We start from the raw sequence: 57,500 nt of genomic DNA on the forward strand, positions 1-57,500 counted from the left end.
CTTGTTCGGAGCATCCTTAGAGACTGGAAGAGTCCTCCCAGTAATCATCATTATGGTGGTGTTACCGTGGGGCTTGAGCGCTTGAGGCACTCCTAGATAAAACGGCCCTGGTAAGGGGCCGCTTACTGTCGCGAACGGCCAAGTATCCTGCGTTTACTCGCTGGCTAGGCGGCCCTTCCTCCCTCCCCGGCTCCATCCTCCACCAACTTGTTTCGATCTATCGGGCGCAGGTTTTTTATGAAACTGGACACGGAGTGCTCAGGCGCGCGGATCAGATCCAGCGCATGTCCTTTATGGGCGAACATGAGGACGCGGGCCATGCTCACGTAGAATTTGTAAGTGGTGGCGACATCTTCATGACCCATCTGCCGGGTGAGCGCTTGAGCGGCAGCCAGGTAGAGCACCTCTAGATTCTCCGTTAGCAAGCGATCTCCGAAGAAGCCTATGAGGTACTGGGTCGGCCACCAGTGCCTGGTCTGGTAGAAATTGATGTGAGACCTGAAATTGCTGTCGATCTTCGCGGCGTTGTTCTTCGCATCGTGCGTTCGAGACGCAATCCTGTCGACATCGACGGGTATCCCCCGGGAGGTCAGAAACAATACATCGGGCGGACAGTCTTGTTTGAACCGCTTCTTGTAGAGCTGTTTACGAACGCCATAGTGGGGAATGATGTAGTTCTCTTCGAGGGCTTTAAGATCATCCATGTGTATGGTGATCTCACGATCCTTGCCTCCTTTGCTGTTGTAAACCGTGTATTGCGTGGTCACATCTCCCTTATTCATATTCGAATACGGCATGATGTGCTTGTTCGCGGCATTACCCAGATACGGGAATCTGACCAAGTCCATAGGACGCATCGCGGTACCTAACGCGAGAAGAAAGATAGACGCATATACGGGGTCTGAGTACGATTGCAAAAGCAGCTTGATTTCATCGTCAGTGATCAGGAAATCGTACTGTTTCTGCCGACTTTGCTTGTCCAAAACTCGGATGTTATTCGAGTTAATCCTCGACGTACCAATTCGATTGATGTAGTTGAGCATCCGCCCACTACGGAAATTCGCGCGCCACGTTCGGGTCGTCACATCGACATTGGTCACATAGCCGTGTTCGTTCAGCCACCTGAAGAAGTTCAGGAGCACTTTAGCGTCTTCGAAGATGGTTTCAGAGGACGGCTTCAGAGAGTTTTTTTCGAGCCGTTCAAGCTGGCGGTGCACCTGCCATCGGCGGATGTCCCTGTTGTCCGCTAAGGCATGGTAGTACTCCAGATCAACGTTCTTCATTTTCGGCTGTGTCGACAGGAACCGGTAGAACATCGAAATAAGAGTCGCGTAACGTGTTGAGGTCGCTATCGATGACCGGGTGTGTTTATACAGAAATAGGTTGGGGTGGCTCAGCAATAACTGCTTGTTCTTCCGCTGGGCGACCAGCACACAGTGCGTAACTTCCATCCCCAGCTCTACGCTGTTGTAAGTGAGCTGCTTGGTCTTGATTTGCAGACCGGCATTGACGCTAGACGAATGCGTTTTGTCAATCACGATCAGTCTCCGGCTGGGACTTTGAAGAAGACGAGCTCGTCCAGGCCCCAGGTCATGCTGGGCGCATCGGCATTATCGGCTGCCCGGATCTCCTGCTCGGGTAAAGCGTTGCGCTGATAGATGAAGACCCTTTGCGCCTTTCGCTCAGTGTCCAGCAGCATGTAGGGAACGTGCAGCGATTTCTTGAAGGCGGCGGGAATGTGCTTGATGAAGTTGTTAATCTCTGCCCGGGAGAACAATGGCAACCGTATTATCAAGCAGGTTTCACCAGGTAAGGCCGCGTATTGCGAGGCAAAATTTCTGAATCTGGAGATGTACCTGTCTGCAAAGAGAACCACGTGTACATCGGGCATAGATGTAAAGCGTGCAAACTTTTCCCTGATGGCCATGAGCTCCGCTTCCTTAGCATCCTCAAAATCATCCAGGCTTTTCGTGCGTTGGTAGTGGATGCACAACTGCTCGATGTCGACATCGTAAATTATTTTGTTCTGACTCGATGTGCTCTGAAGCGGTGCTTCCCGCTGGGAAGCTGCTGCCAGCTTGAGCTCCAGTATGGAGTTCTTCTTCATGAGCTCGACCGCATGAAGGGTCTGTTTCTCCAAGGACTTGCGCAGCTGATTGCTTTCGAACATGGCGATGTCATCGTTCATCAATGTGCTGATGTGGCTGTTGATGGCCCTGGCAATCTCCTTGTCTCGCTCCACCAGAACCTGATCGAGACGTGCCTTCCACTTCGCATCGACGGCATTGATAGTGGCCTGGGTTTCCACCTTGGCCTTGGCCACTGTGCCATCCACAAGATCTGATACGTCTTTTTTACCAGCGATGTAAGGCTTGAACTCTGAGTAGTAGCGATCAAGCGCTTGGCGAGTAATGCCTGCGCGTTGGGCTACCTCCACCAGCTTGAGTTTGTGGGTGGTGCCGGACGTGTAATGCGAGACGATGATGTCCTTGATGACCTGCCGACGGTCAGATTGAGCCGCCGCCTGTGCAAGCAAGACATCCGGGCTATGTTCATCTGCAGCGGCTTGTACCGGGACTTTGGCATTTTTCACTATAGGACTGACCTTAGACATGGCGCACCTCAATGTGCCTCGACGCCGAGTGTCCGGTGCTGATGAGGTTATTCAGGTGACCTTCGCTCGTCGCAATACGACGCAACAGTTCGGATTCCGCCTTGGGCGCGAGCTTCCCGCGAGCGTTATCCAGCACCGCTTCGTAGAACTGGATATTGTCCGCCAATGCTTGCTTGGCTGAGCCCAGCATCACGATCTTTTTGCACTCCAGCTTGCAGTTGCCAGGGTCTGGCATGATCAAGCCCTCGTCGAACTGCCTGCCTTCCAGGCAAGGGGGCAGATTCGACGGAGTGAAGCGCTCGCCTGAGAGGCAATACGTGCCCATGGCGGTACGGCGGATGAAGAGGGGCTCTCCGGCCTTCAGCAGGTGGCTGACATACGAGACGACGGTCACCTTGAACTGCTGACCTGCAAACTCATCCGGACGCTTGAGGATTTGCTTGTAGATACGCTCTGCAGCAGCCCCCGAATGACCAAGCCGCAGGCCGGCAACGATGTCGTGAAACTCCCGGGCGTAGTTCTGTTCAATCGCCAGGGCGACGCTGCGCACCATGAGCGGATTTCGCGCGATGTACCGAAGCGTCATCGCATAGCTTTTGTGCCCGAACAACGCACGGATAATGTCGATGTTGCGCTCATCCCGGTTGATCAAGATCTCAGCAATGGTCTTTCTGAATCTGTGGCAATGCAGCCGCTCGATGGGCAACACATTCTTGAGCTGTTCGATCACCGACGTGATCTGAGAGGGAGTGGCCCTGTTAACGACCTTTGTTGAGCGCATAGGCTGAAACAGCCAGCCTTCCTTCACGAATGGAGGAATTGATCGCAGCTGCTCATATTTGCGGATCATGTCACCGACAAAGCGGGGTAGGGGAAGGGCATCATCCTCACCGTGCTTAGGACTGGCAGCGGTCTTCCAGCGAGTGATCTTCAGCCAGTAGTCGCCGTTATGATCTTGCGTGACATGAGAGAAATGCATCGCAGCCAATTCACCCTTGCGCGCACCGGTCACCAGAGCGACGAGGATGAAGATCGAGTTGCGAATGCCATCCAGAACCTTGCCGTAGCCAGTTACCCAGCTATAGGTGAGGTGCGGCAGATCGTCTTTGAGATGTTTATGCACTTGAGGCTTCATCACTTTTTTTCCATCGATTTCGATGGTGCACAGCGCCTCAAGCTCCAGTAGGGGTTCACGCCGGGTGACCACGCGATCCTTCAGGAAGGCGAATTCGGTTTTCACCAAGTAATCCTTGAGTGCCTCTGCCTTGGGCATCACGCGTTCCAGCCAGAAAAAGGCGTACTCCATGAGGATCTCCAGATCCTCTTCCGAATACGCGATCCAGCTTTCTATTGCGCCGTTGAAGCGATTCTGTACCACTTCCTTTCGGCGCTCAGGGATGTCGATATGCTCTGACGAGACATCCAGCCGAAGCGCTTCTGGGAGAAGCTTCTGTTCGGAGAGCCTAGCCCAGAAGCGCAGATGCTTGAAAAGCGCGAAATAGTGGTGCTTCGCCGTGCTGGCTTTGGCACGCTCAAACGCCTGGTTGATCATCGGCATCGAGATCAGGGCAATATGCTGAGGCTCGGCAGTGAGGCCGTTGTCTTTGAAGATGTACTGCTCGACGATCGCGTACTCGTTGCCAAAGGCCTTAGTCGTGGTGTTCGAGCGGATGTAACTAAACGGCGAAAACGCTGGGACTGTGTGATACGTCAGCGCGCGTTTGAGGTCATTAGAGCCTGGGAGTTCGCGATCAAACCGGATGTTGTTCGGATGCGCGTGAGGCCCGTGTGGCAATGACCACATGGCATCACTGTAGCGAACACCATTGCTAACCGGGAAGTCCTCGCCCATCTGGGCGATCTTGTTGGCCAACGACATCGATGGCTGTGACGCCTTGGACGTCAGCTCCTCTTGAAGTGCGTCAAGCTCCTCCAGCAGGGCCTCCGAATAGTCCTCATCAATGTCATCCAGGATCGCTTGGGCGTCTGCATCGATAATGTTCTTGCCGGCCTCGGTAGCTTCGGCTGCATCGGTGTCTTCGTCGTCGGATTGGTCGCGAGTTTGCTTCCGGTGCCCAGGGTTTTTGGCTTCGGCTTCGGCTTCGGCTTCGGCTTTGGCTTTGGCTTTGGCTTCTGATTTTGCTTTTGGTTGAGCACCTTCCTGGCTAACCTCGGCGGTGGCCGCTGGCTGGCTTTGCTCGTCTTCGGTCAAGGTGCCGTCAGGCTGAATCGAGAAGGAGGTCAGATTGTTATTAGGCATTGTGCACCTCACTTTCAAAGATGATTTCCAACAAATCGAGGTCGCGCGGGAGCAGCGGCCCATTGTTTCGGCGGTAACGAGCGGCTTGCTTGATCTCGTCGTAATCACCCCATTCGTCGAGGATGAACCTGATAGCTTCTTGCTCTTTCACAAACCGAGATGAGAATCCGCCGGCGCCGGATTCCAACAGCTCACTCAGGTGCGCATCACGCTCCATCAGGTAGGGCAGGGAGTCTTGGAAAATCCGAAGTTGAGAGCAGAAAATGCACTCCTTGATCTTCCAGCACTTCTTGCCAGTCGTGGCAATGATCTCGGAGCCGACCCAATTCGGCTTAGTTTGATCCGCACAGCCCCACATCGCCTTGAGTTGTCCCGGGATATGGAAAACCTTCCACATGGCTGCGGCCAGCGCTTGGGCATGCTTGCTGAGCATCCCTTTGAATCTACGCGCCCGCAGCAGCTCAATGATGGCCTCCAGCTCACTACGCAAGCGCTGCAGGCGTTCTTGGTGAGCGGCTGCAGAGTTGTCGTAGAACATATCCGTGGTGTCCCGACTTTCATGGCCCATAGTCATGGATAGCAGCGCAATGGGGTTGTCCCGCTTCTTGTAAAGCAGCCAAGTCGGGCGCAGGCGTCGAGTCAGTTCACTGGCGCTCGTCAGCCTCTTTCCGTTATCCACTACCTCGTACTGCTGAAGGAAATGCTGCACGCACACCCGGAACGTTTTAGGGTGAGCGATGGAGGTAAGGCGGCCACCCCGGCTCCAGTCCTCTCTCAGGCGCAAGCAGAGGAACAGCGGGTTCATCTGGTCTTCCGTCATGTCCACTGGGATCTGGTCGATCGGATACCGGGTCAGCGGCGCGGCCATGTGCCTGGCCAGAAGAATCAGGTTGTAGAAGGAGTACGGATCATCACCGCTTGTGGGGATCTCAATGCGTTTCGCGTCGAAGTAAGTCTTGTCATTACCCTGAGAGCGTACCTTTTCCGCAAACACGACCTTGACTGCTTCATCAATGGTGCCGGTCAGGAGGTGCTCGAAATTGTCTTTATCCAGCGACAGAGCTGTCTCTTTGTTCCACCCTGACTGGAACATCATAAACAGCAGGATGGCGGTCATATCGACGACCGTCGGGTAATAGAACCCAAGCACTTCGTCGACCATCGGTAGGAATAGCGCCTCCTCACGGTTCGCCACGGTGAACCGGTACAGAAGCAGCTTGATGACGTCTTGGCAGCCCACCCCGTAAACGTTCAGGTTTTTTCTGCGCAGCTCGTTGTAGAGGTAATCCAATGACATCTCAAACGGGTAGCCGTGGATCAGGAAGGTCTTGATCACGCGATGGTAGTCAGGCTGCCAAAAGCTCATGGGAATGCCCGCCAGGGGATCTTCTCCCGCGTCGAATGCGGGAAGACTTTTCACCTCGCGTTCGTAGATCGCTCTGAGGCGTTGCATCGCCGTTTCGGGGGTGAGCGTAAGCTCGCGAAGTTCCGGATCCGTGCATTCAGAGAGTCGCTTCAGCCACACTTGTTTGTTTGGCTTGATGTCGTTTACACGCTGATAGTGAAAGGACTGCAGCATCCTGACCCGAGTCCGAACTGGGAACACCTGGTCGTTGATCTCATCTGCGGTATACGGCTGGACGTTCTCCACTTCTTCGCGGAATACCATTTTGTCCCAGAGGAGGTTGACGTGCGTGGACAGTGCCTCCTCCAAGGAATAGAGGCCCTCGGGGGACAAAGGCGGGTTTTTCCCCATCTTGGGCGGCATGGGCACGATCGGCAGCGTCAGCAGCGGAAGCTTTCCGGTTTCTTCCGCTACGAGTTTGACTGCTGATTTGAAGATTTCCGGCTTAGCAGGCGTGTCGCCTAGGTCATAGACGTACTCGATGTAGCGGTTGAAGACCTCTGCGTTGATGTCCGTGTACATCTTGATGTGCAGAGGTTCAGGGTTGTTCGAGTTGTGAAGGTGCGCGAAGTCCACGAAGAGGCTGATGGCATCGCGCAGCAGGTAAGCCCGTGCGGGGTTTCTGGCAGGGGAATAAAGAAGGAACAACCAATGGAGGCATGCGCAGACGTTGCTGGTTGGATCATAGTTAGGGTTGCCCAGGTATGAGCACGCCACCTTCCGGCCAGTGGAGGTCACTACTTCGGTAATGCTGTGGTCGAAGGCAGACATCAGTTGCGGTCTCCGGTTTGGCTGGTTTTAGAGTTGTTTTTCGTGGTGTTTTCTGTGTTGTTTTTTGTGGGCGACTGGCGCTGGACGTGGGATTGCCAGGCCTCCGCAACACGGGCCTTGAGGTCTTCCAGGGTGCCATCGTTGATTAAATGCAGATCGCCAGGTGCCTGGGCGACGCCATGCTCTGAGGAGTGAGCATTGATCTTCTGCAGGTTCGGTCTGGTGATGTGCCAAATCTCTCCGTTATGCGCCCGAAGAAACGCAGCTTCGTTCTCAAAGCGAATGTCCTTGAAGATGATTGTTCTCGCGTTTGCCGGGATCTGCCCACGCGGGGTCGGCTTTGTTACGGGGCGGTGGCTGCGCCGGGCATCAAAGTCCGGGTACAGGTCGTAAGCGTGACGTTTAAGCAGCGCTACGGCATCGGCAGGGGAGAGGCCCCAGTAGCTGTCGAGAGTCTCGTAGGAATCTGAGTTCCAGATCTGGTCGTCGCTGAAGTCGAAGAACGCCTGAGCTGCCAGCAGGAACGGAGCGTCCGGGGCACTGAGATTTGCGGGGGTTGCAGGGGGTTGTGGGCGTTCTGGGGGATTGATCTCCCTGGCAGCTCTCATTAGCCAATGGTCTGCGTTATGATGGCGCATCCATTCAGTACCCACCGTTTGAAAGAACTCGCGAGGCGAACGGGCCCAGAGCTCGATGGTTTCTTCCTTAATGTCGTCCTGCCACGCCTCTGCGTCTGTCAGGCCGAACAAAGCTTGGCACCCCACCTTGAGTGGGTCAGCCAGAGCGAAGGCGGCGACCCCCGGAATGCTCAGAAGCATCGAAGCAACGGTGTCTTTGCCAGATCTGGCTAAGGCGGCTAGGCCGATAATGGTTCTCACGGTGTACTCCTGTTTTCGGCTCAAGCCTTGTGGGCTGGGGATTTGAGCACGTTTACCTTTTAGTGAAAAGGGTTATAATTTTCTGATGTTGACGTTTTTGAAAAACCGAAAACAAGATGCCACCTATGCATATCAGGGTGGTGGGCGCGGCCTGTCGCTTGCGCGCATTGCCACCCTGGAGACCTTCGTTCAGGGCGATTTGCGCCCGGACCTGACCCTGGTGTTCGACCTGTCGGTGGAAATCGGCCTGTCCCGCGCTGCCGCCCGTGGCCGCCTGGACCGTTTCGAGCAAGAAGGCCAGGCCTTCTTCGAAGCCGTGCGCCAGGCTTACCTGGCCCGCGCCCAGGCTGCGCCGCAGCAATACCGGCTGATCGATGCCGCGCTGCCGCTGGCCCAGGTACAGCAGTCGCTGGACACCTTGTTGCCGCAGATCCTGGAGCGTTGCCGTGGCTGAGGCGTTTCCCTGGCAGCAGGCTTTGTGGCAGCAATTGGCTGGGCGTACCCAGCATGCCCATGCCTACCTGCTACACGGCCCGCAAGGCATCGGCAAGCGGGCTATGGCCGAGCGCCTGATGGCCTTGTTGCTGTGCCAGCGTCCGGAGGCCCTGAAGGCCTGTGGGCAATGCAAGTCGTGTCTGTTGCTCGCAGCGGGAAGCCATCCGGACAACTACGTGCTGGAGCCGGAAGAGGCCGACAAGCCGATCAAGGTAGACCAGGTTCGCGACCTGGTGTCTTTCGTGGTGCAGACCGCGCAGTTGGGCGGGCGCAAGGTGATATTGATCGAGCCGGTCGAGGCCATGAACGTCAACGCCGCCAACGCCTTGCTCAAAAGCCTCGAAGAGCCTTCGGGCAATACCGTACTGCTATTGGTCAGCCATCAGCCCAGCCGCTTGCTGGCAACCATCAAGAGTCGCTGTCAGCAGCAGGCTTGCCCGCTACCGAGCCGTGAGCAAAGCCTGGCCTGGCTTGAGCAGGCCTTGCCCGACTGCGATGAGCAGGAGCGCCTGGAGCTGCTGAGCCTGGCCGCCGGTTCGCCGTTGGCTGCGGTCAGCCTGCAGTCCCAGGGTGTGCGCGAGCAGCGTGCACTGGTGGTTGAGGGCGTGAAGAAGCTGCTCAAGCAGCAGCAATCGCCCAGCCAGTTGGCCGAAGCCTGGAGTGCCATTCCCTTGTTGCAGCTGTTCGACTGGTTCTGCGACTGGTCCAACCTGGTCCTGCGTTATCAGTTGACCCAGGACGAAGAGGGTTTAGGCTTGAGCGATATGCGCAAAGTGGTCCAGTACCTGGCGCAGAAGAGCAACCAGGGCAAGGTCCTGGAGATCCAGGACTGGATTCTGGCCCAGCGCCAGAAGGTGTTGGGCAAGGCCAACCTCAATCGGGTGCTGTTGCTCGAGGCGCTGCTGGCGTCCTGGGCAATGTTGCCGGGCCAGCGTTGAGCTGGCCCTTCCTTCATTACTTTTCAGCGTTGTCATGTGCCCATGCTTGTAGATTCCCATTGCCACCTTGATCGTCTTGATCTCACTGCTCACCAGGGCTCCCTCGATGCGGCCCTGGAGGCCGCCCGCGCACGTGGAGTGGGTCACTTCCTGTGCATCGGCATCAGCGCCGACAACGCCCAGGCGGTCAAGGACCTGAGCGAGCGCTACAGTGACGTCGACTGCTCAGTGGGCATTCATCCGTTGGACCTTACGCCTGATGGTGCGCCGCCGCTGGACTGGCTGCTCAAGGAGCTGGAGCACCCGCATGTGGTGGCCATTGGCGAGACCGGTCTGGACTACCACTACGAGCCGGAAGCGGCGCAGGTGCAGCAGGACTCGTTCCGCCTGCACCTGGAGGCGGCCAAGGTCACGGGCAAGCCGGTTGTCATTCACACGCGTGCAGCGCGCACCGACACTTTGAACCTGCTGCGCGATGCCGACCTGGGCCAGGCTGGGGTGCTGCATTGCTTCACCGAAGACTGGGACATGGCCAGAGCGGCGCTGGACCTTGGCTATTACATTTCGCTGTCGGGCATCGTCACCTTCCGCAATGCCGATGCGTTGCGCGATGTGGCACGGCAAGTGCCAGCCGATCGGCTGCTGGTCGAGACCGACTCGCCGTACCTGGCGCCGATCCCTTACCGCGGCAAGGCCAACCTGCCGCAGTACGTGCGCGAAGTGGCGGAGTTCGTGGCCATGGTACGTGGTGAAAGCTATGAGCAACTGGCCGCGCAGACGACGGCCAACTTCAAGCGACTGTTCCCGTTGGCCCGGGTAGCCTGAATAGCTTCAGGTAGGTTCGGCGATAAAAAACAGGCAAAAAAAACCCGGGTTCTGGGGGGTGAATCCGGGTTAAGACCATTAGGAGTAAAACAAAGGCACGCGGTCCCTGAGCACCTTTATCGGCGCGCAACATGGGGGGATGTGCTGCGCCAACACCTGAAGTATTGGTCAGGATTGGCGGGCCGCCAGCAACAGTTGCTCGTTTTTTAAACAGATTTGGAATACGTCCGTCGCTGCTGAGCACTCATCGCTCTGCGATTTCTCGCACAATGGCCAGGGTTTCGTCGATTATCTGTCTGGGTGTGTAGAAATGCGGGGAAAATCGTACCCCGGGGCCCCGCACTATGCATACCACCTGTTGCTGCTTGAGCTGCTGGTAGACCTGGGTGTTGGCAATGCCGGCAATGCTGAAGGAGACAATCCCTGCGCGGCGCCTCAAGTCCTGCGGGCTGTGCAGGCGTACTCCAGGGATGGCTGCCAGGCCTTGGTGCAGCCATTGCACTCGTTCCTGCAGCGCTGCCGCTACCTGATCCATGCCCACCTCTTCGAGCAACGACAGGCTGGCCTCGAGCGCCGCTGCACCGAGCATGTTCGGGCTGCCGCACTCAAAGCGTCGGGCACTGTGGGCGGGTTGCCACTCGTTGCGGCTGTAGTCGCCCAGGTGTTCGAGCATGTGCCAGCCGTACTCGCTGAGCTTGAGCAGCGGGCGCACTTCGGCTCGGCAGTAGAACACGCCCAGGCCTTCCGGGCCGAGCATCCATTTGTGCCCATCAGCCATGGCAAAATCGCACTGACAGGCCTGGACGTCGAAGGGCAGGGCGCCCAGTTGCTGGATGGCGTCGATGCAGAACAGTATTTCCCGTTCGCGACAGCCTTGCCCCAAACGCACCAGGTCAAGGCGCAGGCCGCTGGCGAACTGTACGGCGCTGATCGCCAGCAGACGTACCTTGGGGTCGCAGGCTGCCAGCAAGGCGCCTTCCGGATCGCTGCCCTTGAGGCTTACCTGGATAACACTGACGCCTTTATCGGCCAGGGCTTCCCAGACGATCCGGTTGGAAGGAAATTCTTCGTCGCTGATGACGACTTGGTCGCCAGCCTGCCAGTCGATACCGAAGGCGACAAACGACAGCGCCTCTGACGTATTTTTGACCAGAGCTATGTCATCCGTCGATGGCGAATTCGTCAGGCGCATCAGGCGTTCGCGCAGCCGTTGCTCTATAACGATCCAGTCCGGATAGTTCCTTGCGCCAAGCAAAACGTTCTCGTTAGCGAAGCGTGAAACCGCCAGGCTGGTGCGTCTGGGCCAGGGTGCGATGGCTGCATGATTCAGATAGCGCAGGCCCGGGGCCTGCTCAAACTCATCAAGAAACATCAACATGGTTGGATGATCCGTGCATTTTGCCGCAAGTTAGGCATAATAACCGGCTTCGATTTTGATCCAGTCCTTCTTATGCAGAAAGAACCTCGTAAGGTCCGTGAGTTTCGTCGCCGAGAGCAAGAAATTCTCGATACCGCGCTCAAGCTGTTTCTCGAACAGGGTGAAGACAGTGTCACCGTCGAGATGATCGCTGATGCCGTCGGTATCGGCAAAGGCACGATCTACAAGCACTTCAAGTCCAAGGCGGAGATCTATCTGCGCCTGATGCTCGACTATGAGCGCGATTTGAACGAACTGCTGCACTCTGCCGACGTCGACCGCGACAAGGAAGCCCTGTCGCGCGCCTACTTCGAATTCCGCATGCGTGATCCGCAGCGCTATCGGCTGTTCGACCGCCTTGAAGAGAAGGTGGTCAAGGGCAACCAGGTGCCGGAGATGGTCGAGGAGTTGCACAAGATTCGCGCCTCCAACTTCGACCGCCTGACCTTGCTGATCAAGGGCCGCATCAGCGAAGGCAAGCTCGAGGATGTACCGCCGTACTTCCACTACTGCGCTGCCTGGGCGTTGGTGCATGGCGCCGTGGCGCTCTATCACTCGCCGTTCTGGAGCAATGTGCTGGAAGATCAGGAAGGCTTCTTCCAGTTCCTCATGGATATTGGCGTGCGCATGGGCAACAAGCGCAAGCGCGACCCGGATAGCGCCGGTAGCTGAGACATTCAGCCAACCATCGTGCTACTGGGATGGGGTGCCGAGGAATATACTCAGGTATGAGGCTTGCAAAAACCTGATTTTTGAGTCAGGTTTTGCGAGCCCGATTCACCCATGCCGGAGTCATCCATGATCGTCGACCGCCAAGGCAGGCGTTTTCGCAATTTGCGTGTCAGCCTGACGGCTGCCTGCAACTACGCCTGTACCTATTGTGTGCCGGACGGCAAGCGGCTGGTGGCTGCCCAGGACGAGCTCTCGGCCGAGGCCATGGCCCGTGGCGTGGGTTACTTGGTGGAAGCTGCCGGCATCGAGCGGGTGCGCGTCACCGGTGGCGAGCCGCTGGTCAGTCCAAAGCTTGAAACCTTTCTCAGCTCAATCGCCACCCTCGGCCTGGATGAAATCAGCCTGACCACCAATGGTCAGCTACTGGCGCGCAAGTTGCCCGTGCTGCACGCAGCGGGTATCCGTCGCCTCAATGTTTCCCTCGACACCCTCGACCCGGGCGCTTTCCGGCGCATTGCCCGTGGTGGCGACCTGGCGACGGTGCTCGATGGCATGAGCCAGGCCAGCGCCGCCGGCATGCAGATCAAGGTCAACATGGTGCCGTTGCGCGGGCAGAACTTCGATCAGGTCCTGCCGCTGCTGGAGTATTGCCTGGCCCACGGCTATGAGCTTCGCTTCATCGAGCTGATGCGCATGGGGCACCTGGCCCGCGACAGCAATGCCTTTTTGCAGCAGTTCGTCAGCCTCGAGCACTTGCTGCAATTGATCGGTGGGCAGTACGAGTACCTGCAGGCCAATGCCCCGGTGGATGCCACCGCCTTGCGTTATCAGATCCCGGGGCATGGCTACTTTGGCGTGATCGCCAACGAGAGCGTACCGTTCTGCCGCACCTGCTCGCGTTTGCGCCTGTCCTCCACCGGCTGGCTGCACGGCTGCCTGTCCTCGAGCAACCGTCACTTTATCGGCGATTTGCTCGATAAGCCGCGCCACCAGGCCTTGCCGGCACTGCAGGGGTTGCTGGTCAAAGCCCTTGGCGACAAGCAAACAGTGGCATTTTCTGGCGGCGCGACGGTGATGAAGATCATTGGCGGCTAAGACTGGCGCAAAAGCTGCATCTGCCAGCTGTTCGCCGGTTTTCCGTCACCGGCCACTGGAGGATAGATGCGTAGCCTGGTTTTGCTGCTGGCGCTGATAGCGCTGGGCGGCTGCATGAATGTCAGCGATATGGGCGAGGGTGCCCGTTATCACATGAGCGATGCCGGTCTGCTCGATCACAGCGACACCCGTCGCTCGCTGTCGGTGCGTCTGCAGCCTGATTCATTCATTTACATTGGCCAGGGTGCCTTCGTGCCGCCGGGCAAGGGCCCGTATCCGCGCCCCAACGTAGTAGCTGAAGAAGCCTTCAATGGCTTTATCGAGTATTTTCCCATGGTTCGCCGTGCCCCGGCGCCGCTGGGCCTGGAACAGGCATTGGTCGAGGCCCGCGAAGTGGGCGCACATTACCTGCTGTATACACGCTTTGCCCGCACCGATGATCGTATCGGCAATGGCGATGAGTGGTACGACGAGCAGGCGGTCGACCGTCTGGGTATCGACACCGGTGTGGTGCAGTTGATGCTGATCGAAACCAGCACCCGTTACCTGATCGATACCGCGCGAATCAAAAGCCGTGGCGGTTTGCTGACGTTCCACGACAACAAGCCCGAAGATTTGCTCAGGCCCCCGCTTGAGGATTACGCTCGCAGTCTGTTGGGTATGAGTCGTTAAGGAGAGCGGGATGCAGGACACCGGCAAGGCCAATGATCTGCTGGCGCAGATTCCCAAGGCAGAAAAGGGTCTGCCGCCCGTGCATCTGTGGAGCCCGGATTTTTGCGGCGATATCGATATGCGCATCGCCCGCGACGGTACCTGGTATTACCTGGGCACGCCGATCGGGCGCAAGCCGATGGTACGGTTGTTCTCGACCATCATCCGCCGCGATGGCGACGACTACTTCCTGGTGACGCCGGTGGAGAAGGTCGGCATCAAGGTCGATGACGCGCCTTTTGTCGCGGTCAGTCTTGAAGTACAGGGTGAAGGTGAGCAGCAGTTGCTGCGTTTCACCAGCAACGTCGACGATCAGGTCGAGGCTGGCCCTGAGCATCCGCTGCGCTTTGAAATCGATGCGCACACCCAGGAGCCTTCGCCGTATGTGCACATGCGCAGCAACCTCGAAGCACTGATCCACCGCAATGTCTTCTACCAGTTGGTCGAGCTGGCAGTGCCGCGGCAGATTGACGGCCAGGAGTGGCTGGGTGTCTGGAGTGGCGGGCATTTTTACCCCATCGGCCGGGCTGATTAGCCTCCGCGTTTTTCCCCGAATTGGACCTTTGTAGTCGTGGGGTGCCGGCATAACCTGCAGGCATCCACTGACGCATGAGGTATAGCCAATGAAATCCCGTCTATTGCCGATCAGCACCCTGATCGTCACCAGTCTGTTCGCCATTCCCGGTGCCTGGCCTCATGGTCAGGAGGGCCGGGAAGCGGTCAACATCCTCCAGCAGCAATTGCCGAGCAATGCGCCGGGCAAAAAAGCGGTCATGCTCACCGTCAGCTATGCGCCTGGGCAGAAATCCGTTCCCCATCAGCATCCCGGCGCGGTGATGGCCTATGTGCTCGAAGGTACGGTGATTTCACAGCTCAAGGGCGAGCAACCTGCCACTTACAAGGCCGGGGATTACTGGTACGAGCCGCCGGGCTCGGTGCACCTGATGTCGAGCAACGCCAGCCAGACCCGGCCGGCCAAGCTGCTGGTGTGGAGCCTTGTGGATGAGCAGTTGCCGGTGACCGAGCCGTATCACCAGTAGCGAAACTTTTCTTCGGGCAGAAACGAAAAAACCTCCAGTGCTTAGCGCAACTGGAGGTTTTTCAAATGTTTGGCTCCGCGACCAGGACTCGAACCTGGGACCCAATGATTAACAGTCATTTGCTCTACCGACTGAGCTATCGCGGAATCTGTGGCGTATCTTACTGATTGCTAAGGGGAAGTCAAGCCTCCCCTATGCAATTTGGTAATTAAAGGACTTCGACGATTGCCTTGGTCACCCCATGGATGTTGCTCTGGTTCAGGGTTGCCACGCAGATGCGACCGGTATCCAGGGCATAGATGCCGAACTCGTTTTTCAGCCGCGCCACTTGCTCGACGCTCAGGCCCGAGTAGGAGAACATGCCGCGCTGACGACCGACGAAGCTGAAGTCACGCTTGGCGCCGTACTCGGCCAGCAGTTCGACCATCTGCTTGCGCATGCCATGGATACGCTGGCGCATTTCGCCCAGCTCGTCTTCCCACATCTTGCGCAGTTCCGGGCTGTTGAGCACGGTGGCGACAATGGTGGCGCCGTGGGTTGGCGGGTTGGAGTAGTTGGTACGGATCACGCGCTTGACCTGGGACAGCACGCGCGCGCTTTCTTCCTTCGACTCGGTGACGATGGACAGGGCGCCGACGCGCTCGCCGTACAACGAGAAGGATTTGGAGAACGAGCTGGAAACGAAGAAGTTCAGGCCCGACTCGGCGAACAGGCGCACGGCGAACGCGTCTTCATAGATGCCGTCGCCAAAGCCCTGGTAGGCCATGTCGAGGAACGGCACGTGGCCCTTGGCCTTGACCACTTCAAGCACGTTTTTCCAGTCGTCCAGGCTCAGGTCGACGCCAGTCGGGTTGTGGCAGCAAGCGTGCAGGACGATGATCGAGCCGGCCGGCAGGGCATTGAGGTCTTCGAGCATGCCGCTACGGTTGACGTCATTGCTGGCGGCATCATAGTAGCGGTAGTTCTGCACCGGGAAGCCGGCGGTTTCGAACAGTGCGCGGTGGTTCTCCCAGCTCGGGTCGCTGATGGCGACCACGGCGTTCGGCGACAGCTGCTTGAGGAAGTCGGCACCGATTTTCAGGGCGCCGGTACCACCGACAGCCTGGGTGGTGATCACGCGACCGGCACTCAGCAGCGGCGATTCGGCACCGAACAGCAGTTTCTGCACGGCCTGGTCGTAAGCGACGATACCGTCGATCGGCAGGTAACCGCGGGAAGCGTGCTGGGCAGCGCGCTGGGTTTCGGCTTCGATCACTGCGCGCAGCAGTGGGATACGCCCTTCTTCGTTGCAGTAAACACCTACACCCAGGTTGACTTTGTTGCTACGGGTATCGGCGTTGAAAGCTTCGTTGAGGCCCAGAATGGGGTCGCGTGGTGCCAGCTCGACAGCGGAAAACAGGCTCATTTTTACCTTGGCTCTGAATGGAGAGTGGAAGAGGTCGCACGCTCCAATCAAATGCACTAGAGCGGTGCACAAACGGGGAGTCAGTATAGTGATACCCATCGGTCACGGCGACAGTCTGTCGCAGCTTTTCCTGCAGTTTCGTGGAATATTTTTCGACCGTTAGTCGAATTGGCCGGTCCATGGTCAGAAATGCCTACAACACTGCGTTGAAACTGGCGTTACCAGGCCTTAATTCGGTATAACTACTGTCTATAGATACAGTTGCCTGCGTCGGTGATGTAAACGTCGCGATCACACAGAGGTTTGTCATGTCCGAGTTCCAGCTCGTCACCCGTTTCCAGCCGGCCGGCGACCAGCCCGAGGCCATTCGCCTGATGGTCGAAGGAATCGAGGCGGGCCTTGCACACCAGACGCTGCTCGGGGTGACGGGTTCGGGCAAGACCTTCAGCATCGCCAACGTCATCGCCCAGGTGCAGCGCCCGACCCTGGTGCTGGCGCCAAACAAGACCCTGGCGGCGCAGTTGTATGGCGAGTTCAAGGCGTTCTTTCCGAACAACGCCGTTGAATATTTCGTTTCCTATTACGACTACTACCAGCCTGAAGCCTACGTGCCGTCCTCCGATACCTTCATCGAGAAGGACTCCTCGATCAACGACCATATCGAGCAGATGCGCCTGTCGGCGACCAAGGCGCTGCTGGAGCGGCGCGATGCGATCATCGTCACCACCGTGTCGTGCATCTATGGCCTGGGCAGCCCGGAAACCTACCTGAAGATGGTCCTGCACGTGGACCGCGGCGACAAGCTCGACCAACGCGCATTGCTGCGCCGTCTGGCCGACCTGCAGTACACCCGCAACGAAATGGATTTTGCCCGCGCCACCTTCCGCGTGCGCGGTGATGTGATCGATGTCTTTCCGGCTGAATCGGACCTGGAAGCCATCCGCATCGAGCTGTTCGACGACGAGGTGGAAAACATCGCCGCCTTCGACCCGCTGACCGGTGAGGTTATCCGCAAGCTGCCGCGTTTCACCTTCTATCCCAAGAGCCACTACGTGACCCCGCGCGAGACCCTGCTCGAGGCAGTGGACGGCATCAAGGAAGAACTGGCCCAGCGTCTTGAATACCTGCACAAGGCCAACAAGCTGGTCGAGGCCCAGCGCCTGGAGCAGCGTACCCGTTTCGACCTGGAGATGATCCTTGAACTGGGCTACTGCAACGGTATCGAAAACTACTCGCGCTACCTCTCCGGACGTCCGGCCGGGGCGCCGCCACCGACCCTCTACGATTACTTGCCGGATGATGCCCTGCTGGTGATCGATGAGTCCCACGTCAGCGTTCCGCAGGTCGGCGCGATGTACAAGGGCGACCGTTCACGTAAGGAAACCCTGGTCGAGTATGGCTTTCGCCTGCCTTCGGCGCTGGACAACCGGCCGATGCGCTTTGACGAGTGGGAGCACGTCAGTCCGCAGACCATCTTTGTCTCGGCGACCCCGGGCAACTACGAGGCCGAGCATGCCGGTCGGGTGGTCGAGCAGGTGGTACGGCCGACCGGCCTGGTTGACCCGCAGGTCGAAGTGCGCCCGGCCACTACCCAGGTCGATGACCTGCTGTCGGAGATCCGCAAGCGCGTGGCCGTGGAGGAGCGCGTGCTGGTCACCACCCTGACCAAGCGCATGGCCGAGGACCTCACCGACTACCTGGCCGACCACGACGTGCGCGTGCGCTACCTGCACTCGGACATCGACACTGTGGAGCGGGTCGAGATCATCCGCGACCTGCGCCTGGGGACGTTCGATGTGCTGGTGGGGATCAACCTGCTGCGTGAAGGCCTGGACATGCCCGAGGTGTCGCTGGTGGCGATTCTGGATGCCGACAAGGAAGGTTTCCTGCGCTCGGAGCGTTCACTGATCCAGACCATCGGCCGGGCCGCACGTAACCTCAACGGCCGGGCAATTCTGTATGCCGACCGGGTGACCGGTTCGATGGAGCGGGCCATCGGTGAGACCGAACGGCGTCGTGACAAGCAGATCGCCTTCAACGCCGCGAATGGCATCGTGCCCAAGGGCGTGGTCAAGGACATCACCGACATCATGGAGGGGGCCAACGTGCCCGGCTCGCGCAGCAAGAAGCGCAAGGGTATGGCCAAGGCTGCGGAAGAGAGCGCCCGTTACGAGGCCGAGCTGCGCTCGCCAGGCGAGATTGCCAAGCGCATCAAGCAACTGGAAGAGAAGATGTACCAGCTGGCGCGAGACCTGGAGTTCGAGGCGGCGGCGCAACTGCGCGACGAGATTACCGCGTTGCGCGAGCGGATGATTACTGCCTGAGGGCCCCATCGCTGGCAAGCCAGCTCCCACATGGTTGGGTGTACGCAGGACCTTGTGGGAGCTGGCTTGCCAGCGATGGCCTGCAAAGCAGGCCCAAAACGGGTCAGTGCGCTTCCCCAGCCTTCAACCCCTGCGGCAATTTGCGCGTCATCACCACCGCCACCATGCTGATCGCCAAACCGATGCCGACAAAATGGAAGGCGTCGTTATAGGCCATGATCATCGCCTGCTGGTGGGTGATCTCACTTAGTTTGCCCAGTGCTGCGGTATCGCTGCCCAGGCGTTCTGCCAGCTGCGCCAGGCGCTCGGCGACCTGTGGATTGTTCGGCACGATCGATTCGCGCAGGTAATCGAAGTACACCTTGGCCCGTGCATCGAGCAGGGTCGCCAGCAAGGCTATGCCAATGGCGCCCCCCAGGTTGCGCAGGATGTTGAACAAGCTCGACGCCGAGCCGGCATCCTGTGGCTGGATGTACGCGGTGGCAATCAGCGAGATGGTCACCATGATCATCGGTTGGCCAAGGGCGCGGATGATCTGGATGTGGTTGAACTGCTCGCCGGCAAAGTCCGGGTTGAGTACCCCGGAGCCGAAACTGGCCAGGCCGAACAGGCCGAAACCCAGGGTGCAGAGAATCTTCGGCGAAATCACCTTCATCAACTGCGGCACCAGCGGAATCAGGAACAGCTGCGGAACCCCCATCCACATGATCACTTCACCGATCTGCAAGGCGTTGTAGTTCTGGATCTGCGCCAGGTACAAGGGCAGCAGGTAGATCGAGCCGTAGAGCCCCACGCCCATTCCCAGGCTGGCGATGCTCGACAGGCCGAAGTTGCGGTTGCCGAGAATGCGCAGGTTGATCAGCGGGTTGGGTTTGGAAAACTGCACAATCACAAAGGTGATCAGGCTGAACAGGGCGATGCTGCCCAGGGTGACGATCAGGCTCGATTCCAGCCAGTCCTTGCGATGCCCCTCTTCGAGGAACACCTGCAAGCAGCCAAGGCCGACGCCGAGGGTAAGGATGCCAGCATAGTCGGTGCTTTTAAGCAGCTCCCAGTGCGCTTCTTTCTTCTCCAGGCCATACAGTAAACCGCCGATCATGATCAGCCCCGGCGGGATGTTTATGTAGAAGATGTACTCCCAGCCCCAGTTTTCGGTCAGCCAGCCGCCCAGGGTCGGGCCGATCGACGGGGCGAAGGTGGCGGTCATGGCGAACATCGCCATGCCCTTGGCGCGGTGGTGTTCGGGTAGCTTGATCAGGGTCAGGGTGAAGGCCAGGGGGATCAGTGCGCCGCCGGTGAAGCCCTGCAGGGCGCGGAAGATGATCATGCTCTCCAGGTTCCAGGCCATCGAACACAGCAGCGATGAGGCCAGAAAGCCCAATGACACCCACACCGCCAGACGCCGCGCCGACAGCAGCTGCACCAGCCAGGCGGTGAGGGGGATCATGATGATCTCGGCCACCAGGTAGGAGGTGGAGATCCACGAGCCTTCCTCCAGGGTCGCCGACAGGGCGCCCTGAATGTCCTTGAGCGAAGAGTTGGTGATCTGGATGTCCAGCACCGCCATAAACGCGCCGAGCATCACGCTCATGACGGCGATCCAGTCGCGCCGGCTGGGTTCGCCAACGGGGCGGATCAGTGAATCACCGGCCATGGTCGGCGTTGTCGCGGATGTCGACGGTGACGGTCACTGACATGCCCGGACGGATCTTGCCGTGCAGCGGGTTGTCGGTGGCGAAAGTCAGTTTCACCGGAATGCGCTGCACCACCTTGGTGAAGTTGCCAGTAGCGTTGTCGGGTGGCAACAGGCTGAACTGCGCGCCGGAAGCGGCGAACAGGCTGTCGACCCGGGCCTGGATCGGCGTGTCCGGGTAACTGTCGAACCGCAGCTCGGCGCTTTGCCCGGGCTGCATGTGACCAATCTGGGTCTCCTTGAAGTTGGCCTGAATCCAGATGTCTTGATCGGGAACGATCGACAGTAGATAGGCGCCGGCCTGCACCACCTGGCCGTTGCGCGCGGCGCGCTGGCCGATGATGCCGCTGATCGGGGCGTGGATCTCGCTGCGGGTCAGGTTCAGTTCGGCCTGGGCCAGGTCGGCGCGGGCGTTGACGATTTGCGCGTCCAGGCGCTTGATTTCCGCGCTCAGGGCGTTGACCTGCTGGCGCTGGCCCTGCAGGTCGGCCTGGGCCTTGCTGACCTGGGAGCGGGCCACGTGGTTTTCGGCCGACAGCGTGGTCACGCGTTCTTCCGAGACAAAACCCGGCTTGCGCAGTGCCTCGGCACGGTTGAGGTCCAGTTGCGCGCGGCCGAGGGTGGCCTGATTGGCAGCGACCTGGGCTTGCCCGGCGGCAATCAGGCTGGCTTGCTGGGTCAGCCGGCTTTCGGCCTGCAGACGCTCGGCTTCGCGGGTGTCGAGGGCGGCGCGGGCGCGTTCCACAGCCAGGCGAAAATCCTCAGGCTCCAGGCGCACCAGCAGGTCGCCCTTGGCCACGTGCTGATTGTCCTGCACCAGCACTTGGTCGATGCGCGCACTCAGCTGGCTGGAAACCCGGGTGATTTCACCCTGCACGTAGGCATTGTCGGTGCTTTCATAGAAGCGCCCCTTGAAGTACCAATGGGCAAGAGAGGCGAGGGCAATGACTACAACCAGGGTGAGGAAAATCAGCAGGCGACGCTTGAGTTGGGCAGGCATGGGGGTAATCGTTAAAAAAGTGTAAGCAAATTTAACCGCGTTTGAATTCGCTGCCACAAGTGCCGATCGTGCCCATTGCTGGAGCCCGGTGCCCGCTCCCTGTTAACATCCAACCTTTGTTTCATCTCTAGTTCGAGACTGTCCATGACCACCGTTCGCACGCGTATCGCGCCTTCGCCTACTGGCGATCCCCACGTCGGCACCGCTTACATCGCCTTGTTCAACTACTGCTTTGCCAAGCAGCATGGCGGCGAGTTCATCCTGCGTATCGAAGATACCGACCAGTTGCGCTCGACCCGCGAGTCGGAACAGCAGATTTTCGACGCCCTGCGCTGGCTCGGTATCGAGTGGAGCGAAGGTCCGGACGTCGGCGGCCCGCACGGCCCGTACCGGCAGAGCGAGCGGGGCGACATCTACAAGCAGTACGCCCAGCAGTTGGTTGACCTGGGCCACGCCTTCCCGTGCTTCTGCACCGCCGAAGAGCTGGACCAGATGCGTGCCGAACAGATGGCCCGCGGCGAAACCCCGCGGTACGACGGTCGCGCCCTGCTGCTGTCGGCAGAAGAAGTGCAGCGCCGCCTGGCTGCTGGCGAGCCGCACGTGATCCGCATGAAAGTGCCGACCGAAGGCGTCTGCGTGGTTCCGGACATGCTCCGTGGCGACGTCGAGATCCCGTGGGACCGCATGGACATGCAGGTGCTGATGAAGACCGACGGCCTGCCGACCTACTTCCTGGCCAACGTCGTCGATGACCACCTGATGGGCATCACCCACGTGCTGCGCGGCGAAGAGTGGCTGCCGTCGGCGCCCAAGCTGATCAAGCTGTACGAGTACTTCGGTTGGGAACAACCGACCCTGTGCTACATGCCGCTGCTGCGTAATCCGGACAAGAGCAAGCTGTCCAAGCGCAAGAACCCGACCTCGGTGACCTTCTACGAGCGCATGGGCTTCATGCCTGAAGCCATGCTCAACTACCTGGGGCGCATGGGCTGGTCGATGCCGGATGAGCGCGAGAAGTTCTCCCTGGCCGAGATGGTCGAACATTTCGACCTGTCGCGGGTTTCCCTTGGCGGGCCGATTTTCGACATCGAGAAGCTGTCGTGGCTCAACGGCCAGTGGCTGCGCGAACTGCCGGTGGAAGAGTTCGCCGCCCGCCTGCACAAGTGGGCGTTCAACAGCGACTACATGATGCAGATTGCGCCGCACGTGCAGGGCAGGGTAGAGACCTTCAGTCAGGTCGTGCCACTGGGTGGCTTCTTCTTTGAAGGTGCCCTCAAGCTCGATGCCAAGCTGTTTGAAAGCAAGAAATTGTCGGCCGACCAGGTGCGCCAGGTCATCCAGTTGATCCTGTGGAAGCTCGAAAGCCTGCGCCAGTGGGAAAAAGACCGTATCACCGGGTGCATCCAGGCGGTAGTCGAGGCCCTGGAACTGAAGCTGCGTGATGCCATGCCGCTGATGTTTGCCGCGATCACTGGCCAGGCCAGCTCGGTCTCGGTGCTCGATGCCATGGAAATCCTTGGCCCGGACCTGACCCGTTACCGCCTGCGCCAGGCCCTGGACCTGCTCGGTGGTGTGTCGAAGAAAGAAAACAAAGAGTGGGAAAAGTTGTTGGGCTCCATCGCCTGATTGCCAACAAGCCCGCTCCTGCAGAACCGGTAGGAGTGGGCTTGCCCCGCGAAGAGGCCCGTAAACCCCTGTAAAACCGGGGTGTTTCACCCGGTCGGGCGGTAAGTGTTTGTTATCTCGGAAATTTTTTTTGAATTTTGTTGAAAATATATTTGACAGGTTCGCCATCCGATCTTAATATGCGCCCCGTCCACAGCGATGAACGAAAACGAAACGCGAAGCACCCAGCCAAGCGATTCAGTTCAGAGCGACATTGTGGGGCTATAGCTCAGCTGGGAGAGCGCCTGCATGGCATGCAGGAGGTCAGCGGTTCGATCCCGCTTAGCTCCACCAAATTCCGATTCGTAGTCAGCTAGACTGACTGCGAAATCAACCGGGTTCCAGCGACCGGGTTGGTAAGGTAAGAAGGTTCGTCCCCTTCGTCTAGTGGCCTAGGACACCGCCCTTTCACGGCGGTAACAGGGGTTCGAGTCCCCTAGGGGACGCCAGTTTTACACAAGCAACGTCGAAAGAGGTTGCTGGGCCGCGAGGCTAGAAATCTGGGGCTATAGCTCAGCTGGGAGAGCGCCTGCATGGCATGCAGGAGGTCAGCGGTTCGATCCCGCTTAGCTCCACCAATTTTGCCAGGATTCGTGAAAACGGATCTGCACGAAGGTTACAAGTCCCCTTCGTCTAGTGGCCTAGGACACCGCCCTTTCACGGCGGTAACAGGGGTTCGAGTCCCCTAGGGGACGCCATTTTACCCACTTTGTGGGATTCGAGGCTCATTCGATTATTGAATGAGCCTTTTGTTTTTGCCTCGAAAAAACTTCCCCCCGAAACTTTTCCACTGACGCGACAAGCGGCAGCAATTTCTGCTTGCAGAAAAATATTATGAGAATAATATTCTAACCATAATATTTTGGAGGCGAGCATGAACGACAAAAAGGCCAAGACCCGCGAACGGATTCTCGATGCCGCCTGCAGCGCGCTGATCCAGCACGGGCCGGCCGAGCCCAGCGTCAATCAGATGATGGGCGCTGCCGGCCTGACGGTCGGAGGGTTTTACGCGCATTTCGACAGCAAGGACGCGCTGATGCTCGAAGCCTTTCGCCAGTTGCTAGGCGAGCGTCGGGCGTTGCTCGCTGAAGTTGACCCGAGCATGAGCGGTGAGGCGCGGCGCGCCCTGGTTGCCGCCTTTTATCTGTCCCGTAAACACCGGGACGCCACCGAGCGTGCATGCCCGCTGCCGACCTCCCTGGGCGAGATAGCGCGTCTGCCGGAGGCTTTTCGAGCGGTACTGGCCGAGCACATCGAATTGATGATGGCCAATCTCGCCGACAGCCCTGAAGAGGCCGACAAGGTCCTGGCCGACATGGCCCTGATGATCGGTGGCCTGGCCTTGGCCCGTGCCCTGGGCACGGATGAATTGTCTGACCGCATTCTGCGTGCCGCCAAGTCGGCGGTTGTCTGAACCACGCGCTATCCACCGGAGTGAAGCGATGAATACCTTGAGCTGGATTCGTAGCGTTAACGGCACCCTCGGGCATCTGGCGCCAGAACATATCGCACGCAAGATGCGCCGGGCCTTCATGACCCCGCGCAACCGGCCACCGCGGGACTGGGAATTGCCGCTGCTGGCCCGTGCAGAGCGCATTACCTTGCGCTTCGGGCTCTCGGCACTGCGCTGGGGCCAGGGCCCGACTGTACTGCTGATGCACGGCTGGGAAGGGCGCCCGACCCAGTTTGCCCACCTGATCGACAGCCTGGTCGACGCCGGTTACACCGCAGTGGCCCTGGAAGGCCCGGCTCACGGCCACTCGCCGGGCAACGAAGCCAATGTGGTGCTGTTCGCTCGCGCCTTGCTGGAAGCCGCCGCAGAGCTGCCGCCACTCAAGGCCGTAGTTGGCCACTCCATGGGCGGTGCCAGCATGCTCCTGGCCCTGCAGTGGGGCTTGCGTGCCGACGTGGCGGTAAGCATCGCCGCGCCGGCTCAGTTGCTGGGTGTCATTCGCGGGTTTGCCCGCCATCTGGGCATGCCGGCCCGGGCGCGGGCAGCGTTCATCCGTCAGATCGAGCGTGATGTCGGCGTGCAGATTTCCCGCCTTGATGTCAGTGGCTACCAACTGGAGCTGCCTGGCTTGATCGTGCATGCCGAGGACGATCAACTGGTACCAGTCGATGAGTCCGATGCCATCCACCGTGCCTGGTTCGACAGCCGCCTGCTGCGCCTGCCTGACGGCGGCCACTTGCGTGTACTGGCCGACCCGCAACTGCGCGAAGGGGTGCTGGCACTGCTGCAGCGCAGCAGCTCACCGGCGCGGCAATCGGCCTGAGCATCCGGTACACTCTGCCCGTTCACCACGGATCTGGAGCGGGCATGAGTTGGGATCTGGCAACACCGTTCATCATCGACCTGCGGGTCGCTGCCGACGACATCGACGGTCTCGGCCACGCCAACAATGCGGTCTACGTCACCTGGCTTGAGCGCTGCGCCTGGCGCCACTCCCAGCGCCTGGGGCTGGACCTGGTCGAGTACCGGCGCCTGGACCGGGCCATGGCCGTGGTCCGGCACGAAATCGACTATCTCGCTGCGGCCTATGAAGACGATGAGTTGCAACTGGCAACCTGGATCGTCGACTGGGACCAACGGCTGAAAATGACCCGGCGTTTCCAACTGGTACGGCCGAGCGACGGCACCACCTTGCTGCGCGCGCAAACCACCTTCGTCTGCATCGAGTTATCCACCGGGCGGCCCAAGCGCATGCCGGCGGAGTTCATTGAGGGTTATGGGCCGGCGCTGATGGCCGGGGCGCTGTAGGCCGCGGATTTTGCTAGACTGCCGGCCTTTTTCAGCCGAGATGCAACCCATGCAAATTGCCCTGGCCCCGATGGAGGGGCTGGTCGACGACATTCTTCGCGACGTTCTGACCCAGGTCGGCGGTATCGACTGGTGTGTCACCGAATTCATTCGGGTCTGCGACCGCTTGTTGCCGGCAGCCACCTTCGAAAAGCTCGCACCGGAGCTGAGCCAGGGCGCCCAGACGGCGGCCGGGGTGCCGTTGCGTGTGCAGTTGCTGGGCTCTGACCCGGTGTGCCTGGCCGAGAATGCGGTGCTGGCCTGTGAGCTGGGTGCGCCGGTGATCGATCTCAACTTCGGCTGCCCGGCCAAGACCGTGAACAAGTCGCGGGGCGGGGCGGTGCTGCTCAAGGAGCCGGAGCTGCTGCACGCGATCTTGCGTGAAGTGCGCCGCGCGGTGCCTGCGCATATCCCGGTGACGGCCAAGATGCGCCTGGGTTTCGACAGCCCTGATGGCGCCCTGGACTGCGCCCGCGCCCTGGCCGAAGGTGGCGCCGAGCAGTTGGTGGTGCACGCGCGGACCAAGGTCGACGGCTACAAGCCACCCGCCCATTGGGAATGGGTGGCGCGGGTGCAGGAGGTGGTCAAGGTACCGGTGTATGCCAACGGCGAGGTCTGGACCCTGGAGGACTGGCGGCGTTGCCGCGAAGTCAGCGGTGTTGAAGACATCATGCTGGGGCGTGGCCTGGTTTCGCGTCCGGACCTTGCCCGGCAGATCGCCGCTGAACGTGATGGTGTCGAGTTCGTGCCGATGGACTGGCAGAGCTTGTTGCCGTTGATCCAGGATTTCTGGGGCCAGGCTCGGGCGCAGATGACCCCGCGCCAGGCGCCAGGGCGCTTGAAGCAATGGGTGGCGATGCTGACCCGCACCTACCCTGAAGCGGTGGCGCTGTTTACCGAGTTACGCCGGGAAACCGACTGTGACCGGGTCGGGCAGTTGATCGGTGTACCGGTCAGTGAGGCGGCCTGAAAAAATTTTTGCAGGGTTGCTTGAAAAGCAGGCGAGGGTCCTTATCTAGGGAGTACGCGATGCCGAAGTCGGGTCGCGCTACTACACAACCTCGCTGATTTTCAGGAGATGTACCATGACTACTGCTTTTTCTCTGGCTCCACTGTTCCGTCATTCCGTAGGTTTCGACCGTTTCAATGATTTGTTCGAATCTGCGGCGCGTAATGAGGCGGGTAGCAGCTACCCTCCCTACAACGTTGAAAAACATGGCGAAGACCACTATCGAATCGTCGTTGCTGCGGCAGGTTTCCAGGAGCAGGATCTGGACCTGCAAGTGGAAAAAGGCGTCTTGACCGTGACTGGCGGCAAGCGTGACAGCAACGCTGAAAGCGTTACCTATCTGCATCAGGGCATTGCCCAGCGGGCGTTCAAGTTGTCGTTCCGCTTGGCTGACCATATCGAGGTCAAGGCGGCTGGTTTGGCCAATGGGCTGCTCAGCATCGACCTGCTGAGGATTGTGCCGGAAGAGGCCAAGGCCAAGCGGATCCCGATCAATGGGGATGGCAAGCCTGCTCTGAATTGATTGTTGTTTTGGATGAGGGCACCTTCGGGTGCCCTTTTTATTGCTTTATTTTGGGCTTGCATGACTCAGTGGGAGCGGGCTTGCCCCGCGATTCGATTTGGCAGGCAGAATGCTATCGCGGGGCAAGCCCGCTCCTACATTTTCGCTGTTTCAGTATCCCGCCGGCGCTTCAAGCAATAACGCCCGAAACTCCCCCAGCGGCAACGGTCGGCTGTGCAGGTACCCCTGGTACAAGTGGCAGCCCAGCCGCTCAAGAAACTCCAGCTGCTCCGACAATTCCACCCCTTCGGCAATCACCGCCAGGTCCAGGCTGCGGGCCATGGCGACGATGGCGCGGACGATTTCGGCGTCGTTGGGGTCCAGCGGGGCGTCGCGGACGAAGGATTGGTCGATCTTCAGGGCGTCCACCGGCAGGCGTTTGAGGTAGGTCAGCGAGGAGTAGCCGGTACCAAAGTCATCCATGGCAAAGCTGACGCCAAACGTCTTGAGTTCGCGCATTTTGCTGATGGTGTCTTCCAGGTTCTGGATGACGATGCCTTCGGTGATTTCCAGCTTGAGGATCTTGTGCGGCAGGCGGAAGTCGTCGAGGCTGCGCATTACCCGTTCCACGAAGTCGTTCTGGCGGAACTGCCGCGGGCTGATGTTCACGCACAGGCTGAAGTCATCGCCATCGATCAGCCCGTCGCGCAGCATGCCGGCACAGGCATCGCAGGCTTCGTCGAGGATCCAGCTGCCCACTTCAAGGATCAGCCCGCTTTCTTCCAGAACCTGGATGAACTGTGCCGGTGGCTGCTGGCCCAGTTGCGGGTGGTGCCAGCGCAACAGCACTTCGGCGCCGACGATGCGATTGTCGCGGGCGTCGACCTGGGGCTGGAAGTGCAGGGCCAGTTCGCCGCGGGCCAGGGCAAGGCGTAGGTCGTTTTCCATGCGCAGGCGCTCGCTGGCGGCCTTTTGCATGGTGGTGTGGAACATTTGCGTGGTGTTGCGCCCGGAATCCTTGGCCCGGTACAGGGCGATGTCGGCGCGCTTGAGCAAGTCGGCCGGGGTCGAGCCGTGGTCGGGAATCAGCGCCATGCCGATGCTGGGGGTGACCTGCAGGCGCTGGCCGTCCAGCGACATCGGTTCGGCCAGCAGTTCACGCAGGGTGTCTGCCAGTTCGCGGACCTTTTCCGTGACCTCCTCGCGGCTGCCTTCCAGGCCGCTGAGCAATACCACGAATTCATCGCCGCCCAGGCGTGCGACGGTGTCTTCCAGGCGCACGCTGGCTTCCAGGCGCGCGGTGATGATTTTCAGCACCGTGTCGCCGACCGGATGGCCAAGGGAATCGTTGATGTGCTTGAAGTGATCGAGGTCGAGGAACAGCAGGGCGCCGCGCAGGTTGTGACGCTTGAGCAGGGCGATCTGCTGGCTCAGGCGGTCCATCAGCAGGGCGCGGTTGGGCAGGTTGGTCAGCGGGTCGTGGTAGGCCAGGTGGCGGATTTGCGCCTGGGCGTTCTTCAGCTGGCTGACGTCGCGGGCGGTGAGCAGCAGGCACTCGGTTTCGTTGAGGTTGATCGGCTCGATCGACACTTCGACGGTGAGAATGTCGCCGCGCTTGTTGCGTCCGAGCATTTCCCGGTGGTGCACCCGGCCTTTGTCCTGGAACTCGTTGAGCAGTGCGGCGCGTTGCTTGTCGTCGGCCCAGATGCCGATGTCGTGCACGGTCTGGCCGATCACTTCGGCGGCGTTGTAGCCGGTCAGGCGGCAGAAGCCATCGTTGACTTCCAGGTAGCGACCGCTGTCGCGCTCGGTGATGGTGATGGCGTCGGGGCTTGAGTGAAAGGCCTTGGCGAACTTTTCTTCACTGGCCTTGAGCGCCGCTTCAGCACGCTGCTGCTGGGTGATGTCGCGCAGGGTGGTGACGCTGCAGGGCTGGTTGTCGACCTTGATCAGGCGGCTGGATATCACGCAGGTCAGCGGCTGGCCGTCCTTGTGATTGACCACTACGGCAACGTTGTTCAGGGCCTGGTCGCGGATCACCCGCTCGATGCGCCGGGCGCGTTCGGCCGACTCGGCCCACAGGCCAATCTGTTCGGCGGTGTTGCCCAATACCTGTTCGGCGTTCCAGCCAAACACCTGGGTAAAAGCCGGGTTGATCTCGATGAACTGGCCGTTGTCCTGGCGGGTGACGCAAATCGGGTCGGGGCTGGCCTGGAACAGGCTGGCGAATTTTTCTTCGGAGCTGGTCAGGCGTTGTTCGCGTTCGACCTGCTCGGTGATGTCCAGCAGGGTGCCAGCCATGCGCAGCGGATTGCCTTGTTCATCGCGGTACAGCCGGGCGCGGCTTTCGATAAAGCGCGAGCTGCCGTCTTCCATCTGGATGCGGTAGGTGATCTGGTAATTGCCGGCCGGGCCTTCGCGCAGGCTGCGATAGGCCTGGCGCATGGTGCTGCGCTCCATTTCCGGCACGCCTTCGAAGAATGACTCGAAGGATTCGTGAAAGGGCACAGGCTCAAGGCCGTGCAGTTCGGCCGCTCGCGCCGAGCCGTAGAGCATGCCGCTGGGAATGTGCCAGTCCCAGGTGCCCAATTGCGCCGAATCCAGGGCCAGGTCCAGGCGCTCCTGGCTGTCTTTGAGCGCTTGTTCTGCGCGTTTGTGTTCGCTGGTATCGACGAAGGTGCTGAGCAGGTAGGCGATGCCTTCGAGCTCGATGTTCTGGGTGCAGAGTATGCCGTCGTGGATTTCACCGCTGCTGCCGCGAAACTGCACTTCGAGGGTGACCGGGCCGCTGGTCCCGCTGGTTGCCGCCAGTACCTGCTGGCGCTGCTGGGGGTGTACCCACAGGCCCAGCTCCACGGTGCTCTTGTTGACGATCTGGTGGCCTGGCCAGCCGAGGATGTTCTCGAAGTGCTGGTTGACCTCGTAGATCATGCCGTCGGCGCGGCGGGTTAGCAGAATGACGTTGGGGCTCAGGTGAAAGAGTGTGGCGAAGCGCTTTTCCGAGTTGATCAGCGCCGATTCGCGTTCACGCTGGCGGGTGATCTCGCGGATCACCCCGACCATCTGTCGCCGGCCGTTGGGGTCCTTGGTCATACTGCCGTTGATTTCCAGCCAGTGCAGGCTGCCGTCGGGCCAGCGAATGCGATGGCGCAGGGCCTGCTCCACCGGCTCGCCATTGACCACCGCATGAAACGCCTGCAGGGCGCGCGGGCGGTCTTCCATGGGCACCAGCTCCAAGTAGTCCAGGTCATTGGGCAGGGGCTGGTGCGGATCAAAACCAAACAGGGCCTGGGTACCGCGTGACCAACTGATCTGGCCGGTTTCGACATCCCAGAACCAGGCGCCCAGGCGCGCACCGTTAAGCGCCGCCAGCAGTTGCGGGGCGTTTTCCCAGGTTTGCTCCGATTCCTGGGGGTCCGCCGCATGGATTCGAAGCATGCGCGGGAAGCGGTTTGCTGATTTGGGCATCGATACCAGACCTTTGGCAGATAACGCGTCCTTGAGCGGGCAGGCTTGCCCGGGTGTTACCTCAATTGTTCAAGGGGCTGCATGGCTGTCGAGCAATGCCATAAAGGCCCGGGCGGCATTCGATAGCGTTCGTTCGGTGTGCAGAATGTAGCCTAGCTGGCGTGATAGCTGTATGCCCGGCAAGGCGATGGGCGCCACCTGCTCATCGAGCATAGTACGTGGCAGCACGCTCCATGCCAGGCCGATGGAAACCATCATCTTGATGGTTTCCAGGTAGTTGGTGCTCATTGCGATGTTCGGTGTCAGGCCCTGGGCTTCGAACAGGCGCTGGACAATATGGTGGGTGAAGGTGTTGCCGCCCGGGAAAACCGCCGGATGGTGGGCAATATCGGCCAGGCTCACCGCACCTTTGCGTGCCAGCGGGTGTTCGGGGGCGGCGACGAAGTCCAGGGCGTCGTCCCATACCGGTACGGCGCGTACTAGATGGTGTGGTTCCGGGGCAAGGGTGATCACCGCTATTTCTGCTCGGCCATGGAGGATTTCTTCGTAGGCCACTTCCGAGTCGAGAAACTGAATATCCAGCGCTACCGCCGGGTACTGGCGGGTAAAGGCCCTCAACAACGGCGGCAGGCGGTGCAGGCCAATGTGGTGGCTGGTCGCAAGCGTCAAGCGCCCGCTGACTTCACCGGTGAGGTTGGTCAGGGCCCGGCGGGTGTCGTCCAGTACGTTGAGGATCTGGTAGGCGCGCGGCAACAAGGCGCGTCCGGCCTCTGTCAGGTTGACCTCGCGACCGAGGCGGTCGAACAGGCGCACGTCCAGTTGTTGCTCAAGGCCGGCGATGCGTTTGCTGATCGCAGGCTGGGTCAGGTGCAGGCGTTCGCCGGCCCCGGAAAAGCTGCCCGTCTCGGCAATGGCAATAAAGGCATTGAGGTTAGCCAGGTCCACTGCTCGAATTCCTTTTGGTTATCCAAAGCATAAAAATTATGAATTTGAGTTATTCAATCTACCGGCATAGCATCGTCCGTACAAGCCAAGGGGTTATTGGCATAGAAAGACGCTGATGAGGAACAGTCTGATGGCCGGCAAAACGCTTTACGACAAGCTCTGGGATTCGCATTTGGTCAAGCAGCGCGACGATGGTTCGGCGCTGATCTACATCGACCGTCACATCATCCACGAAGTGACGTCGCCGCAAGCCTTTGAAGGCCTGCGCCTGGCCAACCGCAAACCCTGGCGCATCGATGCCAACATTGCCACGCCTGATCACAACGTGCCGACCACTCCCGAGCGCAAGGGCGGGATCGACGCCATTGTCGACCAGGTTTCGCGTTTGCAGGTTCAGACCCTCGATGAAAACTGTGACGAGTATGGCATCGTCGAATTCAAGATGAATGACGTGCGTCAGGGCATCGTCCACGTCATCGGCCCGGAGCAGGGCGCAACCTTGCCCGGCATGACCGTGGTCTGCGGCGACTCGCACACCTCGACCCACGGCGCGTTCGGCGCCTTGGCCCATGGCATCGGCACTTCCGAGGTCGAGCACGTGCTGGCGACCCAGTGCCTGGTGGCCAAGAAGATGAAAAACATGCTGGTGCGCGTCGAAGGCACATTGCCGTTCGGTGTCACCGCCAAGGACATCGTCCTCGCCGTGATTGGCAAGATCGGCACTGCCGGCGGCAACGGCCATGCCATGGAGTTCGCCGGCAGCGCCATCCGCGAATTGTCGGTCGAAGGCCGCATGACCATCTGCAACATGTCTATCGAGGCCGGTGCCCGGGTCGGCCTGGTGGCCACCGATGAAAAAACTGTCGCCTACGTCAAGGGTCGCCCTTATGCGCCCAAAAACGAGCATTGGGCGCAAGCGGTCGAAGCCTGGAAAGACCTGGTATCCGACGCCGATGCGGTGTTTGACACGGTGATCGAGCTGGACGCTGCGCAGATCAAACCGCAGGTCAGTTGGGGTACTTCGCCGGAGATGGTTTTGGCCGTCGACCAGCGCGTGCCGGACCCGGCTGCCGAAGCCGACCTGGTCAAGCGCGGCTCCATCGAACGTGCCTTGAAGTACATGGGCCTGAGCGCCAACCAGGCGATCACCGACATCCAGCTCGACCGGGTGTTCATCGGCTCCTGCACCAACTCGCGCATCGAAGACCTGCGCGCCGCCGCTGAAATCGCCAAGGGCCGTAAGGTGGCCGCGACCATCAAGCAGGCGATCGTGGTACCGGGCTCGGGCCTGGTCAAGGCCCAGGCTGAACAGGAAGGCCTGGACAAGATTTTCCTTGCGGCGGGCTTTGAGTGGCGTGAACCGGGTTGCTCGATGTGCCTGGCGATGAACCCCGACCGCCTGGAGAGTGGCGAGCATTGCGCCTCCACCTCCAACCGCAACTTTGAAGGGCGCCAGGGCGCCGGTGGCCGTACCCACCTGGTGAGCCCGGCGATGGCCGCCGCCGCTGCCGTTACTGGCCGTTTTGTCGATGTACGCGAGTTGATCCAAGGGAGCGCAGCATGAAAGCCTTTACCCAGCACACCGGCCTCGTCGCGCCATTGGACCGTGCCAACGTCGACACCGACCAGATCATTCCCAAGCAGTTCTTGAAGTCGATCAAGCGCACCGGCTTTGGCCCCAACCTGTTCGACGAGTGGCGCTACCTGGATGTCGGCCAGCCGTACCAGGACAACAGCAAGCGCCCGCAGAACGCGGATTTCGTGCTGAACCACGCGCGTTATCAAGGTGCCAGCGTGTTGCTCGCCCGTGAGAACTTCGGTTGCGGCTCAAGCCGTGAACATGCGCCCTGGGCCCTGGAAGAATACGGCTTTCGCAGCATTATCGCGCCGAGCTACGCCGACATCTTCTTCAACAACAGTTTCAAGAACGGTTTGCTGCCGATCATCCTCAGCGAGCAGGAAGTCGATGAGTTGTTCAAGCAGGTCGAAGCCGAGCCTGGCTATCAGTTGAGCGTGGACCTGCAGGCGCAGACCGTGACCCGTCCGGACGGCAAGGTGCTGAGCTTCGAGATCGACGCGTTTCGCAAACACTGCCTGCTCAATGGCCTGGATGACATCGGCCTGACCTTGCAGGATGGTGATGCGATTGCTGCGTTTGAGGTCAAGCACCGGGCGAGTCAGCCGTGGTTGTTTCGTGACGTTTGATTGAGCTGATCGCGGGGCAAGCCCGCTCCCACAGAGGTAGGAGCGGGCTTGCCCCGCGATAATAAGGCCCCAGGAGATATCAATGACCAGCACCACCCATAAGGATGTCGTCCAGCGCCAGTTCGGCGAGCAGGCCAGCGCCTACCTGAGCAGCGCCGTGCATGCCCAGGGCAGTGAGTTCGCCCTGTTGCAGGCAGAGCTTGCCGGCCAAGGTCGCGCGCGTTTGCTGGACCTTGGCTGTGGCGCTGGCCATGTGAGTTTTCACGTTGCCCCGCTGGTGCGTGAAGTGGTGGCCTACGACTTGTCGCAGCAGATGCTCGATGTGGTCGCCGCCGCTGCCACCGAGCGCGGCTTCGAGAACATTGTCACCCAGCGTGGCGCCGCCGAGCGCCTGCCATTTGCCGATGGATCGTTCGACTTTGTCTTCAGCCGCTACTCGGCGCACCACTGGAGCGACCTGGGCCTGGCCCTGAGGGAAGTGCGCCGGGTGCTCAAGCCTGGGGGCGTGGCCGCGTTCATCGACGTGATGTCGCCGGGCAGCCCGCTGCTCGACACCTACTTGCAGAGCGTCGAAGTTTTGCGCGATACCAGCCATGTACGCGATTACTCGGCCAGTGAATGGTTGCAGCAGGTCAGCGAAGCCGGCCTGTTCACCCGCAGCCACAGCCGTCAGCGCTTGCGCCTGGAGTACCGCTCCTGGGTCGAGCGCATGCGCACTCCCGAGGTGATGCGTGGCGCCATTCGCCAATTGCAGCAGGCGATGGGCGAAGAAGTACGGCAGTATTACCAGATTGAAGCCGATGGCTCGTTCAGCACCGATGTCGTGGTGCTCTGGGCCGAACGCTAGGTTTTTTCCGGCAGGCCAACAGGGCGTGCCGCTTGAATTGAATAGAGGAACGCATGAGCAAGCAGATTCTGATTCTTCCAGGTGATGGCATCGGTCCGGAAATCATGGTCGAAGCGGTCAAGGTGCTGGAACTGGCCAACGACAAGTTCCAGCTCGGCTTCAGCCTTGCCCACGACGTGATCGGTGGTGCGGCCATCGACAAGCATGGTGTGCCGCTGGCCGACGAAACCCTGGAGCGCGCCCGCAAGGCCGACGCGGTATTGCTCGGCGCTGTCGGCGGGCCGAAGTGGGACAAGATCGAGCGCGATATTCGCCCCGAACGCGGCTTGCTGAAAATCCGCTCGCAACTGGGCCTGTTCGCCAACCTGCGCCCGGCGATCCTCTACCCGCAACTGGCCGATGCCTCCTCGCTCAAGCCGGAAATCGTCGCGGGCCTGGATATTCTCATCGTGCGTGAGCTGACCGGCGGCATCTACTTCGGCGCGCCACGCGGCACCCGCGAGCTGGAAGGCGGTGAGCGTCAGTCCTACGACACCCTGCCGTACAGCGAAAGCGAAATCCGCCGTATCGCCCGGGTCGGTTTTGACATGGCCCGTGTGCGCGGCAAGAAGCTCTGCTCGGTGGACAAAGCCAACGTCCTGGCCTCCAGCCAGCTGTGGCGTGAGATCGTCGAGGAAGTAGCCAAGGATTACCCGGACGTCGAGCTCAGCCACATGTATGTCGATAACGCCGCCATGCAACTGGTGCGTGCGCCCAAGCAGTTCGACGTGATGGTCACCGACAACATGTTCGGCGACATCCTGTCGGATGAAGCTTCCATGCTCACCGGCTCCATTGGCATGCTGCCATCAGCGTCGCTGGATGCTGACAACAAAGGCATGTACGAGCCTTGCCACGGCTCGGCGCCAGACATCGCCGGCCAGGGTATTGCCAACCCATTGGCGACCATCCTTTCGGTATCGATGATGCTGCGTTACAGCTTCAACCAGCAGGCGGCAGCCGAGGCCATTGAACAGGCCGTCAGCCTGGTGTTGGATCAGGGGCTGCGCACCGGCGACATCTGGTCGAACGGTTGCAGCAAGGTGGGTACGCAGGAAATGGGCGACGCAGTAGTCGCAGCGCTGCGGAATCTGTAATCTCTCGGGCCCGCTGCTGTTTTTCCTTGTGAAGCAGCGGCCCACTTTTTAGCAAAGGTGTAGTTGCGATGAAACGTGTAGGTCTGATCGGTTGGCGCGGCATGGTCGGTTCCGTGCTCATGCAGCGGATGCTGGAAGAGCAGGACTTTGATCTTATCGAGCCGGTGTTCTTCACCACCTCCAACGTCGGTGGCCAGGGTCCTGCGGTGGGCAAGGATATTGCCCCGCTCAAGGACGCTTACAGCATTGAAGAGCTCAAGACCCTCGATGTGATCCTGACCTGTCAGGGCGGCGACTACACCAACGAAGTCTTCCCCAAGCTGCGCGAAGCCGGCTGGCAGGGCTACTGGATCGACGCCGCCTCCAGCCTGCGCATGCAGGATGACGCAGTCATCGTCCTCGACCCGGTCAACCGCAAGGTCATCGACCAGCAGATCGACGCCGGTACCAAGAACTACATCGGCGGCAACTGCACCGTCAGCCTGATGCTGATGGGCCTGGGCGGCCTGTTCGAGGCTGGCCTGGTCGAGTGGATGAGCGCCATGACCTATCAGGCCGCTTCCGGTGCCGGCGCGCAGAACATGCGCGAGCTGATCCGCCAGATGGGCGCCACCCACGCCGCTGTGGCCGATGACCTGGCCAACCCGGCCAGCGCCATCCTCGACATCGATCGCAAGGTTGCCGAGGCCATGCGCAGCGAAGCCTACCCGACCGAAAACTTCGGCGTACCGCTGGCCGGCAGCCTGATCCCGTGGATCGACAAAGAGCTGCCCAACGGCCAGAGTCGCGAAGAGTGGAAGGCCCAGGCCGAGACCAACAAGATTCTCGGCCGCTTCAAGAGCCCGATCCCGGTCGACGGCATCTGCGTGCGCATTGGCGCCATGCGTTGCCACAGCCAGGCGCTGACCATCAAGCTGAACAAGGACGTGCCGATCGCCGATATCGAAGGCATGATCAGCCAGCACAACCCTTGGGTAAAACTGGTGCCGAACCAGCGCGAAATCAGTATGCAGGAGCTGAGCCCGACCAACGTCACCGGTACCCTGAACATCCCGGTGGGCCGCCTGCGCAAGCTGAACATGGGTTCGCAGTACCTGGGCGCCTTCACCGTCGGTGACCAGCTGCTGTGGGGCGCGGCCGAGCCGCTGCGGCGCATGCTGCGGATCCTGCTCGAGCGTTGATCGCTACACCGAGTTGAATCCAAGCCCGCGCCGGAAACTGCGCGGGCTTTTTTGTGGGTGGAGTCATCGCGGGGCAAGTCGGGACGCCGCACCGCCGCTCCCACAGTGGGAGCGGGCTTGCCCCGCGATTGCGGTGTCCTGCGCATGCAAATCCAAGTAAAGTGCCGCTCCCGCCGTTCCAGCAGAGGATTTTTCCATGACCCAGCTTATTGATATCGCCGTCATCGGTGCCACCGGTACCGTCGGTGAAACCCTTGTGCAGATCCTCGATGAGTGCGATTTCCCGGTCGGCACCCTGCATCTGCTGGCCAGCAATGAATCGGCGGGCAGTGGCGTGATGTTTCGCAGCAAGAGCCTGCGTGTGCGTGAGGTCGACAGCTTCGACTTCAGCAAGGTCAAGCTGGCTTTCTTTGCCGCAGGTCCTGCGGTAACCCGCAGCTTCGCCCCGAAGGCCCAGGCAGCCGGTTGCGCGGTAATCGACCTGTCCGGCGGGCTGTCGGCCGAGCAGGCACCAGCCGTGGTGCCCGAAGCCAACCCGGCGCGGCTCGACAGCCTCAAGGCGCCGCTGCAACTGAGCAGCCCAAGCAGCGCTGCGATCGCCCTGGCGGTCACCCTGGCACCGCTCAAGGGCCTGCTGGAGCTTGAGCGCATCAACGTCACCGCGTGTCTGGCGGTTTCTGCCCAAGGCCGCGAAGCGGTCAACGAGCTGGCCCGGCAGACTGCCGAACTGCTTAACGCCCGTCCGCTGGAGCCACGCTTTTTCGACCGGCAGATGGCTTTCAACCTGCTGGCCCAGGTTGGCGGCAGCGATGCCGAGGGTCATGGCGCTCTGGAGCGTCGCCTGGTCAGCGAGTTGCGCGAAGTGCTCGGCTTGCCTTCACTGAAGATTTCCGTGACCTGCGTTCAAGTCCCGGTGTTTTTCGGCGATAGCTACAGTGTGTCCGTGCAAAGCCGCACGCCAGTCGACCTGGCGGCGGTCAACGCCGCACTGGAAGCTGCCCAAAGCATTGAGCTTGTGGAGGAGGGTGATTATCCGACGCCGGTGGGTGACGCAGTGGGCCAGGACGTGGTCTATGTTGGACGGGTACGCGGTGGAATCGACGAGGCTGAACAGCTCAACCTCTGGCTGACCACCGATAATGTGCGCAAAGGCGCGGCCCTGAACGCAGTTCAGCTGGCGCAATTGTTGATAAAAGGCCTTGTGTAAAAGATACTTGCCGACAATTTGCCCCACTTGTTCTCGGTTGCCGGGGAAGGTTCATTCAAAGGAAGAGGTCATGCTTCGAATTCGCAAACTGGTCTTAGCAATAGCCGCGGCGTCGGCGCTGTCGTCCGGTATGGCGCATGCCCTCGGGTTGGGCGAGCTGACGTTGAAGTCAGCGCAGAATCAACCTCTGGATGCCGAGATCGAATTGCTCGATGTCCGTGACCTGACGGCGGCGGAAGTGGCGCCGAGCCTGGCGCCGCCTGAAGAGTTCGCCAAGGCCGGTGTCGAGCGCCAGGCGTTTCTCAATGACCTGACCTTCACCACGGTGATCAATCCTAACGGCAAGAGCGTGTTGCGGGTGACCTCGAGCCAGCCGTTGCCGGCGCCGATGGTCAAGTTCCTGGTCCAGGTCATGTGGCCGAGCGGTCGCCTGCTGCGTGACTACAGCATGCTGATCGACCCGGCCAAGTTCAATACCCCGGCCGGGCAGCCGGCGCCGGCGGCCGTTGCACCGGCGGTGACCGCGGCCAACTACACCACCGTGCGTCGCGACACCCTGTGGGAAATCGCCTCGAAAGCCCGTCAGGGTGGGTCGGTGCAGCAGACCATGCTGGCCATTCAGGCGCTGAACCCGGATGCCTTCATCAATGGCAACATCAACCTGCTGAAAACCGGTCAGGTGTTGCGCCTGCCTGATCAGCAGCAGATCGCCAGTATTCCCCAAGGCCAGGCCGTCACCGAGGTTGCCGAGCAGTATGCTGCCTGGCGCGAAGGCCGGCGTCTGGGGCCGCGTGCCCGCCAGCTCGACGCCACCCGGCGCAGCGGCACCGAGGCTGCGCCAGCGCGGATTGCCAATCAAGACAACCTCAAGCTGGTCGCCCCCGGCAGCAAGGCCGCAGCGGGCAGCAAAGGGCTCAACGACAAGCTGGCGGTGGCCCAGGAAAGCCTGGACACCAGCCGTCGTGACAATGAAGAACTGAAAAGCCGCATGGTCGACCTGCAGAGCCAGCTGGACAAGCTGCAGCGGCTGATTGCGCTGAAGAACGACCAGTTGGCCAAGCTCGAAGCCCAGGGTTCGGCAGCGCCTGAAGCGCCCGCAGCACCGGCACCAGCGGTCACTGCCGAGCTACAGCCAGCACCGGCGCCTGAGCAGCCGGTGGTCACGCCAGCCCCGGCTGCGGTCGATACCGCACCGGTTGAGCCTGCGACTGCCGAGCAGGCGCCGGCCGACTCGAACAAGATGCTTGACGATCTGCTCGGCAACCCGTTGCTGCTGGCGCTGATCGCAGGTTCCGCCTTGCTGGTGCTGTTGCTTGTGCTGCTGTTGCTGGCGCGCAAGCGCAAAGCCGATCAGGAAGCGGAAAAACACCTGCGCATGGCCCGTGCCCTGGCCGAAGAGGGTGATCGTGCGCAAGACCTGGACCTGCCGGCAAGCAGCTTTGAAGGTCTGGAAGTGGCCGCGCCCAATGTAACCCTGGCGCCAGCGGTGGTCGCGGCCTCGGCGGCTGCGGCCACAGCTGCCGCGCTGCCTGCTGAGGAGCCGGTGGTGGTTGCCCAGCCTGCGCCAAGCACGCCGGTGCAAGGCCCGATTGCCGCGCCACTGGTCGCCCCGGCCGCCAGTACGCCAGCGCCGACGGGTGATGCACTGCTTGATGAAGTGGAGCTGAGTATCGCCCGTGGTCGCCTGAATCACGCTGCCGACCTGCTCGAGCCTGCCGTCGCCGCAGCACCTGAGCGCAGCGACCTGCGCCTGAAGCTGATGGAAGTCTATGCCCGCCAGGGCGACCGTGATGGTTTTGTCGGTCATGAGCGCCAGTTGATCGCCACCGGCCAGAACCACGCCGATGTCGAGAACCTGAAAAACCGCTTCCCGGCCATGCTTGCGGTGGCGGCGGCCGGTGTCAGCGCTGCGGCGCTGGCGGCCGAGCTGGACGCCCAGTACGTACAGGAACTGCTACAGGATGAGGCGCCTGCCGAGCCGGTCGCTGAAGTCGAGCCGGTCGTCGAGGCCGAGGTGCTTGCCGAGCCTGAAACTGCCGTTGAAGCGCCACTGGATGACCTTGAGCCTTTGCCTGAAGACGACCTGGACAGCGCTTTTGACCTGAGCCTGGACGACGACCTGCAAGGCCTGGAGCTAGACGAGCCACCCGTGCTCGATGAGCCTGCGCCGGTCGCTGAAGCGCCGCAGGCTACAGAAGTCGCCAGCGAAGCCGGTACCGCCCAGCCGGACTTCGACGCCTTGCTCGAAGAGCATCTCGCCCAGCCTGAACAGGCCCTGGACGATCTCGCCGATTTCGACCTCGACGTTGCAAGCGACGAGCCTGCGCCACAGCCTGCCAGCGACAGCGTTGACATTGCCGCCGAATTGGCTGCGTTCGATGAGACCATGCCCGAGTTCGACCCGCTCAGTGAGCTGGATCTGCCGGAAGACTTCGATCTTTCGTTGTCGCTGGACGAGTCGGACGCGGACAAGCATTTCGCCTCGGAGCTCGATGACGTCAACGCCGAACTCGACAAGCTGTCGCAAAGCCTTGAACAGCCGCCGATCGAGCCGCACTTCACCGAAGCGGACGCCTTGAGCGACGACCTGGGCGATGACTTCGACTACCTAGGCGGCGCCGATGAAGTGGCCACCAAGCTGGACCTGGCCCGGGCCTATATCGACATGGGCGACCATGACGGGGCCCGCGACATCCTCGACGAGGTGCGCAAGGACGGCAGCGATGCCCAGCGCCAGGAAGCCGACGAGTTACTCTCGCGCCTGGTCTGAGTTCAGTCCTCGTAAAGACAACGGCAGCCCACGTGGCTGCCGTTGTCGTTATAATTCCCGCCATCTGCTAAACCGACAGGCTGTATCCCCTTGGAAATCATTGATAACGCCGCTGCCGAAGCGGCGGCCGAAGGCTTCTTTCGCATTGCTCTGGGCGTTGAGTACAAAGGTTCGCGCTATCGCGGCTGGCAGCGCCAGGCCAGTGGCGTGGCGAGCGTGCAGCAAACCCTGGAAGAAGCTTTGTCGCGGGTCGCTGATTCGCCGGTCATCGTGCAGTGTGCCGGGCGCACCGATGCTGGCGTGCACGCTTGCGGCCAGGTGGTGCATTTCGACACCCAGGCGGTACGCAGCATGAAGGGCTGGACCATGGGCGCCAATATCAACTTGCCCCATGACATCAGCGTGTCCTGGGCCAAGCAAATGCCCGCGCACTTTCATGCGCGCTTCAAGGCCATTGCCCGGCGTTACCGCTACGTGATCTACAACGACCAGATCCGTCCGGCGCACCTGGGCGAAGAGGTGACCTGGAATCACCGACCGCTGGATGTCGAGCGCATGGCCCTGGCCGCCGAGTACCTGGTCGGCACCCATGATTTCAGCGCCTTTCGCGCCGGCCAGTGCCAGGCCAAGTCACCGGTCAAGAACCTTCATCACCTGCGGGTCAGCCGCCACGGCCGGATGATCGTACTCGACATTCGCGCCAGTGCCTTCCTCCACCACATGGTGCGCAACATTGCCGGTGTGCTGATGACCATCGGCGCTGGCGAACGTCCACCGGAGTGGGCGCTGCAGGTGCTGGAAAGTCGCGATCGGCGCGCCGGTGGTGTGACGGCGCATCCGTACGGGCTGTACCTGGTGCAGGTCGAGTACCACGACGAGTTCGAACTGCCCCAGCGTTACATCGGCCCACACTTCATCACCGGCTACGAGACATTGACGGGCTGACGGCCCGCAAGCCATTTGCTAACATCCGGGACTTTCCGCTTTCTGCTGAGGTTCACAGCTCATGAGCGCCGTTCGCAGCAAAATCTGCGGCATTACCCGCATCGAGGATGCGCTGGCCGCAGCCGAGGCGGGTGCCGACGCCATCGGTCTGGTGTTCTATGCCAAAAGCCCGCGGGCGGTCGATGTGCAGCAGGCGCGGGCGATCATTGCCGCACTGCCGCCGTTTGTCACCACCGTGGGCCTGTTCGTCAACGCCAGCCGTTGCGAGCTGACGGAAATCCTCGAAGCAGTGCCGCTGGACCTGCTGCAGTTCCATGGCGATGAAACCCCGGCCGAATGTACAGGTTTCAACCGCCCCTGGATCAAGGCGTTGCGCGTGCGCCCGGGCGACGACCTGGAAGCCAGTTGCAAGCTTTACAGCGGTGCCAGCGGCATTTTGCTCGATACCTACGTGGCTGGCGTGCCAGGCGGTACCGGCGAGGCCTTTGACTGGTCGCTGGTACCAAAGCACCTGAGCAAGCCAATCATCCTTGCTGGCGGTCTGTCGCCTGGCAACGTGGCCCAGGCTATCGGGCAGGTGCGGCCGTACGCGGTGGATGTCAGCGGGGGCGTGGAGCAGGCCAAGGGCATCAAGGATCCGGCGCGGATCGAGGCATTCATCCGTGCGGTCAAGCAGGCGTGAAGTGGTTGAATGCTGCGGATGTGACGGCTGGCCGCGCGCCATCGTCCATAGCTTTCGCAGCCCGGTGCTGCCGGATCGCGCCCATGGGTCGGTCGAAATTACCGGGTGACGCCTCAGGCGTCGCCCTAACAGGTTGACGAGGGTGCGCTATCGGGGTGGCTCGCTGCAGGCGGGCGCCGGAGCCGGGCCCTCATCGCGTCATACACGAATTGAGCTCAAGGGCATACGCGCGAGCTGGCAGCCATAGTCTGCCGGTCGCCGCTACTGGAGAAAGAAAGCATGAGCAACTGGTTAGTAGACAAACTGATCCCTTCGATCATGCGTTCCGAGGTGAAGAAGAGTTCGGTCCCTGAAGGTCTGTGGCACAAGTGCCCGTCCTGCGAGGCTGTGCTGTATCGCCCGGAGCTGGAAAAGACCCTGGATGTCTGCCCTAAGTGCAACCATCACATGCGTATCGGCGCCCGCGCGCGCATCGATATCTTCCTTGACGCCGAAGGCCGCGCCGAGCTGGGCGCCGACCTTGAGCCGGTCGACCGCCTGAAGTTTCGCGATGGCAAGAAGTACAAGGACCGCCTGACCGCGGCCCAGAAGCAGACCGGTGAGAAAGACGCACTGATTTCCATGAGCGGTACCCTGCTGGGCATGCCGATCGTGGTCAGCGCCTTCGAGTTCTCGTTCATGGGTGGTTCCATGGGTGCCATCGTCGGTGAGCGTTTTGTGCGCGCCGCCAACTATGCCCTGGAAAACCACTGCCCGATGGTCTGCTTTTCGGCCTCCGGTGGTGCGCGCATGCAGGAAGCGCTGATCTCGCTGATGCAGATGGCCAAGACCTCGGCGGTGCTGGCGCGCCTGCGCGAAGAAGGCATCCCGTTCATCTCGGTATTGACCGACCCGGTCTACGGCGGCGTTTCCGCAAGCCTGGCAATGCTCGGCGACGTCATCGTCGGTGAGCCCAAGGCGCTGATCGGCTTCGCCGGCCCGCGCGTGATCGAGCAGACCGTACGTGAGAAACTGCCAGAAGGCTTCCAGCGCAGCGAGTTCCTGCTGGAGCACGGCGCCATCGACATGATCATCCCGCGTCAGGAGCTGCGTCAGCGCCTGGGCAACCTGCTGGCACAGATGATGGGCCTGCCGACGCCGACATTCGTCGCACCGGTCCTTGAGCCGATCGTCGTGCCGCCGGCGCCTGCCACCGTATGACCCAACGTACCCTTGGCGACTGGCTCGCCTACCTCGAGCAGTTGCATCCGTCGACCATCGACATGGGCCTTGCGCGTTCGCAACAGGTCGCTGCGCGGCTCGGGCTGGGCCAGCCGGCGCCACGGGTAATCACCGTGACCGGTACCAACGGCAAGGGTTCGACCTGCGCCTTCATTGCCGCGTTGCTGCGTGCTCAGGGTCTCAAGGTCGGCGTCTACAGTTCGCCGCACCTGTTGCGTTACAACGAACGGGTGCAGATCAATGGTGCTGAAGCCGCTGATGAGCAACTGTGCGAAGCCTTTGCTGCCGTTGAGGCCGCTCGCGGCGAAATATCCCTGACCTATTTCGAAGCCGGCACCCTGGCGGCGCTCTGGTTGTTCAAGCAGGCGGCGCTCGACGCCGTGGTGCTTGAGGTCGGCTTGGGCGGGCGCCTGGATACGGTCAATATCGTCGATGCCGACCTGGCGCTGGTTACCAGCATCGGCGTCGATCATGTCGATTACCTGGGCGATACCCGCGAGTTGGTGGCCTTCGAGAAGGCCGGGATCTTCCGCCAGGGCAAACCTGCACTGTGCGGGGACCTGAATCCACCTCAGCCGCTGCTCGACAAGGCCAACGAACTGGGCTGCCCGTTCTTCTTGCGCGGTCGTGACTTCGACCTTGCCAGCACCGACCAGTACTGGCAGTGGCGGGGCGTTGACAGCCGCGGGCAGGTAGTCGAGCTGCACGACCTGCCGCTGCTCGACCTGCCGATGGAAAACGCCGCCCTGGCGCTGCAGGCTTACCTGCTGCTCGACCTGCCGTGGAATGCCGGGCACATCGCCGAGGCCCTGCGCAGCACGCGCATGGTCGGCCGCCTTGATCGTCGGGCTTTCACCTGGCAAGGCAAAGCCTTGACTATCCTCATGGATGTCGGGCACAACCCGCACGCTGCCGAGTACCTGGCTCTGCGCCTGGCCGCCCGGCCGGTGTCGGGCAAGCGCCTGGCGGTGTTCGGTTTGCTGGCTGACAAGGACCTTGCGGGGGTGATCGAGCCACTGCAGCAACAGGTCAAGGACTGGGCCGTGGCGCCGCTGGATACCGCTCGCAGCCGGCCAGCCAACGAGCTGGAGGCGGCGCTGACGAACCTTGGCGCTGCAGTGCAGTCTTACGCCAGTGTTGCGCAGGCCCTGGAAGGGCAGTGCGAGCAGGCAACGGCGGATGACGAAATCCTGCTGTTCGGATCATTTTTCTGTGTCGGCGAAGCCTTGCAGTGGCTCGACCGGCAGGCCACGGAGGACGGGGCAAATGGCATTGCTGGATAAAGTGGTCAAGCAACGCATGGTCGGTGCGCTGGTGCTGGTGGCGCTGGCGGTGATTTTCCTGCCGATGCTGTTCTCCCGCGAGGACGAAATGCGCCAGGTGCGTGTCGAAGCCCCCGAGGCACCGGCCGCACCGACCCTGCCGCAAGTGCAGATGGAGCCGGTGCAGGTGCCGGAACCCCAGGTCTTGCCTGAGGAGCCGGTGGTCGTCGAGCAGCCTGCTGCAGCGTTGCAGGCGCCCAGCGCGCCGATTGCCCCGGCGCCAAGCGCCACACCGCTGCCGACGCCAGTCCCGGCCCCGGCAGCACCGGTTGTCGCGGCAAAACCGGCCGCGCCAGCGCCAGCCAAGGTGGAAGCCAAACCGGCGGCCAAGCCGGCAGTGAGCAAGATCGACGCCAACGGCCTGCCGGTCAGTTGGTCGATCCAGATGGCCAGCCTGGCCAACCGCGCCAGTGCCGACAACCTGCAGAAAACCCTGCGCAGCCAGGGTTACAACGCCTATATCCGTTCGGCCGAAGGCATGAACCGGGTGTATGTCGGGCCGTTGATCGAGCGCGCCGAGGCCGAGCGCCTGCGTGATGTGATCAACCGCCAGCAGAAGCTCAAGGGCTTTGTCGTACGCTTCCAGCCCGAGCGCAGCTGAATCCTTGCCGCCCGGCCCGCACCGGGCGGTAAATCACTGCTTACCGACAGCCCGTTGCTCTGGTAAAATGCGCCGCCTTATCCGTTTGCAGGCAACACTGTGGCATTTACCTGGGTCGACTGGGCGATTCTCGCGATTATCGCCATTTCTTCGCTGATCAGTCTCAAGCGCGGCTTCGTCAAAGAGGCCTTGTCGCTGCTTACCTGGATCATCGCCGGTGCCGTGGCCTGGATGTTCGGTGGCTCGCTGTCGCAGTACCTGGAACCTTATATCCAGACGCCTTCGGCCCGGGTCATTGGCGGATGCGCCATTCTTTTCGTCGCCACCCTGCTGGTGGGGGCCATGATCAACTTTCTCATCGGCGAGCTGATTCGCGTCACCGGGTTGTCCGGGACCGATCGCTTCCTGGGCATGGCCTTTGGCGCCGCCCGCGGGGCCTTGCTGGTGGTTGTGGCGGTCGGGCTGTTGAGCCTGGGGCCGGTACAACAGGATCCGTGGTGGCAGGAGTCTCGCCTCCTGCCACAATTTCTATTGGTGGCTGACTGGTCGAAAAACCTCATTCTGGGGTTCACCAGTCAGTGGCTAGCCAGCGGGATCAGCGCACCGGCTGATCTCCCGTTCCAGGAACAGCTGCTGGGGCCCAAAACGCCTTGAGCGCTGTTCAGTCCAGTTTCATTAAGTAGGGGTTGCGTCGCATGTGTGGCATCGTCGGTATCGTCGGTAAGTCGAACGTCAATCAGGCGCTGTATGACGCGCTAACCGTCCTCCAGCATCGCGGCCAGGACGCTGCCGGTATTGTGACCAGCCATGATGGCCGGTTATTCCTGCGCAAGGACAACGGCCTGGTCCGTGATGTGTTCCAGCAGCGCCATATGCAGCGCCTGGTCGGTCACATGGGTATCGGCCACGTGCGTTACCCAACTGCGGGCAGCTCGACCTCGGCCGAGGCCCAGCCGTTCTACGTCAACTCGCCCTACGGCATCACCCTGGCGCACAACGGCAACCTGACCAACGTCGAACAGTTGGCCAAGGAAATCTACGAGTCCGACCTGCGCCACGTCAACACCAGCTCCGACTCCGAAGTGCTGCTCAACGTCTTCGCCCATGAGCTGGCGGTGCGTGGCAAGCTGCAACCGACCGAAGAAGACGTGTTCGCCGCAGTCACTGACGTGCACAACCGTTGCGTCGGCGGTTACGCCGTGGTGGCGATGATCACCGGCTACGGTATCGTCGGTTTCCGCGACCCTAACGGCATCCGTCCGATCGTGTTCGGCCAGCGTCACACCGACGAAGGCGTCGAGTACATGATCGCTTCCGAAAGCGTGTCCCTGGACGTGCTGGGCTTTACCCTGATCCGTGACCTGGCGCCGGGTGAAGCGGTGTACATCACTGAAGAGGGCAAGCTGCATACCCGTCAGTGCGCGACCAACCCGAACCTGTCGCCGTGCATCTTCGAACACGTTTACCTGGCCCGTCCTGACTCGATCATCGATGGCGTCTCGGTGTACAAGGCGCGCCTGCGCATGGGCGAGAAACTCGCCGAGAAGATCCTGCGCGAGCGCCCGGAGCATGACATCGACGTGGTCATCCCGATTCCTGACACCAGCCGCACCGCAGCGCTGGAACTGGCCAACCACCTGGGCGTCAAGTTCCGCGAAGGCTTCGTCAAGAACCGCTATATCGGCCGTACCTTCATCATGCCCGGCCAGGCCGCGCGCAAGAAATCGGTACGTCAGAAACTCAACGCCATCGAGCTGGAGTTCCGCGGCAAGAACGTGATGCTGGTGGACGACTCGATCGTGCGCGGCACCACCTGCAAGCAGATCATCCAGATGGCCCGCGAAGCCGGTGCGAAAAACGTCTACTTCTGCTCGGCCGCCCCGGCAGTACGCTTCCCTAACGTCTACGGCATCGACATGCCAAGCGCCCACGAGCTGATCGCGCACAACCGCAGCACCCAGGATGTCGCCGAACTGATCGGCGCCGACTGGCTGGTCTACCAGGACCTGCCGGACCTGATCGAAGCGGTCGGCGGTGGCAAGATCAAGATCGAGCATTTCGATTGCGCGGTGTTCGACGGCAAGTACGTCACCGGCGACATCGACGAAGCCTACCTGGACAGGATCGAGCAGGCGCGCAACGACGCCTCCAAGGTCAAGAACCAGGCGGTCAGCGCGATCATCGACCTCTACAACAACTGAGTTAGGAGCAGCGGCATGACACAGGAATGGGATGCCGGGCGCCTGGACAGCGACCTTGAAGGGGTCGCTTTCGATACGCTGGCGGTACGCGCCGGCCAGCATCGCACGCCGGAAGGTGAGCACAGCGATCCGCTGTTCTTCACCTCCAGCTACGTGTTCCGTACGGCGGCCGATGCCGCCGCGCGGTTCGCCGGTGATGTTCCAGGCAACGTCTATTCACGCTACACCAACCCGACCGTGCGCGCCTTCGAAGAGCGCATCGCCGCCCTTGAAGGCGCCGAGCAGGCAGTTGCCACCTCCACCGGCATGTCGGCGATCCTCTCGACGGTCATGGCCTTGTGCAGCGCGGGCGACCACGTACTGGTTTCGCAGAGCGTGTTCGGTTCGACCATCAGCCTGTTCGAGAAGTACTTCAAGCGCTTTGGCGTGCAGGTCGACTACGTGCCGCTGACCGATCTGGCCGGCTGGGACCAGGCGATCAAGGCCAACACCAAGCTGCTGTTCGTCGAATCACCGTCCAACCCGCTGGCCGAACTGGTCGATATCGCCGCCCTGGCCGAGATCGCCCATGCCAAGGGCGCGCAACTGGTGGTCGACAACTGCTTCAGCACCCCGGCCTTGCAGCAGCCTTTGAAGCTGGGCGCCGACATCGTCGTGCACTCGGCTACCAAGTTCATCGACGGCCAAGGCCGTTGCATGGGCGGTGTGGTGGCCGGGCGCAGCGAGCAGATGAAAGAAGTGGTGGGTTTTCTGCGCACCGCCGGGCCGTCGCTGAGCCCGTTCAACGCCTGGATCTTCCTCAAGGGCCTGGAGACCCTCAACCTGCGCATGCGCGCCCATTGCGCCAACGCCCAGGCCCTGGCCGCGTGGCTGGAGCAGCAGGACGGCATCGACAAGGTGCATTACGCAGGCCTTGAGAGTCATCCGCAGCATGCGCTGGCCAAGCAGCAGATGAGCGGCTTCGGCGCGGTGGTGAGCTTCGAGGTCAAGGGCGGCAAAGAGGGCGCCTGGCGCTTCATCGACGCCACCCGGTTGATTTCGATCACCGCCAACCTGGGTGACAGCAAGACCACCATCACCCACCCGGCGACCACCTCCCACGGCCGTCTGTCGCCGCAGGAGCGTGAGGCTGCCGGTATTCGCGACAGCCTGATCCGGGTTGCCGTGGGTCTGGAAGACGTGGCTGACCTCAAGGCCGACCTGGCCCGCGGGCTGGCGGCGCTGTGATCGACTGGTCGGTGGGCGACAGCAGCCATAACGGCCGCGTCGCCCTGGTCACTGGCGCGGCGCGGGGCATTGGCCTGGGCATTGCCGCCTGGTTGATCAGCGAAGGCTGGCAGGTGGTGCTCACCGACCTTGACCGTGCCCGCGGCGCGAAGGTGGCCAAGGTGCTCGGCGACAACGCCTGGTTTGTCGGCATGGATGTCGCCGACGAGAGCCAGGTGATGACCGGGGTTGCCCAAGTGCTGGGCCAGTTTGGCCGGCTCGACGCTCTGGTGTGCAACGCGGCAATTGCCGACCCGCACAACACCACCCTCGAAAGCCTGAGCCTTGCGCACTGGAACCGGGTGCTGGCGGTCAACCTCGGCGGCCCGATGCTGCTGGCCAAGCACTGTGCACCGTACCTGCGTGCCCATTGCGGGGCGATCGTCAACCTGGCGTCCACCCGCGCCGGGCAGTCGGAACCTGACACCGAAGCGTATGCCGCGAGCAAGGGCGGGCTGCTGGCCCTGACCCATGCCCTGGCCATGAGCCTGGGCCCGGAGATTCGCGTCAATGCGGTAAGCCCTGGCTGGATCGATGCCCGTGATCCTGCTCAGCGCCGTGCCGAGCCTCTGACCGAGGCCGATCATGCCCAGCATCCTGCGGGCAGGGTAGGGACGGTAGAGGACGTGGCGGCGATGGTGGCCTGGCTGCTGTCGCGCAATGCCGGCTTCGTCACTGGCCAGGAATTCGTGGTCGACGGCGGCATGACCAAGAAGATGATCTACAAGTAACACTGCTTTTTTTGCCCTTTTTGAAAAAAACTTCAATGGGGGTATTGACTTAGGTTCGATACCTGCGTAAATTTCGCCACCTCAGCGAAGCACACGGGTGATTAGCTCAGCCGGGAGAGCATCTGCCTTACAAGCAGAGGGTCGGCGGTTCGATCCCGTCATCACCCACCACTTCCTGAGATGTTCCTGGTTCGACATGTTCGCAAGAAGGTGTCACCTGAGAGGAACCGGACGATAGTCCACACTGCGCGGCGGTAGTTCAGTCGGTTAGAATACCGGCCTGTCACGCCGGGGGTCGCGGGTTCGAGTCCCGTCCGCCGCGCCATTTTTCTCCAGATCGGTTTAACGACCGGTTTGAGGTTCCAAGGCTGAACAGCCTTGAAGCCAGATCCCAGTTTCAAGCGGGCGCAAGCCTGTACGATACGCAGCGGTAGTTCAGTCGGTTAGAATACCGGCCTGTCACGCCGGGGGTCGCGGGTTCGAGTCCCGTCCGCTGCGCCATCTTAGCTTCGAGGCCCTTGAACTCCTCGAAGCAGCAAAGAGAGCGACCTTAGGTTGCTTTTTTTGTGCCCGGGTTTGCAGCCTTTGCGCAGCCCGGGTGAGCACGACACGCAGCGGTAGTTCAGTCGGTTAGAATACCGGCCTGTCACGCCGGGGGTCGCGGGTTCGAGTCCCGTCCGCTGCGCCATATTGCAACACCAAGAAAAGCGACCTTCGGGTCGCTTTTTTTGTGCCTGTGTTTCTGGCGGCGTACAGCCCTGTGGGAGCTGGCTTGCCAGCGATGAGGCCCACATGAACAACACCTATCCCCCGCAACGGTTATGCTAGAGCCTCCAGTCTTCCACTGAGGTTCAGGATGAACAATCTTCAAGACTCGATCGCGGTAATCACCGGTGCTGGACGCGGCCTGGGTGCAGCCCTGGCTATCTGCCTGGCTGACGCCGGTTGCAAGGTGGTGCTCTGTGGCCGCAACGAGGCGGCTCTGGCCCAAGTCGCTGCCACCATCGAAACCCGCACCGCTCAATTACCGACCATAGTCCAGGTCGATCTCGCCGACAGCGCGAGCGTCACCCGCGCCACGCACACCATCAGCCAACGCTTTCCCACCGTCGACCTGTTGATCAACAACGGCGCCATGTGGCTGGAACAAAGCGAGCAAGGCTATTCCCCTGAAGATGTTCACGGCGTAATCAACGCCGCAGTCACCGGTACCTACCTCTTCACCCAGGGCCTGCTGGCGTCCCTGGGCCGCTCCCAGCGTCCGGACATCGTCACCATTGGCTCGATCAGTGCCTTGCCCAACGCCGCCTTGCACAGCGTCTCAGTGCCGTTCTACGCCGCCAAGCATGCCCAGCGAGCGCTGGCCGAGGGTTTGCGCCAGCAACTGGCGGGCACGCCGATCCGCTCGCTGTGCGTGCACCCGCCATACCTGGACGATATCTCGCCGACTGAACCGGCCTGGGAGGCGGCTGCCCAGCGGCAAAAGGGCGAGCGCGGCAGCAACCGTGACGTGGTCGAGGCGGTGCTGTTTGCAGTGACCCGGCCACGGCACATAAGCCTGTCGTCGATCGTGATCGACAGCGACGACGGCGGCTTGTTCGGCTGATCCATAGCTCAAACCCGAAAGCGCGCCACCAGCTGTTGCAGCTCGCTGCCCAGGCGCGCCAGTTGCACCGATGAGGCGGCAGTCTGTTGTGAAGCGGTCGATGACTGTTCGGCCACATCACGCACGCTGAGCACGCTGCGGTTGATCGATTCGGCCACCGCGCTCTGCTGTTCGGCGGCTGTGGCGATCTGCAGGTTCATGGCCTGGATGCTGGTCACGGTGCGGGTAATGGCCTGCAGCTCGATTCCGGCCTGGTTGGCCAGCGCTACGGTGCCGTCGACCTGCTGCTGGTTGTTGAGCATCATCTCGGCGGCCTTTTGCGCGCCCTGTTGCAAGGAGACGATCAGCGCCTCGATCTGCGCAGTCGACTGCTGAGTTCGTTGCGCCAGCCCGCGCACCTCATCGGCGACCACGGCAAAACCGCGGCCGGCCTCGCCAGCCCGCGCCGCTTCGATGGCGGCGTTGAGGGCCAAAAGGTTGGTCTGCTCGGCGATGGCGTTGATCACCGTCATCACGGTGCCAATACGCTCGCTTTCTTCAGACAGCTGGCTGACCGCGCTGGCCGAGCTGCCGATGTCATTGGCCAACTGGCCGATCTGGCCCAGGGCCTGCTGCACCACGCGGTTGCCCTGTTTGGCCTGGCTGTCGGCCTGGCGCGTGGCTTGGTTGGCTTCTTCGGCGTTACGCGCAACTTCCTGAACGGTGGCGACCATCTCGCTCATGGCCGTGGCCACCTGGTCGGTTTCGACCTTCTGGCTGCTGATGCCGGCGCTGGTCTGTTCGGTGATGGTCGACAGTTGTTCGGCGGCGCTCGACAGCTGGCGGGTAACCTGTCCGGCCTGGCCGAGCATGTCGCGCAGATTGTGACTGCTTTGCGCCAGGGCCTGGAGCAGTTGGCCAAATTCGTCGCGGCGTGGCTCGCCGGCTGTGGCGGTCAGGTCGCCTTCGCCAATGCGCCGGGCAATCTCCACGGCCTGGCGCAGGGGGTGGGTGACCTGGCGGATGATCAGGGCACTGATCAGCACGCCCAGCACCAGGGCAGTGAACAGTAAGGCGAGCATCAGGCTGCGGCTGTGGCTGGATTCCTCGGTGCTCTTCTGGTTTTGCAGGGTAATCAATTGGTTGATTGCCTCCAGGCCCCGGTACAGGTTGTCCAGCAGTTGGTCGTGCAAACGGGTCTGTAGTTGGGCGCCACTGGTGGCCGCTCTGAGTTGCTCGAACTGGTCCAGGTACTGCTTGAGCCCCTCGCCAGTGGCCTTGAGCAGGCGCTGTGAGTCGGTGTCTGTCAGGGCGGCCAGGTTTTCCTCGATCAACCGGCTGGCCTCCTGGTGGGCATGGATCAGTTGGCCGACGAAGGTGCCTTCGCGGCGTTGCTCGAAGCTCAGTTGAGCGGCGCGCATCTCATTGAGGTTGTCGAGGATGTAATTCACCGACACCAGGCGCTCAGCCCGTTGGGTCAAGGTGTTCAGGCTGCTGATGGCGGTGATGGCAAGCAATGCCATCAGCAGCAGAATGGGCGAAAAGCCAAGCAACAACTTGATCTTCACAGAGAGGTTTTTCACTGCGGCAACTCCTGTCGGCATGGGGGAGTGAGTGATGGCTAGTTGCCAGCGTAGTCGCAGGGTGGGCAAGACAAAAGTCGGATGAATCCGATTGGAAAGTAGGGTTTGAGTGAACGAAGCGTGGGTCTATCGATCAGTGGTCAGCGCCCGCCCTCAGGGAGGATTTCCAGGTCCCTGGATGAATTTTCTGCGATGATTGACAGCCTACGGTTTCAGCATTCCGTCGATGTGTTGCACAATAGGCACCGATCGTTTTCCTCAGGATTTGCAATGTCAAAGTCAACCGTCTGCAGTGCGCTCGGGCTGGCCCTTGTGCTGGCGGGTGTTTCCGGCTGTTCTTCGAAGAAGGCCGCCATTTACGAACACGAGAATTTCGACGACTCGGGTACTTTCTCGCGCAGCTTTGCGGTGAGTGAAGCCGGTACCTGCGAAGCCGCGCGCCGCGCCTTGCTCAGCCAGGGCTACATCATCACCAGCAGCGACGCCGGCCAGGTCAATGGCAACAAGAGCTTTCAGCAAACCGGCGATGCGCACCTGCAAATCAGCTTCAACGTGGTGTGCGCCCGTGACAGCGGCGACGAGCAGCGCTCGACCATGTTCGCCAACGCCCTGCAGGACCGCTACGCGCTGAAAAAATCCAACACCTCGGCCAGTCTCGGCGTAGGGGTACTGGGTTCGGTGTCGATGCCGATCGGCTCCAGCGACGATTCGATGGTCAAGGTGGCTAGCGAGACTGTTACTTCGGCCAAGTTCTACGAGCGTTACTTCGCCCTGGTCGAAAGCTTCCTGCCCAAGGAAGACAAGAAAAAGGCCGAATCCAAGCCTGCGGCCAAGCCGGCAGTGGAGCTGGGTGTGCCGGAGGCTGCGCCAGCAGCGGCCCTGGCGCCGACCCCCGCCCAGGAGGCCCCTGCGGCTGCGGTACCAGTCAGCGAGCCTGCTTCGGCCCCGGCTGGCGAGGTACCTGCCGCGCCCGTGGTGGATGACAGCAGCGGCTCGCAGCCAGTGCCGCCACCGGCAGAGGCTGCGCCGATCAGCGTCCAGGACAGCACCACGCCAGCAGCCGTCGAGCCGACGCCAAGCGCTACCCCGGCAGCACCAGCCGACAGCACTGTGCAGGCGCCGCTGTAAATCCTCCAGGGTCTGCTACGTTGTTTTGATAAGCGTCATTGTCATTTTTCTTTCATCACGGCACTTTAGGCTCGTTGACGAATCAATGACATGAATGAGAAACGACGGAGCAGATGATGGACGACTATCAAGAAGAACTACTCGAATACCGCGCCAGTGAGCTCGACCCGGTCGAACCCGCCGAAGACGCCACCGAGCTGTAATCAGCCGGTACGCCGCTGACTGCGGCGAAATTCACCTGGGGTGATGCCGCTCCAGCGCTTGAAGGCGCGTTGAAAGGCCTCGGCCGAGGCAAATCCGAGCAAGTAGGCTATTTCGCCAAAGGCCAGCTCCGTGTCGCGGATGTAGGTCATGGCCAGGTCACGGCGGGTGTCGTTGAGGATCGCGCGAAACTGCGTGCCTTCCTCGGCCAGCTTGCGCCGCAGGGTCCAGGTCGGCAACTGCAGGTGCCTGGCCACTTCCTCCAGATCCGGTTCCCGCCCTCCGTTAAGCAACGGCCCCAGCAGGTGGGCAATGCGCTCGCCCAGGCTGCGGATTCGCGTGCGCTGTTCAAGCTCTGCCTCACACAGTTGCAACAGGTGCTGCCAGGTGCTCGGGCAGTGCGCCGGGTTGCGCAACGCAAGGCTCGCACGGCTGAGGCGTATCTGGTTGGTCTGCGCGGCAAATTGTACCGGGGTGTTGCTTAAGGCCTGGTACTGGGCGGCGTAGGTGGGTGCCTCAAACTCGATCTCGACTCGCTCGGCCAGCAGGGTTTGCCCGGCCAAGCTCGACAACTGGGCCAGCCAGCCGGCCAGCAGCGAATCCACCACAAAGCGGTTGTAGGCGTTGTACGGGCTGATCGAATAGAACCGCAGCCAGGCGCCGCCGCTGTCTTCATGAACGCTTGAGTGCCCCCGGTAGTTGGCGGCATACAGCGGCTCAAAGCGCAGCAGGGTGCGCGCCGCATCGCCCACCGTCGGCGCTTGCGCCGCAGTGACGCCGGCCAGGCCGGCCTGGCTCAGGCGGCTGATGCGGCCCATGTGCAGCCCCAGCGCCGGGTCGGCGGTCAGTTCGATGGCGGCATGGCCCAGGTGCATGTAGCGCGGGATCGACAGGCGTGCGCCCGCTTCGGCCAGGCGCGCCGGGTCCAGGCCATAGCGCTCGAGCAAGGGGGCTGGATCGATTGCACGTTGTTGCAGGGTTTCACTCAGTGGCTGGATAAAGCCGACCGACAGGTCGCCCAGGCGCACGCGGGGGCGGTTCATGGCCTACAACCAGACATTGAGCAGGCGTGCGCCCGGGCTGGCAGTGCCGGCGAAGTTCACCCCGTTGAGCTGAGCAAAGCCCTGGCCATCGGCGGCCTCATCCCAGAAGCGTCCGCGCAGGAACACACTCATGCTGCTGACCCTGGCGGCATTGGCATCCAGGGTCAGGCGTTGCCAGGCATCATGCTCGCTGACCTGGCCGGGTTTGAGCGCAAGCGAGGAGGCCAGCGGTTGATGGCGGTTGCCGCGCCACGGCGCGTTCCAGCTGTCGTGACCGCTGAGAAACACTGGGTTGGCGACGATCTGGGCGAACTGGTTGACCAGTTGCTGCTGGTTGCTCGGGTACCAGCTGTCGCTGCCAACCAGCACGCCGAGGCGCCCGGCAGGGGTTTGCAGCACTTGTGGGGGCTGATCGGTGCCGCTGCTGATAAAACGCCGTACCTCGCTGTCCGGGTGCTGCTGACGCTGTGGCTGGCCAAGCACCGAACCGTCGCTGGCAAACACCAGGCTGGCGTTGTACAGGGCGCCGGAGCCGATGCGCAGGGTGCCGCGCTCAACGTAGGGTTCAGGCAGGACAATGGAACCGGCCACCAGGGTCACGCCAAACTCCTTGGCCAGGCCACCGAACAATTGCTGGTAGTCCTCGGCCATCTGCCCGGCTTTCATCCGCAGGTGGGCATCGGCGCGCCGGTCGTCACCCTCGGCGCCGAGCATGGCCAGGCCGTAGCGCAGCGGGTTGCTCAGTTCCAGCCATTGCAGGGCTTCGCGCTGTTGGGTGACCTGGTACAGCTCGTTTTTCTCGCCACGGGCCCACAGCCAGGTGCCGATGTGCTCGGGCAGGATGACAATGGTCTTGGCATTGATCAGGCCCTGGGCTCGGGCGTGCTCAAGGTAGGCGGCGAGCTTGCGGTGCAAGCGTTGCAGGCTCTGGTAGTCGCCGGGATACAGCTGCGGCTCGACCCCCAGCAGGTTGCCGTGATCGGCCGGCACGCCTTCGCTCAGGGCCAGCTCGATGCGCAGGTCCGACAGGTAGTGCCCGGCCGGGCGCTGTTCGGTCCAGAACCCGTAGCCACTCAGGGCGGCAATGACAACCAGCGCCAGGGCGCTTAACAGAAGTTTTCGCATGGCTGGGAATTTTACTGAGATTTGCCATAGCAATACAGCAAATCAAGGGTTTAGTGCAGCTTTTCTCCCGTTGTCTTTCACCAGGTGGCCCTGTACGAGCCGCAAGGGTGGTGATAGCGATTGAATCGCAAACAGCGGTTTTTGCGTGTGTCGAACCCGGCGCAACCCCTGGGAATATTGTGGGAAGCAGAGAGTGATGCTATTTTGCCATCAATTTTTTCGATGGATCGAACATGCACCCCGTATTTCCAGGGACGCGGTTTTTGCCTGGCCTATTTGTTTTAAGCGCACTGCTGACAAGCACCGTCCACGCCGCACCATTGACTTCCCCGGGTGACCAGGACCTGATACGTGAGCGTCAGGACCGCCTGCTCGAAGAGCAGCGCCGCCGTCTTGAAGAACTCAAGGACCTGCCTGGCAAGCCTGCCGCCCCCGTCACGCCTGCAGCCCCTGCCGACAGCCGTTGCTTTGTCATCAAGCAGATCGAGCTAAAGGGTGCCGACTCTCTTTCGGTCACCGCGCGTGAGCGCCTGCTGCAGCCTTACATCGGCCAGTGCCTGGGTGTAGCCCAGCTCAATGAGCTGCTCA

Annotated in this window: 47 protein-coding genes, 9 tRNA genes and 1 pseudogene (1 of these 57 running past the window's edge); 42 read left to right on the top strand and 15 right to left on the bottom strand. The window is 61.2% G+C overall.

Annotation, left to right across the window (positions count from 1 at the left end; all coding sequences use genetic code 11):
- Positions 1-164: 164 nt before the first annotated feature.
- Genes M5G17_RS23280 through M5G17_RS23300 form a run of 5 tightly spaced genes read right to left on the bottom strand, consistent with a single transcriptional unit; the run spans position 165 to position 7,928 of the window.
- A complete protein-coding gene (locus M5G17_RS23280; RefSeq protein WP_273895244.1) occupies positions 165-1,538 on the bottom strand; it encodes a site-specific integrase in 1,374 nt (457 codons plus the stop codon).
- 2 nt (positions 1,539-1,540) lie between these two features.
- Entirely contained in the window at positions 1,541-2,614 is a 1,074-nt protein-coding gene (locus M5G17_RS23285) for a hypothetical protein (RefSeq protein WP_273895245.1), read from the bottom strand.
- A complete protein-coding gene (locus M5G17_RS23290; RefSeq protein ID WP_273895246.1) occupies positions 2,607-4,874 on the bottom strand; it encodes a tyrosine-type recombinase/integrase in 2,268 nt (755 codons plus the stop codon). The genes M5G17_RS23285 and M5G17_RS23290 overlap by 8 nt, the downstream gene beginning before the upstream one ends.
- The gene (locus M5G17_RS23295; RefSeq protein WP_273895247.1) at positions 4,867-7,050 is read right to left on the bottom strand and encodes a hypothetical protein; all 2,184 of its coding nucleotides are present in this window, start codon (positions 7,048-7,050) and stop codon (positions 4,867-4,869) included. Before M5G17_RS23295 ends, M5G17_RS23290 begins: the two co-directional genes overlap by 8 nt.
- Positions 7,050-7,928, bottom strand: a complete 879-nt coding sequence (locus M5G17_RS23300) for a deoxynucleotide monophosphate kinase family protein (RefSeq protein WP_273895248.1) — start codon at positions 7,926-7,928, stop codon at positions 7,050-7,052. Before M5G17_RS23300 ends, M5G17_RS23295 begins: the two co-directional genes overlap by 1 nt.
- Before the next feature lie 112 nt (positions 7,929-8,040).
- Between M5G17_RS23300 and M5G17_RS23305 the strand changes: the two are divergent.
- The 3 genes and pseudogenes from M5G17_RS23305 to M5G17_RS23315 form a co-directional block, all read left to right on the top strand.
- Positions 8,041-8,382, top strand: a pseudogene (locus tag M5G17_RS23305) (dTMP kinase); the annotation flags it as partial.
- The gene (locus M5G17_RS23310) at positions 8,375-9,361 is read left to right on the top strand and encodes a DNA polymerase III subunit delta' (RefSeq protein WP_273895249.1); all 987 of its coding nucleotides are present in this window, start codon (positions 8,375-8,377) and stop codon (positions 9,359-9,361) included. The pseudogene M5G17_RS23305 and the gene M5G17_RS23310, both read left to right, overlap by 8 nt.
- 42 nt (positions 9,362-9,403) lie before the next feature.
- On the top strand, positions 9,404-10,186 hold the full coding sequence (locus M5G17_RS23315) for a TatD family hydrolase (protein ID WP_273895250.1): 783 nt from the start codon (positions 9,404-9,406) through the stop codon (positions 10,184-10,186).
- Between the two features lie 244 nt (positions 10,187-10,430).
- Here M5G17_RS23315 and M5G17_RS23320 read toward each other — a convergent pair whose 3' ends face one another.
- A complete protein-coding gene (locus M5G17_RS23320) occupies positions 10,431-11,564 on the bottom strand; it encodes an aminotransferase class V-fold PLP-dependent enzyme (protein WP_273895251.1) in 1,134 nt (377 codons plus the stop codon).
- Between the two features lie 72 nt (positions 11,565-11,636).
- Between M5G17_RS23320 and M5G17_RS23325 the strand changes: the two genes are divergently transcribed.
- The 5 genes from M5G17_RS23325 to M5G17_RS23345 all read left to right on the top strand — a co-directional run bounded on the left by M5G17_RS23325 (position 11,637) and on the right by M5G17_RS23345 (position 15,121).
- The gene (locus tag M5G17_RS23325; protein ID WP_130265647.1) at positions 11,637-12,275 is read left to right on the top strand and encodes a TetR/AcrR family transcriptional regulator; all 639 of its coding nucleotides are present in this window, start codon (positions 11,637-11,639) and stop codon (positions 12,273-12,275) included.
- A 126-nt stretch (positions 12,276-12,401) separates the two neighbouring features.
- The gene (locus M5G17_RS23330; RefSeq protein WP_273895252.1) at positions 12,402-13,370 is read left to right on the top strand and encodes a GTP 3',8-cyclase MoaA; all 969 of its coding nucleotides are present in this window, start codon (positions 12,402-12,404) and stop codon (positions 13,368-13,370) included.
- A gap of 66 nt (positions 13,371-13,436) precedes the next feature.
- A complete protein-coding gene (locus M5G17_RS23335; protein WP_273895253.1) occupies positions 13,437-14,042 on the top strand; it encodes a DUF4823 domain-containing protein in 606 nt (201 codons plus the stop codon).
- A gap of 10 nt (positions 14,043-14,052) precedes the next feature.
- The gene (locus tag M5G17_RS23340) at positions 14,053-14,616 is read left to right on the top strand and encodes a DUF1285 domain-containing protein (protein ID WP_273895254.1); all 564 of its coding nucleotides are present in this window, start codon (positions 14,053-14,055) and stop codon (positions 14,614-14,616) included.
- Between the two features lie 88 nt (positions 14,617-14,704).
- Complete coding sequence (locus M5G17_RS23345; protein WP_273895255.1) at positions 14,705-15,121, top strand: cupin domain-containing protein; 417 nt, start codon at positions 14,705-14,707, stop codon at positions 15,119-15,121.
- A gap of 70 nt (positions 15,122-15,191) precedes the next feature.
- Here M5G17_RS23345 and M5G17_RS23350 read toward each other — a convergent pair.
- Positions 15,192-15,267, bottom strand: a tRNA-Asn gene (locus M5G17_RS23350).
- A gap of 62 nt (positions 15,268-15,329) precedes the next feature.
- Positions 15,330-16,526 carry an amino acid aminotransferase gene (locus M5G17_RS23355; RefSeq protein WP_273895256.1) on the bottom strand — a complete coding sequence of 399 codons (1,197 nt, stop codon included), beginning with the start codon at positions 16,524-16,526 and terminating at the stop codon, positions 15,330-15,332.
- A gap of 308 nt (positions 16,527-16,834) precedes the next feature.
- Here M5G17_RS23355 and uvrB point away from each other — a divergent pair, with 308 nt between their 5' ends.
- Positions 16,835-18,850, top strand: a complete 2,016-nt coding sequence (gene uvrB, locus M5G17_RS23360) for an excinuclease ABC subunit UvrB (protein ID WP_130265640.1) — start codon at positions 16,835-16,837, stop codon at positions 18,848-18,850.
- Positions 18,851-18,953: 103 nt separating this feature from the next.
- On the opposite strand, the gene M5G17_RS23365 is transcribed toward uvrB, so the two are convergent.
- Together M5G17_RS23365 and M5G17_RS23370 are read right to left on the bottom strand one after the other, a co-directional pair.
- Positions 18,954-20,504 (bottom strand): MDR family MFS transporter, encoded by a 1,551-nt coding sequence (locus M5G17_RS23365; protein ID WP_273895257.1) that lies wholly within the window; start codon positions 20,502-20,504, stop codon positions 18,954-18,956.
- A complete protein-coding gene (locus M5G17_RS23370) occupies positions 20,494-21,543 on the bottom strand; it encodes an HlyD family secretion protein (protein WP_273895260.1) in 1,050 nt (349 codons plus the stop codon). Before M5G17_RS23370 ends, M5G17_RS23365 begins: the two co-directional genes overlap by 11 nt.
- A gap of 144 nt (positions 21,544-21,687) precedes the next feature.
- On the opposite strand from M5G17_RS23370, the gene gltX reads away from it, so the two are divergent.
- The 10 genes from gltX to M5G17_RS23420 all read left to right on the top strand — a co-directional run bounded on the left by gltX (position 21,688) and on the right by M5G17_RS23420 (position 27,540).
- The gene (gene gltX / locus M5G17_RS23375) at positions 21,688-23,169 is read left to right on the top strand and encodes a glutamate--tRNA ligase (protein WP_273895261.1); all 1,482 of its coding nucleotides are present in this window, start codon (positions 21,688-21,690) and stop codon (positions 23,167-23,169) included.
- Between the two features lie 257 nt (positions 23,170-23,426).
- Positions 23,427-23,502 (top strand) — tRNA-Ala (locus M5G17_RS23380).
- 79 nt (positions 23,503-23,581) lie between these two features.
- Positions 23,582-23,657, top strand: a tRNA-Glu gene (locus M5G17_RS23385).
- A gap of 53 nt (positions 23,658-23,710) precedes the next feature.
- Positions 23,711-23,786, top strand: a tRNA-Ala gene (locus M5G17_RS23390).
- A gap of 44 nt (positions 23,787-23,830) precedes the next feature.
- A tRNA-Glu gene (locus M5G17_RS23395) sits at positions 23,831-23,906 on the top strand.
- Between the two features lie 176 nt (positions 23,907-24,082).
- The gene (locus M5G17_RS23400) at positions 24,083-24,622 is read left to right on the top strand and encodes a TetR/AcrR family transcriptional regulator (protein WP_273895262.1); all 540 of its coding nucleotides are present in this window, start codon (positions 24,083-24,085) and stop codon (positions 24,620-24,622) included.
- A 28-nt stretch (positions 24,623-24,650) separates the two neighbouring features.
- Positions 24,651-25,484: an alpha/beta fold hydrolase gene (locus M5G17_RS23405; protein WP_273895264.1), complete on the top strand. Its 834-nt coding sequence runs from the start codon at positions 24,651-24,653 to the stop codon at positions 25,482-25,484.
- 44 nt (positions 25,485-25,528) lie between these two features.
- A complete protein-coding gene (locus M5G17_RS23410) occupies positions 25,529-25,969 on the top strand; it encodes an acyl-CoA thioesterase (RefSeq protein WP_273895265.1) in 441 nt (146 codons plus the stop codon).
- 49 nt (positions 25,970-26,018) lie between these two features.
- On the top strand, positions 26,019-26,978 hold the full coding sequence (locus M5G17_RS23415) for a tRNA dihydrouridine synthase (protein WP_273895266.1): 960 nt from the start codon (positions 26,019-26,021) through the stop codon (positions 26,976-26,978).
- Between the two features lie 115 nt (positions 26,979-27,093).
- A complete protein-coding gene (locus tag M5G17_RS23420) occupies positions 27,094-27,540 on the top strand; it encodes an Hsp20 family protein (protein WP_273895267.1) in 447 nt (148 codons plus the stop codon).
- Between the two features lie 150 nt (positions 27,541-27,690).
- Here M5G17_RS23420 and M5G17_RS23425 read toward each other — a convergent pair whose 3' ends face one another.
- Positions 27,691-30,987 (bottom strand): sensor domain-containing protein, encoded by a 3,297-nt coding sequence (locus M5G17_RS23425; protein WP_273895268.1) that lies wholly within the window; start codon positions 30,985-30,987, stop codon positions 27,691-27,693.
- Positions 30,988-31,056: 69 nt separating this feature from the next.
- Entirely contained in the window at positions 31,057-31,932 is an 876-nt protein-coding gene (locus tag M5G17_RS23430; protein ID WP_273895269.1) for a LysR family transcriptional regulator, read from the bottom strand.
- Between the two features lie 130 nt (positions 31,933-32,062).
- On the opposite strand from M5G17_RS23430, the gene leuC reads away from it, so the two are divergent.
- The 21 genes from leuC to M5G17_RS23535 all read left to right on the top strand — a co-directional run bounded on the left by leuC (position 32,063) and on the right by M5G17_RS23535 (position 51,853).
- Positions 32,063-33,496, top strand: a complete 1,434-nt coding sequence (gene leuC / locus M5G17_RS23435; protein ID WP_273895270.1) for a 3-isopropylmalate dehydratase large subunit — start codon at positions 32,063-32,065, stop codon at positions 33,494-33,496.
- Positions 33,493-34,137 carry a 3-isopropylmalate dehydratase small subunit gene (gene leuD, locus M5G17_RS23440; RefSeq protein ID WP_273895271.1) on the top strand — a complete coding sequence of 215 codons (645 nt, stop codon included), beginning with the start codon at positions 33,493-33,495 and terminating at the stop codon, positions 34,135-34,137. The genes leuC and leuD overlap by 4 nt, the downstream gene beginning before the upstream one ends.
- Before the next feature lie 82 nt (positions 34,138-34,219).
- Positions 34,220-34,984 (top strand): class I SAM-dependent methyltransferase, encoded by a 765-nt coding sequence (locus M5G17_RS23445; protein ID WP_273895272.1) that lies wholly within the window; start codon positions 34,220-34,222, stop codon positions 34,982-34,984.
- A gap of 53 nt (positions 34,985-35,037) precedes the next feature.
- Positions 35,038-36,120 (top strand): 3-isopropylmalate dehydrogenase, encoded by a 1,083-nt coding sequence (gene leuB / locus M5G17_RS23450; protein ID WP_273895273.1) that lies wholly within the window; start codon positions 35,038-35,040, stop codon positions 36,118-36,120.
- A gap of 68 nt (positions 36,121-36,188) precedes the next feature.
- On the top strand, positions 36,189-37,301 hold the full coding sequence (gene asd, locus M5G17_RS23455) for an aspartate-semialdehyde dehydrogenase (RefSeq protein ID WP_273895274.1): 1,113 nt from the start codon (positions 36,189-36,191) through the stop codon (positions 37,299-37,301).
- Positions 37,302-37,497: 196 nt separating this feature from the next.
- The gene (locus M5G17_RS23460; protein ID WP_273895275.1) at positions 37,498-38,508 is read left to right on the top strand and encodes an aspartate-semialdehyde dehydrogenase; all 1,011 of its coding nucleotides are present in this window, start codon (positions 37,498-37,500) and stop codon (positions 38,506-38,508) included.
- A 70-nt stretch (positions 38,509-38,578) separates the two neighbouring features.
- On the top strand, positions 38,579-41,278 hold the full coding sequence (locus M5G17_RS23465) for a FimV/HubP family polar landmark protein (RefSeq protein ID WP_273895276.1): 2,700 nt from the start codon (positions 38,579-38,581) through the stop codon (positions 41,276-41,278).
- Positions 41,279-41,368: 90 nt separating this feature from the next.
- Entirely contained in the window at positions 41,369-42,223 is an 855-nt protein-coding gene (truA, locus tag M5G17_RS23470) for a tRNA pseudouridine(38-40) synthase TruA (protein WP_273895277.1), read from the top strand.
- A 61-nt stretch (positions 42,224-42,284) separates the two neighbouring features.
- Positions 42,285-42,905: a phosphoribosylanthranilate isomerase gene (locus M5G17_RS23475; RefSeq protein ID WP_273895278.1), complete on the top strand. Its 621-nt coding sequence runs from the start codon at positions 42,285-42,287 to the stop codon at positions 42,903-42,905.
- Positions 42,906-43,184: 279 nt separating this feature from the next.
- On the top strand, positions 43,185-44,105 hold the full coding sequence (accD, locus tag M5G17_RS23480) for an acetyl-CoA carboxylase, carboxyltransferase subunit beta (protein ID WP_273895279.1): 921 nt from the start codon (positions 43,185-43,187) through the stop codon (positions 44,103-44,105).
- Complete coding sequence (gene folC / locus M5G17_RS23485; protein ID WP_273895280.1) at positions 44,102-45,409, top strand: bifunctional tetrahydrofolate synthase/dihydrofolate synthase; 1,308 nt, start codon at positions 44,102-44,104, stop codon at positions 45,407-45,409. Before accD ends, folC begins: the two co-directional genes overlap by 4 nt.
- Positions 45,393-46,049, top strand: a complete 657-nt coding sequence (locus M5G17_RS23490; RefSeq protein ID WP_273895281.1) for an SPOR domain-containing protein — start codon at positions 45,393-45,395, stop codon at positions 46,047-46,049. Before folC ends, M5G17_RS23490 begins: the two co-directional genes overlap by 17 nt.
- 99 nt (positions 46,050-46,148) lie before the next feature.
- Positions 46,149-46,703 (top strand): CvpA family protein, encoded by a 555-nt coding sequence (locus M5G17_RS23495; protein ID WP_273895282.1) that lies wholly within the window; start codon positions 46,149-46,151, stop codon positions 46,701-46,703.
- A gap of 41 nt (positions 46,704-46,744) precedes the next feature.
- Complete coding sequence (gene purF, locus M5G17_RS23500) at positions 46,745-48,250, top strand: amidophosphoribosyltransferase (protein ID WP_273895283.1); 1,506 nt, start codon at positions 46,745-46,747, stop codon at positions 48,248-48,250.
- A 15-nt stretch (positions 48,251-48,265) separates the two neighbouring features.
- Complete coding sequence (locus M5G17_RS23505) at positions 48,266-49,477, top strand: O-succinylhomoserine sulfhydrylase (protein ID WP_273895284.1); 1,212 nt, start codon at positions 48,266-48,268, stop codon at positions 49,475-49,477.
- A gap of 11 nt (positions 49,478-49,488) precedes the next feature.
- Complete coding sequence (locus M5G17_RS23510; RefSeq protein WP_273895294.1) at positions 49,489-50,247, top strand: SDR family oxidoreductase; 759 nt, start codon at positions 49,489-49,491, stop codon at positions 50,245-50,247.
- Positions 50,248-50,342: 95 nt separating this feature from the next.
- Positions 50,343-50,418: transfer RNA gene (locus tag M5G17_RS23515), tRNA-Val, on the top strand.
- Positions 50,419-50,495: 77 nt separating this feature from the next.
- A tRNA-Asp gene (locus M5G17_RS23520) sits at positions 50,496-50,572 on the top strand.
- Positions 50,573-50,671: 99 nt separating this feature from the next.
- Positions 50,672-50,748 (top strand) — tRNA-Asp (locus M5G17_RS23525).
- A 110-nt stretch (positions 50,749-50,858) separates the two neighbouring features.
- Positions 50,859-50,935 (top strand) — tRNA-Asp (locus M5G17_RS23530).
- A gap of 168 nt (positions 50,936-51,103) precedes the next feature.
- The gene (locus M5G17_RS23535) at positions 51,104-51,853 is read left to right on the top strand and encodes an SDR family oxidoreductase (RefSeq protein ID WP_273895285.1); all 750 of its coding nucleotides are present in this window, start codon (positions 51,104-51,106) and stop codon (positions 51,851-51,853) included.
- 8 nt (positions 51,854-51,861) lie between these two features.
- On the opposite strand, the gene M5G17_RS23540 is transcribed toward M5G17_RS23535, so the two are convergent.
- Complete coding sequence (locus M5G17_RS23540) at positions 51,862-53,415, bottom strand: methyl-accepting chemotaxis protein (RefSeq protein ID WP_337993358.1); 1,554 nt, start codon at positions 53,413-53,415, stop codon at positions 51,862-51,864.
- A gap of 270 nt (positions 53,416-53,685) precedes the next feature.
- Between M5G17_RS23540 and M5G17_RS23545 the strand changes: the two genes are divergently transcribed.
- A complete protein-coding gene (locus M5G17_RS23545; RefSeq protein WP_273895287.1) occupies positions 53,686-54,543 on the top strand; it encodes a DUF2242 domain-containing protein in 858 nt (285 codons plus the stop codon).
- 203 nt (positions 54,544-54,746) lie between these two features.
- Here the strand turns inward: M5G17_RS23545 and M5G17_RS23550 are convergent, their stop codons facing one another.
- Both M5G17_RS23550 and M5G17_RS23555 read right to left on the bottom strand, forming a co-directional pair.
- Positions 54,747-55,787 (bottom strand): AraC family transcriptional regulator, encoded by a 1,041-nt coding sequence (locus M5G17_RS23550; RefSeq protein WP_273895288.1) that lies wholly within the window; start codon positions 55,785-55,787, stop codon positions 54,747-54,749.
- A 3-nt stretch (positions 55,788-55,790) separates the two neighbouring features.
- A complete protein-coding gene (locus tag M5G17_RS23555; RefSeq protein WP_273895289.1) occupies positions 55,791-56,912 on the bottom strand; it encodes a nitrilase-related carbon-nitrogen hydrolase in 1,122 nt (373 codons plus the stop codon).
- A 233-nt stretch (positions 56,913-57,145) separates the two neighbouring features.
- Here M5G17_RS23555 and M5G17_RS23560 point away from each other — a divergent pair, with 233 nt between their 5' ends.
- Positions 57,146-57,500, top strand: the beginning of a protein-coding gene (locus M5G17_RS23560) for a ShlB/FhaC/HecB family hemolysin secretion/activation protein (protein ID WP_273895290.1). It continues 1,373 nt past the right edge of the window; 355 of the gene's 1,728 nt are visible here — the first part of the coding sequence; it begins with the start codon at positions 57,146-57,148; the stop codon falls past the right edge of the window.

It is taken from the genome of Pseudomonas rubra (assembly GCF_028656935.1).
Lineage (GTDB): Bacteria > Pseudomonadota > Gammaproteobacteria > Pseudomonadales > Pseudomonadaceae > Aquipseudomonas > Aquipseudomonas rubra.

Excerpts from the sequence above, each read along its gene's own strand:
- M5G17_RS23290 (WP_273895246.1), bottom strand. The coding sequence starts at position 4,874 with ATGCCTAATAACAATCTGACCTCCTTCTCGATTCAGCCTGACGGCACC.
- gltX (WP_273895261.1), top strand. The coding sequence starts at position 21,688 with ATGACCACCGTTCGCACGCGTATCGCGCCTTCGCCTACTGGCGATCCC.
- accD (WP_273895279.1), top strand. The coding sequence starts at position 43,185 with ATGAGCAACTGGTTAGTAGACAAACTGATCCCTTCGATCATGCGTTCC.
- M5G17_RS23335 (WP_273895253.1), top strand. The coding sequence starts at position 13,437 with ATGCGTAGCCTGGTTTTGCTGCTGGCGCTGATAGCGCTGGGCGGCTGC.
- M5G17_RS23295 (WP_273895247.1), bottom strand. The coding sequence starts at position 7,050 with ATGTCTGCCTTCGACCACAGCATTACCGAAGTAGTGACCTCCACTGGC.
- M5G17_RS23415 (WP_273895266.1), top strand. The coding sequence starts at position 26,019 with ATGCAAATTGCCCTGGCCCCGATGGAGGGGCTGGTCGACGACATTCTT.
- leuD (WP_273895271.1), top strand. The coding sequence starts at position 33,493 with ATGAAAGCCTTTACCCAGCACACCGGCCTCGTCGCGCCATTGGACCGT.
- M5G17_RS23445 (WP_273895272.1), top strand. The coding sequence starts at position 34,220 with ATGACCAGCACCACCCATAAGGATGTCGTCCAGCGCCAGTTCGGCGAG.
- M5G17_RS23405 (WP_273895264.1), top strand. The coding sequence starts at position 24,651 with ATGAATACCTTGAGCTGGATTCGTAGCGTTAACGGCACCCTCGGGCAT.
- asd (WP_273895274.1), top strand. The coding sequence starts at position 36,189 with ATGAAACGTGTAGGTCTGATCGGTTGGCGCGGCATGGTCGGTTCCGTG.
- M5G17_RS23370 (WP_273895260.1), bottom strand. The coding sequence starts at position 21,543 with ATGCCTGCCCAACTCAAGCGTCGCCTGCTGATTTTCCTCACCCTGGTT.
- M5G17_RS23545 (WP_273895287.1), top strand. The coding sequence starts at position 53,686 with ATGTCAAAGTCAACCGTCTGCAGTGCGCTCGGGCTGGCCCTTGTGCTG.
- M5G17_RS23340 (WP_273895254.1), top strand. The coding sequence starts at position 14,053 with ATGCAGGACACCGGCAAGGCCAATGATCTGCTGGCGCAGATTCCCAAG.
- M5G17_RS23420 (WP_273895267.1), top strand. The coding sequence starts at position 27,094 with ATGACTACTGCTTTTTCTCTGGCTCCACTGTTCCGTCATTCCGTAGGT.
- M5G17_RS23465 (WP_273895276.1), top strand. The coding sequence starts at position 38,579 with ATGCTTCGAATTCGCAAACTGGTCTTAGCAATAGCCGCGGCGTCGGCG.
- M5G17_RS23285 (WP_273895245.1), bottom strand. The coding sequence starts at position 2,614 with ATGTCTAAGGTCAGTCCTATAGTGAAAAATGCCAAAGTCCCGGTACAA.
- M5G17_RS23555 (WP_273895289.1), bottom strand. The coding sequence starts at position 56,912 with ATGCGAAAACTTCTGTTAAGCGCCCTGGCGCTGGTTGTCATTGCCGCC.
- M5G17_RS23325 (WP_130265647.1), top strand. The coding sequence starts at position 11,637 with ATGCAGAAAGAACCTCGTAAGGTCCGTGAGTTTCGTCGCCGAGAGCAA.
- M5G17_RS23475 (WP_273895278.1), top strand. The coding sequence starts at position 42,285 with ATGAGCGCCGTTCGCAGCAAAATCTGCGGCATTACCCGCATCGAGGAT.
- M5G17_RS23365 (WP_273895257.1), bottom strand. The coding sequence starts at position 20,504 with ATGGCCGGTGATTCACTGATCCGCCCCGTTGGCGAACCCAGCCGGCGC.
- M5G17_RS23425 (WP_273895268.1), bottom strand. The coding sequence starts at position 30,987 with ATGCCCAAATCAGCAAACCGCTTCCCGCGCATGCTTCGAATCCATGCG.
- M5G17_RS23550 (WP_273895288.1), bottom strand. The coding sequence starts at position 55,787 with ATGAACCGCCCCCGCGTGCGCCTGGGCGACCTGTCGGTCGGCTTTATC.
- M5G17_RS23315 (WP_273895250.1), top strand. The coding sequence starts at position 9,404 with ATGCTTGTAGATTCCCATTGCCACCTTGATCGTCTTGATCTCACTGCT.
- M5G17_RS23320 (WP_273895251.1), bottom strand. The coding sequence starts at position 11,564 with ATGTTGATGTTTCTTGATGAGTTTGAGCAGGCCCCGGGCCTGCGCTAT.
- folC (WP_273895280.1), top strand. The coding sequence starts at position 44,102 with ATGACCCAACGTACCCTTGGCGACTGGCTCGCCTACCTCGAGCAGTTG.
- leuB (WP_273895273.1), top strand. The coding sequence starts at position 35,038 with ATGAGCAAGCAGATTCTGATTCTTCCAGGTGATGGCATCGGTCCGGAA.
- M5G17_RS23490 (WP_273895281.1), top strand. The coding sequence starts at position 45,393 with ATGGCATTGCTGGATAAAGTGGTCAAGCAACGCATGGTCGGTGCGCTG.
- leuC (WP_273895270.1), top strand. The coding sequence starts at position 32,063 with ATGGCCGGCAAAACGCTTTACGACAAGCTCTGGGATTCGCATTTGGTC.
- M5G17_RS23535 (WP_273895285.1), top strand. The coding sequence starts at position 51,104 with ATGAACAATCTTCAAGACTCGATCGCGGTAATCACCGGTGCTGGACGC.
- M5G17_RS23505 (WP_273895284.1), top strand. The coding sequence starts at position 48,266 with ATGACACAGGAATGGGATGCCGGGCGCCTGGACAGCGACCTTGAAGGG.
- M5G17_RS23330 (WP_273895252.1), top strand. The coding sequence starts at position 12,402 with ATGATCGTCGACCGCCAAGGCAGGCGTTTTCGCAATTTGCGTGTCAGC.
- M5G17_RS23400 (WP_273895262.1), top strand. The coding sequence starts at position 24,083 with ATGAACGACAAAAAGGCCAAGACCCGCGAACGGATTCTCGATGCCGCC.
- M5G17_RS23355 (WP_273895256.1), bottom strand. The coding sequence starts at position 16,526 with ATGAGCCTGTTTTCCGCTGTCGAGCTGGCACCACGCGACCCCATTCTG.
- M5G17_RS23410 (WP_273895265.1), top strand. The coding sequence starts at position 25,529 with ATGAGTTGGGATCTGGCAACACCGTTCATCATCGACCTGCGGGTCGCT.
- M5G17_RS23345 (WP_273895255.1), top strand. The coding sequence starts at position 14,705 with ATGAAATCCCGTCTATTGCCGATCAGCACCCTGATCGTCACCAGTCTG.
- M5G17_RS23460 (WP_273895275.1), top strand. The coding sequence starts at position 37,498 with ATGACCCAGCTTATTGATATCGCCGTCATCGGTGCCACCGGTACCGTC.
- uvrB (WP_130265640.1), top strand. The coding sequence starts at position 16,835 with ATGTCCGAGTTCCAGCTCGTCACCCGTTTCCAGCCGGCCGGCGACCAG.
- purF (WP_273895283.1), top strand. The coding sequence starts at position 46,745 with ATGTGTGGCATCGTCGGTATCGTCGGTAAGTCGAACGTCAATCAGGCG.